Origin of the sequence: Pedobacter yulinensis, from assembly GCF_003029735.1 — a bacterium.
Classification (GTDB): domain Bacteria; phylum Bacteroidota; class Bacteroidia; order Sphingobacteriales; family Sphingobacteriaceae; genus Pedobacter; species Pedobacter yulinensis.
In genome coordinates this window covers 1-57,671 of the sequence record NZ_KZ686272.1, presented here as the reverse complement: position 1 = coordinate 57,671, position 57,671 = coordinate 1, and the positions used below count along the sequence as shown (strand labels likewise).

Sequence of the window (57,671 nt, the reverse complement as noted above, 5' to 3'; positions counted from 1 at the left end):
TGTAAAAAAAGAGAAGCAGCTTTTTTCGGTCAAAGCGGTCTGCAAAGCCAGCTGTCAGCAGTCCGGAAGCGCCTGCACTAAAGGCATATGCCGATACCGCCAGCCCGAACTGCTCTGGTCTCAGGCTCAGCGACTTCATCAGAATGTCGCCCATGGGGGCCATCACCATAAAATCGAGCACAACTGTGAACTGCGTCATGGCCAGGATAAAAATGACCACTTTCTGGTAGCCGCTTAATGCAGCCGGTTTTTGATTTGTTTGCATGTATGTTGGGATATGATAAAAAATCTATTTCAACTCGGCACAGGCATAACCCTCGGCCTGTACCAGCTCAATAATTTCCTGGTGTGTGGCGCGGGGTGATACGATGCGAAGTACGAAATCCTCATCGTATAGGTCGACATTCCATTCTTCAATGTGCGTGACCGCGTCAAGCACCGGCCTGATCGTTTCGACGTCCCGGTGCGAAGCCAGGTCTGTCTTAAATACGAGAATGTGATCGAAATTGTTCATGGTCGCAGGGATTTTATTAAGCGGCATTAACGTTTCATAGCCTTCATCACCAGTGAAAACGTTTGCCACAGTGTTGTTTCGGTCATGCGGAAAGGCCGGCCCGCCATATTCCGTCCTTCTTCATGAAAGCGCATAAGCGCGTACAATGGCGCAAATGCAATGCACCAGTAAGTTTCGAGCGACATTTCTTCAATCTCACCGCGACGAACTGCGTTATGTATAAATGCGCCCATTGTTTTCTTAAACGCTTCAGCCAGTTCGGGCATCACTTGCTGCTGGTAGCCGGAATTGCGGAACTGTTCCAGCAACCTTGTTACGGCCGGCCGGTCTACCATGAAGCGGTACCGGTTTTCCCACTGGATGCGCATGCCTGCTTCAAAGTCCAGCTCAGGATCGAAATTGCCAAGAATCGACTCGCTCATCTCTTTGAACTTCTCATTCCCGATACTCACAATCAGGTGATCCTTGTCCCGGTAATAAATGTAAAGCGTAGCGACCGAAATGCCGCAGGCCCTAGCCAGCTTGTTCATGCTGAAACCTTCAAAACCATCAGCAACCAGCATTTCGATCGCTTTGGCTTTTACCGTTTCCTCCTTACAGGTATCTCTCTTGCGCATGTTTACATGTAAGGGACAAATATAAATGAATGCTCGCTTATTTAAAGAATATTTTTTTTAAAGCGCTTATGATGCTCATTTGACCGAATTCGGTTTGCATTGTTACGTTACACAGTAAAGTAATGAGTAAATTTGCCGCATGGCAAAAATATCCATTAACCTGGCGACGGGTTCGCTGCAGCAGGAAGAACTTATTGTAGGTATTGACCTGGGCACAACCAACAGCCTGGTCGCCTTTATCAATCCCGAGAAACAACCGCAAGCCATTAACGACACTGGCAAGGGTTTGCTCGTGCCATCCGTTGTACATTTCAACGAACATGGCGATGCCGTTGTGGGCAACGAAGCAAAGGAGTACCTGACCACCGATCCTGCAAACACAATTTTCTCGGTAAAACGACTTTTAGGTCGTTCTTACCAGGATGTAGCCGGGCACCAAGACCTTTTTTCATATAAGATTATCGATGACAATACCGATGCGCTGGTCAAGATCCGGGCCGCAAACCGTTTCTACACCCCCATCGAACTATCGGCCGAAATATTGAAAGAGCTCAAGCATCGTGCAGAGCATGCATTAAAGACACCTGTTAACCGCGCTGTGATCACAGTACCAGCCTACTTTAACGACAGCCAGCGGCAGGCAACCCGCGATGCGGGAAAGCTGGCCGGACTGGACGTGCTGCGCATCGTGAATGAGCCTACTGCGGCCAGCCTTGCCTATGGTATTGGCCTTGATCCGCAGGAGCAGAAAACCATCGCAGTCTACGACCTTGGTGGCGGTACGTTCGACGTTTCTATCCTGTCCATACAGAATGGAATTTTTGAAGTATTGTCTACGAACGGCGATACCTTTCTAGGTGGTGATGATTTTGACCGGGCAATTGTCGATTACTGGATTGAGAAGAACCAGATTGACCGCGCCTCGCTTCAGGCAAACCAGATGCTTACTCAAAGCCTGCGCCTGCAGGCCGAAACCGCCAAGAAAGCACTCTCCAGGCAGAACCTGTATAATGAGAAGCTTGGCGATATCTGGTGTACCCTGGACAAGCAGACGTTCGAAGAATTGATTGCACCCAAAGTGGAGCGAACCCTCGACAGCTGCCGCAAGGCTCTTGTCGATGCCGGCCTGAGTCCTGACCAGATAAACGACGTGATCCTGGTTGGCGGCTCGACCCGAACACCCTATGTTAAGAATAAAGTTGCCGAATTGTTCGGAAAGACGCCGCAAGACCACATCAATCCCGATGAAGTCGTGGCCCTTGGCGCAGCCATCCAGGCTGATGTGCTCGCCGGTAACCGCTCCGATATCCTGCTGCTGGACGTGACACCGCTTTCTTTGGGAATTGAAACGATGGGCGGACTTATGGACGTGATCATTTCAAGGAATTCAAAAATACCAACCCGCGCCGGCCGGCAGTATACCACATCAGTAGACGGCCAGGTGAACATGAAGATATCAGTTTACCAGGGTGAACGCGATTTGGTAAAGGAAAACCGCAAACTGGCCGAATTTGAACTGAAAGGCATCCCGGCCATGCCGGCAGGCCTTCCGAAAGTCGATGTCAACTTTATTCTGAATGCAGACGGTATTCTCACCGTACAGGCAATCGAACTCCGTTCAGGCACGAAACAGGAAATTGAGGTCAAACCCAGTTACGGCCTGACCGACGATGCCGTTGAACAAATGCTGATAGACAGCGTAACCCACGCCAAACAGGATGTGGAGCAGCGCATGGTCATCGAAGCCCGGGGCGAAGGCGAGCAGCTGGCCTATACTGCCGAGCGATTTTTAGAAAAAAACGGACTTTACCTGCAGCCTGAAGAGATCGCACAAACCCAAAGCCTGATCGCGAAGCTGCGCGAAAGCCTGCAATCTGCAGACAAGGACGTGATTCTGAAAGATACCGATGCCTTGAATGAGTATACCCGGCCTTTTGCTGAGCGTATCATGGATATCGCCATTTCTTCAGCCATGAAAGGAAAAAAAATAGACGAATAACAGGATAATTTCAGCACATTTTATTAACTTAAGGTTAATGAAATGTGTTTTATTATGCATGCTTGCAGGACTTTCCTGCCTTTCCTGGGGTTTCTTTGCCCACCGGAAGATCAATACACTCGCCGTCTACAGCCTGCCAGCGGCCATGAGCCGTTTTTTTAAATCAAACATTACTTACCTGGGGGAGCATGCCACTGACGCAGACAAACGCCGGTACGCAGATACGCTCGAAGCCGCACGTCATTACCTTGACGCCGAAGAATACGGCAATCTGGACAGTATGCCCATGCGGTACGACGAGGCCCGGAAGAGGTTTGGCGAAAAGATGCTGCAAAAAAACGGCATTGTTCCCTGGCAGATCCATTTCTCCCACCTGCAGCTTGTGGCTGCATTTCGCAGCCGGGACTCGCTCAAAATTCTGCGTACGGCAGCTAACCTGGGCCACTACATAGCCGATGCGCATGTACCGCTTCACCTTACAAATAACCACAATGGTCAGCTGAGCAACCAAAAGGGCATTCACGCGTTTTGGGAGAGCAGGCTTCCGGAACTGTTCTCAGCGGGCTATAGTTTCTATACGGGTCCGGCACGGTACATTGAAAACCCGCTTCGCGAGGCCTGGCGAATAGTCCGGCAAACGCGCACAAAAGTAGACAGCGTGCTGCGCCTGGAGGCTGAGTTGAAAAAACGATACCCTTCAGACCAGCAATTCAGTTTTTACCGCGACAAAAAACAGGTGATCAGGGCTTATTCTCTCCAGTATTCGCGGGCATATCATGAAAAACTGAATGGCATGGTAGAGCGGCAAATGCGTGCATCGATCGCAGCGGTTGCAGGTTTCTGGTATACCGCCTGGGTCGATGCCGGCCAGCCTGACTTGCAACATCTGAAACACTTGCCACATCCGGCTCGCGCAGCAGATGAAGCAACAGAGCAGGCCTTTAATAAAGGAAAAATCCTGGGCAGGGAACTCTAAACCGCCGTCTTTTTGCTGAATTTAGCCTTAAATGCGGCAATGACCGCTGGCAAAAAGGTCAGTATCCCGATGGTTACAATCACAACCGTAAAGTTCTCTTTGATAATCGGAATATTGCCGAAAAGGAAGCCTGCAAAAAGAAAAACAACGATCCATGAAATACCACCAACAACGTTGAAGAGTGTAAAGCGGCCGAAAGGCATGCGGGCTACACCGGCAACAAAGGGAGCAATGGTTCGGAATATAGGCAGATACCTGCTGAAAACAACGGCTTTGCCGCCATGTTTTTCAAAAAAAGCATGCGTTTTATTGTAGTATTCAAGCTTCAGAATGCGGTTGGTATCTTTAAACACCTTAACCCCGAAAAAGGTGCCAAGAAAATAGTTCAGCGAATTGCCCGATATGGCGGCAATACACAACAGCAGGGCCATGACATAAATGTCCAGGCCGGTTCCTCCCTTGGCCATGAGCGCTCCCATAGCGAAAAGCAAGGAATCACCTGGCAGGAACGGTGTGATGACAAGGCCTGTTTCGGCAAAAATGATCAGGAACATGATCAGGTAGGTCCAGGTTTGATAATCGTTTACGATTTCGACAAGGTGTTTGTCGATATGGAGGATGAAGTCAAAAATTTGCGAGAAAAAGTCCAAAACGTTTGTTTAAGCTGCAAAAATAAAAATATCACGCCAAATGGCGTGATATTTCCTGTGTTAAATTATAATTAGCCAGTTAGTTGTGTGTGACAACATGTACAAGCGGACTGCCTGTTGAATTTGCATTTACCCAGACAGTGTAGATCTTGCCTGCGGCGAAGGTGGTGCCGGGAATGTCTACCGCTGTAACCGAGCCAGCGGCGGTCACTTTAAATGCCAGACCCGGCGCAATGGTATAGTATCGTGAAACGTTTCCAAACGCCAGACCCGTAATAAACTCATTGTTGCCTGCTACTTCAGTAAAATTGAGACCATTTGTAAACGAGGAGCCGAGGTTCAGGAAACGTATCCGTGCCTGCGTGGACGGTGCAGGCGGCGTCAGGTCATCGAGCAGGGCCAGTACTTTGCCGCCCTGTGCATCCTTTACATAATAACTGGTAAAGTAGGCATCAGCCGGAATGTTAAGCTGTGATGAAGCCGTAGCGGTAGTGGCACCCTGGTCGCGAAACGCGAGCGTGCGTGTGCCTGCGCGGACTTTCAGGTATTCACTGCTGTTGTTGTACGCTACAGGCGCAATGGAAACCTTAGTATCGTCAATGAACGCCTCCTGTGGCTGAGCATCGGCCTGAGCGTTCACATACTTCATCCATGCATCGCCGGTTACCTCAGGGACGTCGTCAGGCGATTTTTTACATGCGCCGAGCACAATCAGGCAGAACAAAGCAAGCATGGAAAGCTTCGTGCTGTAGTGTTTACTAATCATATTCATGCGATAGATTTTTGCTAATTTAATAAATTATTCCCGGGCAGTAACCCTCCTGCCTTTTCTAATTGTATTCAATCAGGTGATAATTCAGCCGGGAAGCAGAACCATCTACCCAGATCGTATAGATTTTTCCTTCTTTGATATCGGCGCCGGGTACGCGCTTGCTGTAAGCCTCGGCGCCGTTCGAGTACAGCAGCAGGTCTACGCCCGGGTCTACCGAAAAGTATCCTGAGGCCGATTTATAAGTCTGACTCGTTACGAAGTTGATACCGCCAGATATCCCGGTATTCAGACCGAGAAAAACATCGTTGGCCAGGTGCACCACCCGAACGGCCGCTTTGCCTGGTTCTACAGCGCCAACATTGTCACTGATCAGTATGAGTTCGGCCTTGTCATCGCGGTTAATGATCGTAAATGCCGTATAAGAAAAGCCGGGAATAAAACTGACGTCGTTAGAGACAGCAATGCGATCGTGCTCTGTTACCTGCGCTTTCTTTACCCCGGAATTCACTGTCATGTATCCGCTGGCTTCTCCATAGGTTAGCGCTGCTGAACTGACCTTGACATCATCTGCATAAAATTCAGCAGATTCAGAATTTTGGGCGGCATTGACAAGACGTACCCGGGCTTCGCCCTGCACGAGCGGCTCAGGCCCGACCTCTTTGCAGGACACCAGGAACAACGCAAAAAACGTGGCTGCAAGTAACAACTGGCGGCTTCCCTGCAAAATTCGAATGCTCATGAGCGGAATGATTTAAAACAAAATAGCCCGGTCAAAAACCAGGCCATTAGTTTATTTGTTTAAGGTGCCGCTAATAACTGTTGTTCAGCATGACTGGCATGACCAGCATCAGCACGTCCTCATTTTCATCGTTTGTTTGCGGGATCAGCAGACCGGCGCGGTTCGGCGTAGAAAGTTCGAGTGTAACCTCCTCACCGCTCAGGTTACCCAGCATTTCGATCAGGAAACGCGCATTGAAACCAATTTCAAGATCTTCTCCGTTGTACTGGCAGCTTAACCGCTCGTGGGCCTCGTTTGCAAAATCAAGATCTTCAGAAGAGATATTCAGCTCGCTCCCACTGATCTTTAAACGCACCTGGTGCGTGGTTTTGTTGGCAAATATGACCACCCGGCGTAGGGTGTTCAGGAACAGCGCACGGTCTATTGTCAGTTTGTTCGTGTTGTTTCCCGGAATCACGGCTTCATAATCCGGATACCGCTCATCGATCAGCCGGCAGACCAGGTTAATGTTTTCGAACCGGAAAAAAGCACTTGTCGCATTGTAATCGACCGAGACGTTCAGATCAGATGCCGGAAGCGCATTCTTGAGCAATGTCAGTGCTTTTTTGGGCAAAATAAACGATGCCGCTTTTTCTGCCTTGCTGTCTTTGCGGCGATAGCGCACCAGCTTGTGGGCATCGGTGGCCACAAAAGTAATGTGTTCGGTAGAAAGCTGACAAAAAACGCCGGTCATTGCGGGCCGCAATTCGTCGTTACTGACCGCAAATATTGTCTTGGTTATGGCCTCGGCCAATACAGAGGCAGGTAAATTAACAGAGGATGCGTTTTCCACCACAGGGATCTTGGGGAAATCATCTCCATTCTCGCCGCTCAGCTTGTACTTGCCATCACCTGCGCTGATTTCGATGGCGAAAGTGTTGTCATCAATATTAAATGCGATCGGCTGATCCGGGAGTGTCTTCAGCGTATCAAGCAGGATCTTAGATGGTACGGCGACTTTGCCTTCCTCCTTAGACTCAACAGGAAGCGAGGTAGTCATACTGGTTTGAAGGTCGGTAGCCGATATGATCAACTGCCCCTCTTTGATTTCGAAAAGAAAGTTTTCCAGTATAGGCAATACCGTGCTGCTGCTTGACGCACCATTCACAGTCTGCAAATGCTTTAACAATGTTGACGTAGATACAATAAATCTCATGATACGATTTGTAAGTGCTCAAAAATATAAAAATTATTCAGCGTACCGGTTGCCATGCCAATAATGTGGAAAAAATGAACATATTCACATCAACCCTGAACGGAAGGTCCGGAAACAGGAAAAGCCTGCCAGAGGGCAAGCTTTTCGATGCTTTGTTTTTAAGTTTTACAGGCCGAAATTGAAGGCCGCGCGAATGCCTACAAATCCGTTTGTCACGCTGTTCGCTGACCAGGCTTCGTAACGCGCACCCAGGTCAATCGATGTTTTGTCAGACACAGGGAAATCTACACCAATACCTGGCGAGTACGCGAAAGCAGTACTTGCCCCATCGTTTGTACCAATGGCAGCACCCAGCTCGGCAGCGCCATAGAAATTAGGAACAAAATAATATTTGATACCGGCTTTCAATGGAATAGCACCGTAGTCATAAGTAAAACCGTTGACTTCCTTGCTCTTGAAATTGATAAAACCTGCATTGATGGTTCCGTATAGCTTGCTGCTGCTGATCGGAATGTGCATGATACCTGATCCGCCGAAGCCGATGTTCATGCCGTCAGACCAATCGCCAACAGGCAAACCGAATTCCAGACCAACGCCCAATTTGTTTCCGGCAGTTGTTTGTGCAGAGGCACCGAAAGACAACAAGCCTGCAAGTGCCGTAAGTAAAAATAGTTTTTTCATAAGGGTTTTTTCTTGTATATGGTCCAATTTTTAGCTTTTTTGAACCTATTCAACAAAAAACACCATTCTAAATATTTTGTTTACAAAAAAATAAGTTTTCCTTACAAGGGCAGGAAATAACCGATCCTCAAGCCTACGAACGAACGGGTAGACAATTTTTGCCCATTCGCAAGTTCCAGCTGCGAGCGGCTTGTCCAGCCTTCATACCTGATGCCGACTTCCATTTTTGATCGCGAAGACACATTGAACCGCGTTCCGAAACCCGGAGACCAGGCATATACCATTTTGTTTTGCCCCGTTGCCGGCAGGGCTACCCCACCCTGCGCCTCTGCAAAAGCATCTTTCGTAAAAAAGTATTTGAGTCCGGCCTTAAGCGGCACGTAACTGAAGTCAGGCACTTTTACACGGAAGGCGCTGCGGCCAAAGAAAACCATATATCCTGCGTTCGCAGTCAGGGCGATCTTTTCGCTGATGCCAAGATCGGCTTTCACCGAGCCCCCAGCGCCAAAATTGGAAGCATTCGAAAAATTTCCTGAAGGCAGCCCCAATTCGGCAGCAAAACTGACGCCCGACAAACGGTCCTGCGCATGCAGGCCAGCGGACGTGAGCGACAGGCCAAGGCACAGCAATATATAAAGTAGGATCTTGCTTTTCATATGTTCCGGATCAGTTGACCCAAATATGGGAAACTTTGGCAATAAAAAAGGGCGCCAACATAAATTGACACCCTTTTAGCTGCTAAAAAAACGGTTTAATCAATATCCCGTCCAACTTTTCTTGCTGTGCTTCTTCCCGGCAGGTAAATCTGAAAGCCCACACCAAGATTCAGGTTATGCGCATACGCACTGCTGCCGAAGCCAACCACACCCTGGTACTTGAGCAAAGCTTCGAGGCCGATGGTCCTTGTAATAAAATAGGTAAAACCGGGCCCTACTGAAAAGCCGAGGCCATTGGTAGACCCGCCACCTGAAAGGTTTCTTCCGGATACGCCTACAGTTGCCTCGCCAAAGAACCGGGAGCTTTTTATCAACTCGTTAGCGCCGGTCTGCCCGTAGTAGCGCCCTAGCGCGCCGATACCGTAATTGATGGTCGTACCCAGGTCTTTGCCCGGTGTTTCAAGGCCAAACATGACATCGCCACCAATGGCTACCCCATCGTCAATAAACCAGGCGGCCTTTGGATTAATGGCCAGGCTGAATGCGTTGGGCTTGTCCAAAGCAAAATTAATGTTAGACAGGTTTGTCCCGACCATGACATTTCCCTGTTGGATCTGTGCCTGCGACGCAGTTGCAATTGATCCCGCGAAAAACAGTGTAAAAATTAACTTTTTCATAGTACTGATAAGTATTGATGTCTTTGTTTAACGTTAGCATCAGCACTTTGTTCGTAAAAGATCGATTTTTTACCAACAGATAAACAACTACCTGACAACCAACGCCTTTAGCCGCATACCAGACTTACGCCTGTATGCATCGAGTTCCTTGCCGGCCAGTTGCAGTTCGTCTGTAGACAAAACATCGGCTCCCAGTTCAACGAGCTTTGTATAGACACCGGCGTCGGGCTTTGCTTTTGCCTGCCGGTCTATGTTGCCCATCGTCCCCATGATTGCCGTTACACCGCGGCTGTGCAGCAAGGTGTAGAGCGACGCCGGGCGGGCGCTCGTTCCCGTAAACGCGACGATCCGGTTGTCGGGCACCCCCATGCTGTTCAGGCGGGCCAGGTCTTCCTCACGGCCAACCGATGCAGAGATCATCAGGTCTGGGGCCAACCGGTGCACCTCTGCCGCCTGGTTCGCGCTGTAGGTAATGATGATGCTCCTGTTTTCGGCCTTGTTGCGGCGTACTGCATCGATGACCATGCGGTAAGGTACGCCGCGCTTGATGTCGATGGTAAACAGCACCTTGCCACTCCCCCATTTCAGGACCTGGTCTAACGTTGGTATACGAAAAGCTGTAAGCCGCCCTTCGTTGTCGCGAAGGCGTAGCTCACTGAGCTGTGCCAGGGTATGTTCACCGACAGGGCCGCTGCCTGTAGTGGTTCTGTCCAGGCGGTCGTCGTGCATCACGACCAGCGCAGAATCCCGGCTGAGGGCAACATCAAATTCAATGATGACAGGTTGCAGCCTGGCCGCATTTTCAAAAGTTTCAATGCAGTTTTCCGGATATCCGGGCATGGGGCCGCCGCGGTGAGCGCTTAGCAAGGGGTAAGGTGCTGTTTTGCGTTGCAGGAAGGCCTGTAAGGCAGACGGCGTCTTGAAATCAATGCGGTGAAATTTTTGCTGGGCGGCCAGCACGCCGGCCCACAAAACCACGATAAACAACAATACAATCTTTTTCATGCACAAAAGTACAGAAAGCGGCAAAGGGCTGAGCAGGCGGGCCGAAAAACCTTTGGTTACATACCTAAAAACGACCGCAGCGGGGCCGGCGACATCTGCGATAGATTATTATATTTGCAGCACTATGGCTAAAACAACTAACGACGAGCAATTTAAAAATGTCATCTCGCATGCAAAAGAGTATGGTTTTGTATTTCAGAGCAGTGAGATTTACGACGGTCTCAGCGCCGTATATGACTATGGCCAGCTGGGGGCAGAGCTAAAAAACAACATCAAAACCTATTGGTGGAAAGCCATGGTACAGATGCATGAGAACATTGTTGGCATTGATTCGGCCATATTCATGCATCCGAAGATCTGGAAGGCAAGCGGCCATGTCGATGGCTTCAACGACCCCATGATCGACAACAAAGACTCTAAGAAACGCTACCGTGCCGACCAGCTGCTGGAAGACCGGATCGAAAAATACCGCAAAGACGGCAAGACAGACAAGGCTGAGGACTTGCAAACGGCTATGGACGATGCGCTCAAGGCTGAAGATCTGCCGCAATTGAAGTCGCTGATCGAAGCACACGATATTGCCTGCCCGGTAAGCGGCACAAAAAACTGGACAGATGTGCGTCAGTTCAACCTGATGTTCAGCACCCAGTTTGGGGCCATGTCAGAAGACGCCGAGGTGGTCTACCTCAGGCCGGAAACTGCCCAGGGCATATTCGTTAATTTCCTGAATGTTCAGAAGTCCGGAAGAATGAAAATCCCTTTCGGTATTGCACAGATCGGCAAGGCATTTCGCAACGAAGTCATTGCCCGTCAGTTCATTATGCGCATGCGCGAGTTCGAGCAAATGGAAATGCAATTTTTTGTACGCCCGGGCGAAGACGGCAAATGGTTTGAATACTGGAAGGAAGCCCGTCTGAAATGGCACCAGGCACTTGGCACCGATCCTGCCCGCTACCGTTTCCATGACCATGTAAAGCTGGCGCATTATGCAAATGCAGCAACCGATATTGAGTTTGAATTTCCTTTCGGTTTCAAAGAGGTTGAAGGCATTCACAGCCGCACCGATTTTGACCTGGGCCAGCACCAGGAGTTTTCAGGTAAAAAAATGCAGTACTTTGACAGTGAACTGAATGAGGAAGGAAAACCGTATGGCAACTATGTGCCTTACGTGATTGAAACCTCGATCGGCCTGGACCGCATGTTCCTGCTTACCCTGATCAACGCTTTCGAAGAACAGGACCTGAGTACCGAAGATAAGCAGGATAGCCGCACTGTATTGCGCCTCCATCCTGCACTGGCACCGGTTAAGGCCGCCATCCTGCCGCTTACCAAAAAAGACGGCCTGCCTGAAAAGGCACGTGCCATCATGGATACGCTGAAGTTTGACCACAACCTGATTTACGAAGAGAAAGACTCGATCGGTAAGCGTTACCGCAGGCAGGACGCCATCGGCACACCATTCTGCATCACCATAGACCACCAGAGTCTGGAAGACGACAGTGTAACCATTCGCCATCGCGACAGCATGGAACAGGAACGCGTAGCAATTGCTGACCTCGAACGGATCATCGGCAACAAAGTAAGCTGGAAAAACCTGCTGTCTAAAGCTTAACTCAGCGCTTAACTTTTTACGGCAGCTGTCGCGAAAACAGCATGAACCCCAAAGGCTGCGCGCTTTTGGGGTTTTATCATCTGAACAGACAAGCTTAGCAGGGAGCCGGGTTCGTTTGAACACCAGAGACCAGACACTGGTTTATCGGTGCACCCGCACATTTGCAACTGCCTGATAACTTGTAACACCGTTATAGGAGATCAGAAACACCCCTGAAACAAACGGACCTTAAACAACGCTAGGTTATTTAAGGTCCGTTTCGCTTTTTACTCTGGCCCTGCTGGCCGCAGGTTTATTTTACCGGTTTTCCGGTTGTTGAGTTGTAGTATTTCTTTGCCTCAGGCAAATCGCGCTGAATCTGGGCAATCCGCGTGGCATCGGCGGGGTGAGTGCTTAAAAACTCGGGCGGTTTCTGGCTGCCTTTGCTGGCTGCGGCCATCCGCTGCCAGAAGCCTACAGCACTTTCAGGATCAAATCCAGCCATCGACATAAAGATGAGCCCAAGGTGGTCGGCTTCCAGCTCCTGCTTGCGGGAGTTGGGCAGCAGAACAAAACCCTGCGCACCGATGCCGTATGCCTGGTTCACAATTTCCTGGGTGGCCTGTGATTTACCGCCTGTGGCCGCTCCGAGCAAACCGCCGCCTACCTGGGCCAGCGCTACCTGCGAGGCGCGCTCGGCTGAGTGCTGCGCGATAGCATGTGCAATCTCATGCCCCATCACGGTTGCCAGACCTGCATCATCCCTCGTTACCGGGAGTATACCGGTATAAACGGCTACCTTGCCGCCGGGCATACACCAGGCGTTGATGTCAGGGCTTTGGATCAGGTTAAACTCCCATCGGTAGTTTTGGATCTGCGCTCCATACCCGTTGGCATTCATGTAGCGTGTTACCGCTGTCTGGATGCGCTGGCCAATGCGTTTTACACGTGCCGCATCTGCATTGTTGAGCACAACTGTTTTCGGGTCTTTGAGCAAGGCTGTGTAACTGGAAGCCGCTGCCTGCTGCAGTTGGCTGTCGTCTACCAGGCTGACCCGGCTTCTTCCTGTAATCGGAACGGTTGAGCACGCCGATATACACAGTACCGCCGCAGCGATACCTGACAAATAGGTGAATTTCATAGGTGTTGTTTTTAGCTTTTTTTCTTCCTGAACAGGTAGACTTTGGATTCTTTTCCCTTGAGCAGACGCTCAAGGTTCTTTTGGTGGGTTACCATGATCAGCACGCAGACACACATGCCGTAAAGTACTTCGGCTTTGATCGACGAATGAAACACAAAAACAATACTCAGCGGAAACGTAAATCCCGCACAGATCGAACTCAGTGAAACATAATTTGAGACCAGTAAAACCACCACGAAGACCAGAACACAAAGCATCGCTGCCGGGAAGTTGACAGCTAAAACCATTCCAAAAAGTGTGGCGACGCCTTTCCCGCCCCTGAAACCGGCAAAGACCGGAAACAGGTGCCCCATTACGGCCGTTACGCCCAGCGCCAGCTCATAATTAACAAACTGTGTAGACGCATGCGGACCGGTAACGGAAAGACCAATAAAGTAAGCAAGTTTTGTGGCCGTAAAGCCTTTAGAAATGTCCATCACCATGACAATGATGCCGGCCTTTTTGCCAAGCACCCTGAAGGTATTGGTTGCCCCTGCATTGCCGCTGCCGTACTCCCTGACGTCGATGCCGTAGAAGGCCTGACCGATCCAGACTGCCGAGGGTATTGAACCTAAAAGATATGCGAGAACCAATGCGGCGATGGAGTATACCGATATCATATCCTACAATGATACAAAAAAAACATCTTTCAATTTGCCTGAATCTTGCGTTAATATGCTTTCAGGCTCATGTCCAGGCTCTTTACGCTGTGGGTCAGGGCACCGACCGATATGTAGTCGACCCCGCAGGCAGCATATTCTGCTATGTTTTGTTCGGTGATGCCGCCCGAGGCTTCGGTAGTGAACCTCCCGCCTATCCGGTTAACGGCTTCGCGCAGGTCAGGAAAACTAAAATTGTCGAGCATGATGCGGTCTGCACCGCCGGCGGCAATGACCTGGTCAAGCTCGTCCAGATTGCGTACCTCGATCTCAATCTGCAAGGGCTTCCCAGTTTCGTTCAGGTAGGCCCGTGCCGCCTGTAGCGCATTGGCTATGCCCCCGGCATAATCGACATGGTTGTCTTTGATCAGCACCATATCGTACAACCCGGTCCGGTGGTTTACCCCTCCGCCAATGCGAACCGCCCATTTTTCAAGCAGTCGGAGCCCGGGAGTGGTTTTCCGCGTGTCGAGCAGCTGCGCATGGTAAGGACTGATCAGCCCGCGCATGGACCGGGTCTTCGTAGCGATGCCACTCATGCGCTGCATGCAGTTCAGCACCAGCCGCTCAGCAATCAGGATCGCATGAGTGCTTCCCTCAACGGTAAGCACCACGTCGCCAGGCTTGACTTCCTCGCCATCATTTCCCAGTACCGTTACGTTCAGGCTGGCATCGACCGCAGCAAAAATGGCAACGGCAAGTTCTAAACCTCCAAGTGTCCCGCTTTCTTTAATGATCAGCCTGGCGCGGCCCTGCGTGCCTGCCGGTATAGTTGCCAGTGACGTATGGTCCCCATCGCCCACATCTTCGGCGAGTGCATTTTTGATAAATGATTGTAGCTGCGCTGTATCCAAACCAGTCGATTTTCTGGCAAAAGTAGTTATTTTATGTTTGAACCGCTAGTTTTTGATCGGTTCGATCTTGAGCTCAGAGATCTTGAAAGCGTTGCCGGCCTGTTTAAGCGTAATGGCTACGCGGAAATTGCCGTTGTTCGTGTTCAGGGTAATCACCGCAAAACGGTAACTTTTCGCTTCGTTGGATTTGTGAAAAATAGTGGCTTTCAGCGGGCTGTGTTTGGAAAAGAAATCTTTCAGTATTTGTTCCCCCTGCGCCTTCGAGTAAACATCTTCTTCGTCGAGAATGATCAGTTCTATGGTCGGTGCAAAGTTCGCCGCCACCTGTTTTGCATTGCCATTCCGGAAGCTAACCAGCAAATCATCGACGATATCTGCTTGATAATTAACGGGTTGTATAACTCCAAAAAACAGAAACAATGATACGAGTAGTGTCCTGGTCATTATGTTTGTTTATTAGCCTGCGAGGTACTAAAATTATGCCATTTATAAATTAAAATTGGTAATAAAATTATTATAAAACGGCAAGAGACTTATATTTGCCACGTGGAAAATAAGAAAGCCGTACTGATTATCCTCGATGGCTGGGGATATGGCAAAAAAGATATATCTGACGCTGCTTACGCTGCAAACACGCCGTTTTTTGATTCGCTTCTGGCCAACTATCCAAATTCCAGACTGGAGGCTTCGGGCGAAGCCGTGGGTCTTCCTGCAGGGCAGATGGGCAATTCAGAAGTAGGCCACATGAACCTTGGCGCCGGCCGGGTTGTTTACCAGGAACTGGGCAGAATCAACAAAGCCATTAATGACCGCGAACTGCACAGCAACCCCATTCTGACAGCGGCATTTGCCTATGCAAAAGCGAATGACAAAGCAGTGCACTTTATCGGTCTGGTGTCTGACGGCGGCGTTCATGCGCACATTGAACACCTCAAGGCCTTGTGCGACGCTGCACAGGAACAAGCGTTGACGAAAGTTTACATCCATGCTTTTCTTGACGGCCGCGACACCGATCCGAATTCAGGATTAGGTTACATCCGTGATCTCAATTCACATCTGGCCCACAGTTCCGGCACCATTGCTACGCTAACCGGACGGTACTTTGCCATGGATCGCGATAACCGCTGGGAACGTGTTAAAAAAGCCTATGATGTGATGGTGAACGGAGTGGGCAGCAGGGCTGTTGAAGCCGAAACCGCCATCCGGGCATCTTACGACCAGGGCATTACCGACGAATTTATCGAGCCAGTGGCCATCACGAATGCGGCCGGCGAACCGGTTGCCACTATCAGCCCGGACGATGTGGTCATCTGCTTCAATTTTCGAACTGACCGTGGAAGAGAAATTACAACCGCGCTTTCCCAGAAAGACTTTCCCGATTATGGGATGTACAAACTGCCGCTTTATTATGTGACCATGACCTCGTACGACGAAAGTTTTGAAGGGGTTAAGGTTATCTTTACGAAAGAAGACCTGACCGAAACACTGGGCGAGGTACTGGAAGCCAATGGTAAAAACCAGATCCGAATTGCCGAAACTGAAAAATATCCCCATGTAACCTTCTTTTTTTCAGGAGGTAGGGAGAAAGAGTTTGCTGGCGAGAAGCGTATCCTGGTCCCTTCGCCAAAGGTGGCCACCTACGACCTTCAGCCCGAGATGAGTGCCGCAGGCATTACCGAAGCCATTGTAGAGGAATTGAAAACCGGCTGGCCCGATTTCGTTTGTCTGAATTTTGCCAATCCCGACATGGTCGGACATACCGGCGTATTTGGCGCAGTTGTCAAGGCAGTCGAAACGGCAGACCGCTGCGCCGCCGAAGTTGTACAGGCAGGAATTGAAAACGGTTATTCGTTCATTATTCTGGCCGACCACGGCAATTCGGAGTTTATGGTGAATGAAGACGGTTCGGCCAATACAGCGCACACGACCAACCTGGTCCCCTGCATCCTGATCGATAAAGATTATAAACACATCAGGGATGGAAAGCTCGGAGACATTGCCCCCACCATCCTCAAACTGATGGGGCTGAACGCTCCTGCATCCATGACGGGCGATTGCCTGGTATAATATGAAAAGATCCCGTCGGTTCCTTCTCCTCCTTCCCTGGCTGCTTGGCTCTTGTGTACAACCGGAAGCGGCATCAGGTCGTGCCTATTTCAGCCTGGGCGATTATTTCAGTTCAGAAGCGACCAGGCTGCAGCAGATCTCGCCGATGGTAAACAAACAGGTCACAGTAAACGGGATCGGCGAAGGCAAACGTGTACGCATCGCCGACTGGAAGTCTGAGCTGGCTGTGTTCAGCGAAGCCGACATCAACAAGGCTGCCTGGCGTGGCGCGTTCCGGCTGCAGAAAACAGACAGTACGGACATCTACACCTCGGCCAATCCGAAGATCAGCGTGCGCAAAGTAGAGATCCATAAAAAAGCTGATTCGATTAACCGGGTCCTGATCGTAACCCAAACGAAAAATTATCTGTACCGCTCGGCCGATAGCCTCGAATATGTTCCGGGAAAAAGTTACCGCATCAGTAAACGCCAAAACATTCGTTTTTTAGCACCAAAGCAATATACCATTACCGGTCAGTTCTGAAGGTCTGCAGCTGCAATCGCCTATAAGCATAAAAAAACCGGCCTTGGCCGGTTTCTTTTTTGGATGAGGTGATCGGTATTATTTAAGGCTGGCAATCTGAGCCTTTACATAGTCGATCTGCCCGGTGATATCTTTTCGCTGTGGCTGGTTAAGCAGCACCTTTTCCAGGTCGGCAATGGCGTTCCTGAATATGGCTACACAAGCGGCCTTTTCTGCTTTTTTCTGAATTTTATACGATTTGAAGATCGCATAATCCTTGTAGACCAGGCCGCGGTTCTGAAAAAGCTTGATGTCTTCTTCCCCGCTAAGCTCGATTGCTTTGGTAAAATCGCGGATCGAAGAAAGGTAAAAACTTTCGCGCATCTGGTTCAGCGACTCTTTCGGATCATTGGCAATGTTTTGACGGGCCTTGCCACGGTAATAATAGGCCGAAACATCATTTGATTTCAGGTCGATGAGCCTGCTGTAGGTTGCAATCGAGTTTTCAAAATCGCCAGACTGGTAATAAGAATACCCCAGCATTTTAAGTGTATTGGCATTATTGGGATCTTTAGAATCGGCTTTCTCTAATTGTGCGACAGCGTTTTTGTAATCTCCCTTCATCCACGCCTGCATCCCCATTTTAAAATAACTGGACTGGGCAACGCTTTGCTCGGCAGTTAAGATCATAAGGAAGAAGATCGTTTGTTTGAGGTAATTCATGATGGTTTATTTATGATTCAAATTTAGTATAACGAACGGGATTACAAAATTTCACACCGTTTGAAATGGATGCGTAAGAGGCCGGTTTTACAGTCTGCAGACAAATGCGTCCTAAACAACAGCATAACGCCCCGCCGAAACGAATTGATATATTTATAACAGAAATTATTTTGCGAGACTGACGATTTTACAGATTTGGTCGGGATTCAGGGTTTGGCACAACAGTTGAAAATAGCTACCCGAATAACAATTTAAAGCTGGAGCGGGCAATCCTGCCAGTTTGTCGCTCTAAAAAAGATACTTAATGAGTAAACACGATCCATTCGATTTCAGCAATACTTTACCGATCATAAACGAAGACACTGAGTTTTTTCCGCTCATGTCCCAGCAGGACGAAGACGAAATGAACAACGAGGAAACGCCAGACGTTCTGGCTATCCTGCCACTGCGCAACACGGTGCTCTTTCCTGGTGTCGTCATCCCCATCACGGTGGGCCGCGACAAGTCGATCAAACTGATCAAGGAAGCGTACCGGGCACACAAGATCATTGGTGTGGTGGCCCAGAAAGACGTATCGATCGAAGACCCGACTTTCGAACAGCTGAACAAGGTGGGCACGGTTGCACACATCATCAAGATGCTGCAGATGCCAGATGGAAACACAACCGTGATCATCCAGGGCAAACAGCGTTTTAAACTGCTTTCAGAGATCCAGAACGAGCCCTATATCAAAGCGGCTGTAGCCAAATTCGAAGAATCCAGGCACAAAAAAGACAAAGAGTTCAAAGCGCTTGTCGACTCGATCCGTGAAATGTCGGCGCAGATCATCCAGCTTTCGCCCAACATTCCGAGCGAGGCTGCCATTGCGCTAAAAAATATTGAAAGCACTTCATTCCTTATCAATTTCATCTCTTCAAACATGAATGCAGAGATGGCCGACAAGCAAAAAATGCTTGAAATGGCCAACCTGCGCGAGCGGGCCGAAATGGTGATGGAGCTGATGACCACCGAACTGCAGATGCTCGAACTGAGAAACCAGATCCAGAGCAAGGTCAGAACCGACCTGGATAAACAGCAGCGGGACTATTTCCTGAACCAGCAGTTGAAAACCATCCAGGAAGAACTGGGCGGCAACAGCGTTGACCTGGAATTCGAGGACCTCAAGAAACGTGGAAGCAAAAAGAAATGGCCTGTACAGGTTAAAGCGCATTTCGAAAAAGAGCTCGATAAGCTGGGCAGGATGAACCCGGCCGCACCTGATTATTCCATTCAGCTGAACTATCTGGAATTGCTGCTCGAACTGCCCTGGAACGAATTTACTAAAGATAATTTCGACCTGAAGCGGGCACAGCGTATCCTGGACCGGGACCATTTTGGCCTTGAAAAGGTAAAGCAGCGTATTGTTGAGTACCTGGCGGTGCTGAAACTGAAGAAGGATATGAAGGCGCCTATTCTTTGCCTGGTAGGCCCTCCCGGCGTGGGCAAGACCTCGCTGGGCAAGTCAATCGCCAGGGCGCTTGGCCGGCAGTATGTGCGCATGGCGCTGGGCGGCATCAGGGATGAGGCAGAGATTCGCGGTCACCGGAAAACCTATATTGGTGCAATGCCCGGCCGCATCATCCAGTCGCTAAAAAAGGCAGGTGCCAGCAACCCCGTGTTCGTGCTCGATGAGATCGATAAAGTGGGTTCAGATTTTCGCGGCGACCCTTCTTCAGCTTTACTTGAAGTGCTTGATCCGGAACAGAACAACGCTTTTTACGACCACTATGTGGAGATAGATTATGACCTGTCAAACATTCTCTTTATCGCAACGGCCAACTCGTTAAGCAGCATACAGCCTGCCTTGCTCGACCGCATGGAAATCATCGAAGTGAACGGATATACCATCGAAGAGAAGGTGGAGATTGCGCGCAAATACCTTTTGCCCAAGCAAAAAGAAAACCATGGCCTTGGCTTAAAAGATATTCACCTGAAACCGGCTTTGCTCGAGCGCGTTATTGAAGACTACACGCGCGAATCAGGCGTTCGCGGCCTCGAGAAAAGAATCGGGTCGCTCGTGCGGGGCATCGCCACCAAGATAGCCATGGATGAGCCTTACCAGGCCACCATGAGCCAGGACGATGTAGAGCGCATCCTCGGTGCCCCGGTGTATGACAAAGACCTGTATGAAGGCAACGAGGTTGCGGGTGTGGTAACGGGGCTTGCCTGGACCCAGGTAGGCGGAGACATCCTCTTTATCGAAGCGAGTTTGAGCCCCGGCAAGGGCCGACTCACACTTACCGGCAACCTTGGCGATGTCATGAAAGAGTCGGCGACCATTGCACTGGCCTACCTGCGTGCACATGCAAAGGCTTTTGATATTGACCACCGCTTGTTTGACCAATGGGATGTACATGTTCACGTTCCGGCAGGTGCCACACCAAAAGACGGGCCCTCTGCAGGTGTAACCATGCTAACGGCCCTGACGTCTGCCTTTACACAGCGTCAGGTCAAACCGAACCTAGCCATGACCGGCGAGATTACGCTGCGGGGCAAAGTATTGCCGGTAGGTGGCATCAAAGAAAAGATCCTGGCGGCCAAGCGTGCAAACATCAAGGATATTATTCTTTGCAAAAGCAACCGGAAAGACATCCTGGAGATCAAGGAACATTACATCAAGGATCTGAATTTTCATTATGTAACGGAAATGAGCGAGGTCATTGACTTTGCACTGGCAACGAATAAGGTTAAACAGCCGCTCGATCTGCAGGTCAGGGATATGCCAAACCCGGTCAGCTGATAGATTTTAAAGATTATTCAAGAGGCTCCGGCCTCTTTTTTTTGATTTGTCCAGGCATATTTCCCTATACTTGCGCATCATTAACTGTGCATGAAAGATTTACGTAACCTGCTGGTTATGCTGTGCCTTGTATTTACGGCGATACAGGCTGGCGCTCAGGGTCCTTTTAAGAACGAATTTGGTTTCAGGAGCGATAACGATGCCTATCTTTTTTACGGGCAGGACCGTTATTATACCAATGGTCTCTATATTTATTACCGCCATGCTGCCGATCAGCAGCATTTGCGCAGCGGCCTTGAAAAGCGTATCTGGGAATTCTCTGCAGGACAGGGTATGTATAACCCCATCTCGGGTTACAGTCCTGAGGCGGGCCAACAAGACCGCCCGTTTGCGGGCTACCTTTTTGCCGGGGCGGCGCTGAACCAGCTGTACAGCAACGAGTCAGCGCTCAAACTGGCTGTGCAGGCCGGCGTTATTGGGCCGGCAGCCCTGGGGCGCGAAGCACAGGAACTCCTGCACCGGATCGTTGGCTTTTATGAGATCAGGGGCTGGGAATACCAGGTTCGGGAAGATCTGGCACTTAATTTTTCTGCCAGTTACAACCGCCTAATTTTCCGGCCGGCTGAGGGGGACTTCGACCTTTCGGCCGAAGGGTATGCCAATGTGGGAACGGCCTTTAGCGGAGCCGGCGCAGCAGCTGTTTTCCGACTGGGCCGGATCAACCAGTTTTTTCATTCCGCCTACCTGCAGGCTTCGGCATCGAATGCACCGAAGCAAAAAGCCCTGCATGCTTCGGAGTTTTTTCTGTATGTGAAACCGCAGCTGAACCTGGTCGCCTACGATGCAACGATCCAGGGCGGTATGTTTAACAGGGACAGCCCGGTAACTTTCGGTGCCAAACCTTTTGTCTTTGTGCAGCAGCTGGGGCTGAACTACAGTTCGCAGCGGTTCACAATAGATTTTGGCCTGACCTTCAAATCAAAGGAGGTAAAAAGTACGGCCCGGCCGCACCAGTATGGATCGGTTAGCATGTATTACCGCTTCAATTGATCAGTCGGTAAACGGCCGTCTCCTGGCCGACTTCTTTTCAGCAGTCCGCTTTTTCTGGTCCAGCCGTTTTGCAATGATAGATTTAGGTATGCGGGTGGGTTTTCTCGTTTTGGGTACAAGAAGCGCCCTGCCGATAACGGTCAGAAACTTTTCAATGGCGGTTTCCCGGTTAAACAGCTGGCTTCGGGATTCCTGGCTTACGACATGCAGATTGCCTGACTTATCAAGCCGGTTAGCCAGTCTTTCAGTTAACTTCAATTTCTGCGTATCTGACAAAACCGCCGATTGCATGATGTTAAACACGAGTTCGACTTTGGTGGCCACTTTGTTAACATGCTGACCGCCACTTCCACCACTGCGCGATGTTCTGAATTCCAATTCCTGTATAAGGCCTTCGGGCACATGTTCCATTTTGCAAAAATAACTGAATGGACAGATATCAGCGAACGGCATGTGCCGGTGTTCGTTGCAGTCACCCCTTTTCAATACATGCAGCTTGGCTAAAGACAAAAAAAAATGCGCCGGTCAACACAATGTGCTACCTTTGCGGCATGCGTTCAAACATTGTCGTAGCCATTGATGGTTATTCCTCCTGCGGAAAAAGCACCCTTGCCAAAGCGCTGGCCAAAACCCTCAACTTTATCTATGTAGACAGCGGTGCCATGTACCGGGCTGTTACGCTTTATTTTCTGAGAAACCACATCGACATCAGCAACGAAATTGCGGTCATGGATGCCATGCAGGCCATTGAACTTAATTTTAACGCCCGTGATTATGAATCGCACATTACGCTGAACGGCGAAGAGGTCTCTGAAGAAATTCGTGGCATGCTTGTCTCAGACGCCGTAAGCGAGGTCTCGGCAAATAAGTGGGTGCGCCAGGAAATGGTCAGGCAGCAGCAGCGTATGGGGCAGTCCAAAAACCTGGTCATGGATGGAAGGGATATCGGCACAACCGTATTTCCTGACGCGCAGGTCAAATTTTTTATGACCGCCGACCCTAAAGTACGTGCCGAACGGCGTTATAAAGAACTCGCAGCAAAAGCAAACAACCAGGTTACACTGGAAGAAGTGTTCGAAAACCTGGCACACCGCGATTACGCAGACACCACCCGGAAGGAAAGCCCGCTTACACGTGCCGATGATGCCATTATTCTCGACAATACAGAAATGACCCCTCGGGAGCAGCTTGATTTTGCAGCCGGTCATGTAAGGCCTTTTTTGCGGTAGCCGTTACGGCATTTGGAATCCTTTTTCTGTATCTTGGGCAACAAACCAAGACCACAGTATGAAAAAATTATTTTTTGCTGCAGGGGCCGTCATCCTGGCTGCCTGTTCTGCTTTTCTTTTGTTCGAGCCAAAGAACGATGGCTGGATCGAGCTTTTTAACGGCAAAGACCTCAACGACTGGAACATTAAGATCGCCAAACATGCTTACCGCGAAAACTATGCAAACACTTTTCGCGTGGAGAACGGAGTGATCAGGACCGGTTATGAAGGTTATGGCCAGTTTGACCAGCAATACGGCCATATATTTTACAAAAAACCGTTTTCGGCGTATATTTTGCGCCTGGAATACAGATTTGTAGGCGAACAGGCTAAAGGTGGTGAAGGCTGGGCCTGGAGAAATAGCGGCGCCATGCTGCATTGCCAGGATCCGTCTACCATGCTGAAGGACCAAGACTTTCCGATTTCCATAGAGGGCCAGTTGCTTGGCGGAGATGGTGAACACCTCAGGCACACCAGCAACCTGTGCACGCCCGGAACGAACGTGGTCTGGAAAGACAAACTATTTACACCACACTGCCTGGACTCAAAGTCGAAGACCTACCATGGAGACCGCTGGGTTCGGGCCGACTTCGTGGTATTAGCCGACTCGGTGGTATACCATGTGGTAGAGGGCGATACCGTACTGACCTATTATAAACCACAGATTGGCGGCGGCAATGTGACGAATTTTAATCCGCAGCTTAAAAAAGACGGGCAATTGCTCAAATCGGGTTACATCGCGCTGCAAAGCGAGAGCCATCCGGTCGAATTCAGAAGAGTGGCCCTGTTTAACCTCGAACCCTACATGAAGAACAAAAAGAAGCTGGCAGCGGTACTGGCGCGCTTGCAAAAAGCGGGCTAAGAACCGCTATCCCGTTCAAAATCAGCATTATTTCTATTAAATTTTCTTTTCATTAAATAAAAAGATTTCTATCTTTGCCGTCCCGATTGTATCGGGAAAAAGGAGATAAATTATTTAATGGCAAAAAAACAAGTAGCAGAAAAAGAACTAGCAGCTAAAAAAGCTGAACTTCAGGATGCAGGCGGACGTCTGTCTGAGAAGGAAACCATTGAATCAGAAGCTGATTCAGTGTCGATCGAAGCGATCAAATCGTCATTGGCTACGCCAGATCAGGATTTTGACTGGGATGCAGATGACAAAGTTTTCGGAAACTACAGTGATTCAGACCGTAAAAAGTTTGAGGACATGTACGCCGGAACATTCAACCAGATCAACCAGGGAGAAATCATTTCCGGTACCGTTGTTTCAATCAACAACAAAGATGTGGTACTGAACGTGGGCTTCAAATCAGACGGTTTGGTATCCACTTCAGAGTTCCGTGACACTCCAGACCTGAAAGTTGGCGATAAAGTTGATGTGTTTGTTGAAGCACCTGAGGATGCGAACGGCCAGTTAATTTTATCCCGCAAACGCGCTAAAACGCAACGTTCATGGGAATCGATCAATGAGGCCCTTGAGCAAGACAGGATCATCAACGGTTTTGTTAAGAGCCGCACAAAAGGTGGTCTGATCGTAGACATCATGGGCGTGGAAGCATTCCTTCCAGGTTCACAGATCGACATCAAGCCGATCCGCGACTACGATATTTATGTAGGTAAAACCATGGAGTTCAAGGTTGTTAAAATCAACCATGAGTTCAAAAACGTGGTTGTTTCACACAAAGTACTGATCGAAGACGATCTGGAAAGCCAGAAAGTTGAGATCGTATCTAAACTTGAAAAAGGACAGGTTCTTGAAGGAACTGTTAAAAACATTACCGATTTTGGTGTATTCATCGACCTTGGCGGTGTTGACGGTCTTCTTCACATCACTGACATTTCATGGGGCCGTATCGAGCATCCGAAAGAAGTTCTTGCGCTTGACCAGAAAATCAATGTTGTTGTGCTTGACTTTGATGACGAGAAAAAACGTATTGCACTCGGCCTTAAACAACTTACTCCTCATCCTTGGGAAAGCCTTGACACCAACATCCAGGTTGGTTCTAAGGTAAAAGGCAAGATCGTAACTGTTGCAGATTACGGTGCATTCCTTGAAATCATCCCTGGTGTTGAAGGTTTGATCCACGTTTCAGAAATGAGCTGGTCGCAAAACCTGAGAAACCCGCAGGAGTTCCTGAAAGTTAGCGACGAGATCGAAGCTGAAGTATTGACCCTTGACCGCGATGAGCGCAAAATGAGCCTGGGTATCAAACAACTTTCTCAGGATCCTTGGCAGAACGTTGCCGCTAAATTCCCGATCGGAAGCAAACACAAAGCTGTTGTTAAAAACATGACCAACTTTGGTGTATTTGTTGAAATCGAAGAAGGCATTGACGGTCTGATCCACATTTCTGATTTGTCATGGTCTAAAAAAGTAAACCACCCGAACGAGTTTACCAAAGTTGGTGACACGCTTGACGTAGTTGTACTGGAACTTGACGTTGATAACAGAAAACTGAGCCTTGGCCACAAACAACTGGAAGAAAATCCTTGGGATACATTCGAAACCATCTTCACATTGGATTCGATTCACCAGGGTACAGTTGTAAAAGTGACCGATAAAGGTGCAGTAGTTGCTCTTCCTTATGGTGTTGAAGGTTTCGTACCTACAAAACACATGGTTAAAGAAGACGGCACATCTGTGAAAGCAGAAGAAACCAATGACTTCAAAATCATTGAATTCAATAAAGATGCTAAACGTATTGTTGTATCTCATGCCCGCATCTGGGAAGAAGCCAAAGCTGAAGCAGTAGCTGAAGAAAGAGCCTCTAAAAAGAAAGAGGCTAAAGCTGCAAGCAATGCGGTTAAGAAAGTAAAAGATTCTGTAGAGAAATCTACCCTTGGTGATCTTAGCGTTCTTGCTCAGTTAAAAGAGCAGATGGAAGGCGAAGAGAGCAAAGCGAAAAAAGGATAATCCAGCTTTCAAGCGATTTAAAAGCGTCCCCTAACCGGGACGCTTTTTTTTTGGGGTTAAAGCGCAGGGTTCTGTAGCTTTGCGTGACCAATACGGGCTTATGAAATCATTGTTATATATCTTGCTTTTTCTCTGCGGCGGCCAGATCCTGCCGACGGCCGCCCAAAGAGTAAACATTATACCCATGCCGCAGCAGTTGACGGAGAAGAAAGACCCCGGGTCAGACTTCATACTCGACAGCAGCACCGTCATTGCCGTTTCAGATTCCGCGCTGCTGCCTGCTGCCCGTTTCCTGCAAGCCTACCTGCAGAATTATTATGCACTGAACCTTCCTGTGCGCCAGGGAACAACGCTTCGCAACCAGAAACCTGTTTCGCTTACGCTCACGGGGACCGGTACGGGCCAGCAGGACATGCACCAGATAGACGTACAAGCCAAGGGGATCAGCTTGAGCTCTGCCACCGCAGCAGGTGTATTCCATGGCATTCAAACCCTTATTCAGCTGGTTCCACCGGTAAAGGAGCATGAACTGCGTATCCCGGGCGTCGCCATTTCAGATTATCCCCGTTTTGCCTATCGAGGTATGCACCTGGACGTTAGCAGGCATTTTTTTGATGTACAGTTCATTAAAAAGTATATCGACTACCTGGCCATGCACAAAATGAACTTTTTTCACTGGCACCTGACAGATGACCACGGCTGGCGCATTCAGATTAAAAAATACCCGGAACTTACAGAGGTCGGCGCGTGGCGAAACGGAACAATTATCGGGCTCTATCCCGGTACAGGAAACGATGGAAAACGGTACGGCGGGTATTACACCCAGGACGAGATCAGGGAGGTGGTTCGTTATGCCGGTGAGCGCTATATTACAGTTATTCCCGAAATAGAAATGCCCGGCCACAGCATGGCTGTGCTGGCTGCGTATCCTGAATTGAGCACTACGCCGAACCTGCCAAAAGAAGTGGCACAAACCTGGGGCATATTTAATAAGTTTAATAATGTGCTGCTGCCTTCAGCGGCTACATTCCATTTCCTGGAAGATGTGCTGACAGAGGTTATGGATCTTTTTCCGTCTACCTACATTCATATCGGCGGCGACGAGTGTTCCAAAATCTGGTGGAAACAATCTGCGTTCTGCCAGAACCTGATCAGGGAAAAAGGCCTGAAAGACATGAATGGCTTGCAAAGTTATTTCATCAGGCGGGTTGAAAAATTCGTTAACAGCAAAGGCCGCACAATCATCGGCTGGGATGAGATCCTGGACGGCGGCCTGGCCCCCAATGCTGTTGTCATGAGCTGGCGGGGAGAAACAGGTGGCGTGCTTGCTGCAAAACAGGGCCATCAGGTGATTATGACGCCAGAGAAATTCATGTATTTCAACCATTCGCAGTTTCTGAAAGAGGATTCGCTCACTGCGGCCAGATACCTGCCTATTGAGGATGTATACCGGTATGAACCCATTCCTGACGTCCTGCCTGCGAGTCAGCACAAGTATGTCTGGGGTGCACAGGCAAACCTGTGGTCAGAATATGTAGCCGGACCGGAAAAAGCCGAATACATGCTCTTCCCGCGTTTGGATGCGCTGAGCGAAGTGTTATGGAGCAGCCGCAGCGCCCGTAACTATCCCGACTTCAGGCGGCGGCTGCAGCAGCAGCTGCAGCGGTACAAACTCATGGGCATAACCTTTAGTCCACGTTACCTGGACATGGAGTAGCCTGTCTTTTTCAGCAGATAAGGGACAGGCTTGCTGCCCTGCTTCGAATCCGCTACCTTTAAGGCATGCAAAAACTGCTGTCCCTGCTTTTTACCCTCTTAGCCTTGTCTGCTGCTGCGCAGCGTGAATTGTCTGTCAGCGACATCCGGATCGGTGTCTTGCCTGCGGGAAAATTAAACGCCATAACAGATGTTGCCGGCGTACGTGTAGGGCACACCACCCTAATTTCCGGCAGCGATGTGAGAACGGGAGTTACGGCGATACTGCCGCATGGCAGCAACCTATTTAAAGAAAAAGTGCCTGCGGCGATCTTTACGGGTAACGGTTTTGGTAAGCTGGCCGGCAGTACACAGGTTGCAGAGCTCGGTAACCTGGAAAGCCCTGTTATTCTTACGAATACACTTGCTGTAGGCACGGCGATTCAGGCGGTGACCCGGTATACGCTCGCCCTGCCCGGGAACGAAGAGGTTCGTTCAGTCAATGCGGTGGTGGGCGAAACGAATGATGGCTACCTGAATAACATCCGCCGGCAGGTGGTAGACACCAGTCATGTGCTTGCTGCAATCCGCAATGCGTCAGATGGCGTCGTGGCCGAAGGGAATGTGGGTGCCGGCACCGGGACCATGTGTTTTGGTTTCAAGGGCGGTATCGGAACCTCATCCCGGAAACTCCCTGCCAGCCTGGGCGGCTATACTGTCGGTGTACTCGTGCAAACCAATTTCGGCGGTGTGCTGCAGATAGCCGGAGCGCCTGTTGGACGTGAACTGAATACTTTCGAGTTCAGCGACCAGCTCATGAACAATGCCGATGGCTCCTGCATGATCATAGTGGCCACCGATGCACCGTTAGACAGCCGGAACCTCGAAAGACTGGCCAAACGTGCCTTTCTCGGCCTGGGTAAGACGGGAGGCATTGCATCAAACGGCAGCGGCGATTATGTCATCGCTTTTTCTACTGCCAACAGCCTGCGGATTCCCCATCAGCCGGCCACAGCCCTGCTGAACACACATGCCCTGTCAAATGACTTTGTTTCTCCTGTTTTCATGGCTGCAATAGAGGCGACAGAAGAAGCCATTATCCGCTCCCTGTTTGCGGCCCGGGATATGGAAGGCTTCAGAGGACGGCAAGGCCGCAGCCTGCCTGCCGGTCGGGTCAGAACCATTCTCAAAAACTATAACCTGCTCAAAAAATGAGACAACATGACGCTTTTGTAAACGGTCAGTTTATTCCCGAACACCAGGCAAGTTTACCCATCAGCGACCTGGCGCTGCAGCGGGGATACGGCGTTTTTGATTTTCTTAAAACGATACAAGGAAAGGCAATCTTTCTGACCGACCACCTGGACCGGTTTTACCGTTCTGCGGCCAGCATGCGTATGGACGTGCCTTTAGACCGGCAAGCGCTGGAGGCTGTAATCCATGAGCTGATGCGCAGGAACAGCCTGGATGAATCGGGGATCAAACTGCTCCTGACGGGCGGCACCTCGACTGACGGATACAGCCTGCAGCAACCATCACTCGTTATCTCGCAGTCTGAACTGCAGATCAGCACTGCGGTTCCGAAGACCGGCCTTTCTTTAAGAACCTACGCTCACCAGCGCCAGCTGCCAGGCATCAAAACCATAGATTACCTGCAGGCCATCCTGCTCCAGCCCTGGCTTCAGGCAGAAAATGCCGATGATGTGCTTTACCTCGACGGACCACTTGTGCGCGAATGCCCCAGGGCAAACCTGTTTCTGATCAAAGGCGATCAGGCACTAACGCCCGAAAACCAAATTCTGGCCGGTGTTACGCGGAAAAAGCTCCTTACGCTAAACCTGGACAACCTGCATATCGCCGCAAAAGACTTCACACTGGACGAACTGTTGAACGCCGAAGAAGCCTTTATCTGCAGTTCGACGAAACTCGTTTTCCCTGTATGCCGGGTAGATCACCACCAGATCGGCAGCGGCCGCCCGGGACCGGTTACGCTCCGGTTGCGAGAGAAACTGCTTGCGCTCATCACTGAAGATATGGAGCGCAATTAGAGGATTTGCTTGGGCGGGCAGCCGCAATGCTGTATCTTCGTGAAAATTTTTTGCCATGCAAGATCCACTTTCGCTTAGTGCTGTAGCCGATTTCCACAAGACCTTCAAACACCCTATCCTGGATGGGCCTGCTATTCCGGAGCAAAAGCGCTGCGACCTGCGTGTAGAGCTCCTCGCCGAAGAATTGAAGGAACTCCAGGAAGCCATCGCCCAAAAAGACATTGTTGAAGTGGCTGATGCCTTGTGCGATCTCCAGTATGTGCTTTCGGGTGCGATTCTCGAATTCGGGCTGGGCACAAAGTTCAAGGAGCTGTTTGATGAGGTGCAGCGCAGCAACATGAGCAAAGCGTGTAAATCCCTTGCTGAAGCTGAAGCCACGATGGAGCATTATGCTGCGAAAGGCGTTAAAAGTTTTTACGAGCGTGAAGGCGATCTGTTTTTGGTGTACAGGGAGGGTGATCACAAAACCCTGAAGTCAATAAATTATTCGCCCGCCGATCTGAAAAGCATCTTACTTCCCTGATAGCTTCGTTTTTCGATTAAAAACATCCACATTTCGTTAAACCGGTTCTTCCTGAGGGAAAAATTTCAGAAAAGCTATATTATTTGCTTAAAATTTTTTAATAATTAATTTATTATTTATTTTCAGCGAATATTAAAGCTACCGGTTAAAATCATCCCTGCTGATTTTTATCCAGAGAGCGTTTTGGAGATCCGGCTATTGCCGTGTTTGCGTTATCTTATGGAACAAAAATTTACTGCTGAGATCAGCATTGGTGGAACCTCGGTTCCAGACTATGACTTGTGTGTCATCGAACAATCTTTTAACGATCACCACCGTTTCGAGCTCAGGCTGCGTGAGCGGCCCGACCCTGGCCGGGCCCTCGATGAACCGCTATCCCCGGATAGTTTTGTCGGCAAGACGTTTACCATTGCCTTTGGCCGGAGCGGCCAGTCGTTTCAATTGTTCAGCGGCCTTATTACAAGGGCAAACCGGGAGCTGCAGAACGGTCATTTCGCAAGCATCCGCTTATCGGGCTACAGCCCGACTGTCTTACTTGACAGCGCCCCATCGTATGCCTCTTTTTACGACAGACCGCTCGACGAACTGCTGAGCCTGGCCCAGGCAAAACTCGCCCTGCAGGATCTGCAAATCAAAACTGAGGCTTCCAGCCGGGAAGCCACAGGATTTCAGCTTCAGTATGGAGAAACCGATTTCCAGTTCCTTAACCGGCTCGCATTGCAGTTCAATGAATGGTTCTACTATACGGGCACCCACTTGCAGCTTGGCCGGCCGGCAGAGCAACAGGAATTCAGCCTGGTACAAGGGCGAAACCTGGAGCGTTACACCTTACAAACGGCCATGGTGCCCCTGGCAAACACATGTTTCGGTTACCCGGCGGGGCAGGGTGAACTGGCTGTTGCCGCTTCAGGACCGGCACAAGAGCAAACGGCAGTGTTGCAAAAACTGCATGCAATCTCGCTTGCCCACTACCCGCCGGGAACTTACGCCCACCTCTTCCACACCACGCACAGGCAGGAACTGCAGCATGAGGCAGACGCAGCGCTGGCCCGCCGGCAGCCTGGCCTCATGCGGGTTGAAGCGACCAGTAATGACCCAGGCCTGCATATCGGCAGTATTGCCACCATTGAACAGGATGTACCGACCGCTGCCGAAGCTGTACAACGCAGCCTGGGCAGTTTCGTGGTCACAACACTGACCCACCGCATGGAGAGTACGGGCAAGTACGAGAACAGTTTTTCCGGTGTTCCGCGCGAGCTCGGCGTTGTCAGCGACCACCTGCCGGCTAATCCCCGGCCGGAACTGGAACTCGCGGAAGTAATAGATAACCAGGATCCGGCAGGCCGGGGGAAAATACGCGTCAGGTTTTGCTGGCCGGCGGCGCTCAATGATCCGACGGACTGGATCCGGGTGGCGGCTCCGAGCGCCGGGGGCAGCGCCGAGGTTGCCCGAAACCGCGGGCACGTCTTTATCCCCGAAGTTGGAGATCAGGTGCTGATTGGCTTTGAAGGAGGAAGTTTGGGGCGGCCGGTTGTTGTGGGCAGCGTCTTTACCGGACAGACTGCCGCGGGTGGCGCCGAGTTGAACACAATAAAATGTATAACCACCCGCAGTGGTCACCGGATCGAATTTAACGACGCCGACAACCAGGCCGGCATTACCATCACAGACCGCAGTCAGAACCACATTCATATTGACACCACCGGTAACCACATCAGTATTACCGCCAACCAGACGCTCAACCTGAACGGCAGTAACATCCGGCTGAACGCGACCGAAAATCTGGAAGTCAGGGTCGGCCAGGATCTGTTGACCGACGTAGGCGGCCACCACAGCCTGGTTGTTGGCAAAGGTGCTGAGCACCACATACTGGGATCACTGGAAGAGCATGTAGGCAGGGACAAATCCGTACGCATTCAGGGTCAGCTCATGGAAGAAACGGGCAACACCATACACCGTACGTTTGCGGGCGACCTGCTTTTGCAAAGTTCAGGCACCGCCGCGCTGCTTGGTGCAATTGATGCGAAGGTCAATAAGAGCTAAGCAATGCGTTCCGGTTTCAGCGGGCAAAGTGACGGCAGGCCGCCTGTCACTTCGCAAAGCAGGGCAAATCAGTCACCGCAGTTTTTCTGGGAAGAGGGGATCAATTGTCCTGTTGGTTATCCGATCAGAATGATCAGCGGCGAGATGGAACTCGAAGACGGCAGCACATATATCCTTTCAACCGGGTTCTGCAGCGGCCTGGAAGGATGGGGTGGTCGCGGGTCAGGAATGTTTGCCGGCATGCGCCCCCTTCCCCGGCGCCTGGCGGTTACCTGGCTGTCATTCGCCGAAGAAAGGTGTTACCATCTCAGTTGCGGGATCAGCGCGGACGTCATGAAGATGCATTTTGAAGGCGGTTTCCAGGCCGGCGGTTCTGAGATAAACGGACGCAGGGAAACATATGACATGGTAAATATAGGTCTTGCTCCCGGCGGACTGGTCGTTGTTTGGTTAGCTGGTGCCGGGAGGCAGATAGAAGTGGCGTATCAGCATGCTTTGCCTTGCACAGTGCGCGCTGCCGATATCGGCCAGCTGGATGCTTCGCAGCGACTGATATTTGACCGGACAGAGATCAGGCGCATTATGAATGACCCGCTGATCGTGCCCGGGGCCGATGGGCGGAACCGGCGGCCGGGAGCATTGGCCCGCTGGGAGCATTACCGCAAGCGCCACTGCTGGCATCCCTGGTTGTTGCTTCCGGCCGGCTGCACGCTAGAGGGGCTGGCTATCCTGTTTTTCAACGGCGAACAAATCGAATGGTTTGGAACCGACTGGCCGGATAAGGGGGAACTGCTCCCCATACCCCAGATACTTTCATGCAGCTGGCGGTGCCGTGATGATCGACGCTATGGTATAACACTGCGCTTCAATGAGAGTGAAATATTCAGCGTTTTCAGCAGCTCCGACATGCATAAAACAGCCTGCCCGGCACTTCGCATTCGCACAAATCTTATCATGACAGTGGCCGTGACCGAACTGGAGACGCGGGATAAATGGGTTTTGCTAAAAAGAAGTTATGCGTCCATTCACCAACTTACCTGACATCGAAACCATGGGAAAATCATTTGTTTACAATACAGGAGCGCCCGAAACCGGCAATGTTCAGGAAATACTTGACCTGAACTTCGGCCTTTTTATGGACGGTACGCCCAACAACCAAACAAACACCGGGCTCCGCCTCCAACAGGAAGAAAAGCATCCTGAAAAAGACCATTTTTCTGCTCCGGAACAAAATTCCTGGCTGCATTTTTTTGTAGCACCGCAGCAGTCCAGCTACCACAACGACCTGACAAATATTGCCAGAATGTGGCAGTGGTGCAGAAGCGATTACCGGATTTATATAGAAGGTGCGGGAACTGTAACAGGTGGAGCTGATGACCCGGAAGGCTATCTTTTCGGATCGGGTGCCACCGGCATCCGGGCTAAAGTGCGCGAGGCCTGCGAGCGCCTTGCCAAAGCCGTATTGAACGCCCGCCGGCAGGCAGCGAACCGGAACAAGAGGACCGGTACATTGACCATTGACGTGTTCGGCTTTAGCCGGGGTGCCGCCGCCGCAAGAAACTTTCTGCACGAAGTCAATGTCAGGCGGGCCTACCAGGCCGTGCGCAGACCCGGGTGCCCAACCGGCATCCCTGCTCTCTGCGTGCCGGCTGCGACTGCCCCCCTATCGCAAAATAACGGACTTTTTTACGATGCTGACGGCATGCCGGTTGATATGGCCTGTCTCCGAAAGAACATGCTGCCGAAGATGGGTCATTTCGGATACGCCCTTCTTCTGGGCGGAATGCCGGACAAGGAACTGAACAGCTTGCGCCTCGTTGTTCGTTTTGTGGGATTGTATGATACGGTAACTGCGAGCCTGAATCCAGGTGCGGAGGGTATTTACTGCTGCCAGAACACCTCAGTTCTTGCCTCGGCCTCGCAATACCTGCACAGCGGCCTGGACCATGATGCGCCCGCACTTAATTTGAATGAGATCGGACCTGTTGTTAAGCTGGTGCATCTGACTGCAGCAGACGAGCACCGCAAAAACTTTGCGCTTAAACGCATCGCTGCACACCCGGCAGCAGTTGAAAGGCTGCTTCCGGGCAGTCACAGCGACATTGGTGGCGGCTATGAAAACGCTGTCGAAGAACAGGAACTTGAATCTTCCTTGCATTTTCCTAATGGCTATCTCGATGAGCTTGGGGCTGGACTGATCGAAAGCGGCTGGTTCCGTCCGGAGCAGTTGCGAATTGAAAACGGGATACGCAACAAATGGTCGGCTGGTGTTTTGCCACGTTCGGTATGGAGCAGAAGATTTGTACGGAAAGAATACAGTTACCTGGCTTTACACCTGATGCAAGCGTACTGCAGCGCACACCTCCGAGGCGTCCTACTCAACGACCTTTCAACCGTGTACAGCCTGCACGGACATCCGGTTCTGGAGGCATTCAACGCTCAGTTACGCAGTGAACTGAACGATGTACATCACCACCAAGTGATCAGCAACATCTTTAGCAAGGTACTGCAGGCCGACAAGTCAACTTCAAAAAGCCGTCACTTGCCAGACCGCATTTATACGCCCTTGCATCTGGAAACAGTAGCCGGGAGTAGTTCGCAGCCTGCAGACGCTTCCGCCAGGCTGCCGGCAAGCCTGTCTTTACTGCACCGCCTGAGAAATGAGTACCTGCACTGGCCGGCCTGCTGGTCTGCCTGGGGAATGGAGCCGGAAGCCGGCAGAATACGAAGCATTACATAACCGACTATGAAAACAATAAATTTTACCAGGAGGACCCAGATCCTGCACCCTGAAACGCCGTTTGAGCGGAGCTACAGATTTGAAACGTTATTTGAACCCCACGCCCGCGCGAACAACCATGCCGCTACACACTTTATCCGGACGGCAGAACTCCATTGCCTCGGGAAGGTCGGCGGTTTGTTCCGGTACGGAATTATTGTTGAGAGCTTCAGCGGACAATCTTTTAACAATGAGCCTTTTTTGAAAAAGATGGCAGCGGCTTTCGGAACAATCGTGCTGAAAGTTTCAGAAAAGGGCCAAATCACCGACATCTGCAATTTTTTCCAGATGAAAGAACAGTGGTCGGAAATCAGGATCAACCTGTGCAAAGATCACTACGGCATGGAATTCGACCACCGCATTGCCGCTGTTGAGGATGTGCTTTCAACAGAAAAGAAACTTGTTGCGTTTCTTCAGCGGCCGGAAATGTTTGGCCTGTATTTCAACGGGCTCTGGGAGTATACTGCGCCAGACTACGGTCGCGACCTCTGGACCTCAACGATCCATAAAAAATGGACCAGCGAAACAGCGTTTCGCCTGCTCATGCGATCCCGCCCTGAAGAAGGCAGGATCGAAGAAGCGACCTACGACTACGATCAAGGCATGCTAACCGACGCCCTCATCTGTAAAGAAACCGTAGCAGGAACGATTAAATACAGCGCATCATGTCTGGGTTAGAAGAATTTGCAACGGCCGGGACTGGATCAATTGCAGACCCGGCGGGAACAGGAAACAGACGGACTGCAAGCCAGGACGAAATGGCCCCTGGTACAACGTTTGAAGCGAAAGCCCGCGAGGCAACGCGGAGGCATGAAACAAAGCACGCCACGCTTGAGCGCTGTAAACTTGTCATTGACGGGGCGAAATTACACTGCCCCTCCTGCACCAGACCCCAGGGTTCGCTTTCTGTACTTGAAGACACCCCAACAACGCAAAATAAGCGGACTGCAACCACAATCGACCGCAGCCCCGCCAGCGTACAATTTGAAGGAAACTGCCTGAAAAGCCCGAATGCCTCCCTGCCTTGTAAAGGTGTGATTCAATTAGGCAGCTGGCAGGAAACCGGTACGATGCTTGTGCAGAACCGCCCTCCCCTGTTACTAAAAAGCACCGTGACCTGCCTGTACGGCGGGTCAGTGATCAGCATCACCGACTGCGGCCAGCGGCGCGAAGTGGCCGGGCTCGAAACCAGAGGCGCACCGCTGCCATTGCCGCAAACCCGGTACAGAAACGGGTATTATTACCTCGAAAATGGAAGTTTTGTGGCGAGCATAGCCGACGCCGGGTATCCCGGAGCGTTTGAAGATGTGTATATCTGCAAAAAAATCGCAGACCCAGACCGCAGCAAAGACATTGACCAGATCAACTTTGACACGATCAGCCATGTTCTTGATGAAGGAGTGCCCTTCCGTCACGCTGATTTTTCTTTCATTGCTTACGTAATTGCCCATGAGGCTGGGGGCGCCGATTTTCTGGAACTCAGCTGTCTGGCCTTTGCCAGCCATAATGAAGCCATGAAGCGTAAACTCAAAGCAAACCGTTGGAAAACGCTTTTAAATACAGGTTATTCATCAGTTATGCCGAAAGGTCGGGTGCCCGCAATGTCAACACGTACTTTGCATGTACTGTCGCGCAAAGCAATATTTAGGGTGCTGACAGGCAAAGATGACCCAACCTCGGGCGCAACTTTCTGGGACGGAACCGACTTTCTGGCGCACGGAAATTCAGAATTAAAGCCCAACAACAAGATCGGTTCCAACAAATTCGATGAATATAAATTCATTGAGATTCCCGGGAATGTATACAGGCATTATGCCGCAGCAAATACACAAAAATATGTCACTGCAGACAAAGGGCTCCATACGCTGGATACAGACCGGGGCAACCACAGCCACATCACAAAGACGGTCAAAAAGAAACGGCTTGATGAAGCGGGAACCGTTGTACTAGACAAACACGGAAAAGCCGTCATCGATAGCTTTCAGCAGCCCTACCGGATTGCGTACCCGGTTCCTGCGGCCGACTTTTCTGATGAAAACAACTGGTCTGGCGGTCACTTTTACTACTTATGCGACAAAACCAAGGGCATCGGCATATCGGCTACGATCGCCGCAGGAAAAAGTATCTTCTGGAAGACAACCAGAGTCAGACTATTCACGCCATAGCGCCCCGACTTATGAAAAAATCAATTGCTATTGCACTTTGCGTCTTGTGCCTTTCAGCCGGAAAACAGCAGGTAAAACCCCAAAACACGCCATACCAGGTGTCATATGTACGGCAATTCTTTCTTGATGATCATGGCAAATTAACAGAAGCCATTGACCGGATTCTGGTAAAGGGGCCCAGGCCGGCAGATTCTGCTGTGCTGTATACCTGGACAGGCGAGCCATCATCTGCTGAAAGCACTGCCTTAAAATTTGCTGTTAACAAAAACCGGAACGAAGTCAGGATCAACGACACCCGTATCACCTTCCTTCCGCCGCAAAAAGTACGGATCGGCAAAGATGTGTATACACTCACCGCTCCATATTTTGTATTTTTAAAAAAGCAATTACTGGAACAGCGTGCCGTCGCAGATTTGGCATCTTTGCTAAAAGATGGCTTCAGCCACGGTGACAGTGATTTTGATGAACTGGCGGCTGTGACCTGGCAACCGAGACCACGGCCATTGCAATTCCGAATCCTGGAGGCTGATCTCTATCATAAAAGTTCCCAAAGTGATCACGTATACCGCTGGAAGGCGGTCTACTATTATGCCCCAAGCGGAAAGCTGACGGGTATTACCGGCGATTGGTTCAACCTTACTCTGCTTGCAGAGACATCCCGTCATCTCACTTACAAGGCAGAACGTGAATTCGACAAGAGTTCCCTTTCATCAACAATCTGGATAAACAAACGGTCAGGCTCTGATTCAAGCCGTGTCACCTCGTTTCAGCAAGGTCTTTCGAAAGAAGTCACATACACTTCGTATCAATCCGTCCCCGTAAACATCGAAACCAGGGCAAAGCCGCGTGACCTTCAAGACGCGATCAGGATATTGGCACAGGCAGGCGTTAGAATCGGCGGGTCCTGATGCCTGCGCTGGGAAGTCGCACACCTGTAACGTGAAGCGGCCTGACCTGAAAATGGAAATGGCTCCAGAAACCTGGAGGTATTCGGATCGTCAGCCGCTGATACTGCGCCAAAAAATCAACAGCAATTGCTGCGACCTCATCCCGATCCGGCTCATGATGCACGCCGTTGAATCGATGCCCCATCAAAACGCCGGTTCGCTTCAGGAAAGTGGAGGCAGACCGTATAAACTTCGGGTGTGGCCGCGTAATTCGTTGTCGGAAAAGACACCGGAGGCGTGACGGCCAATCTCCCGCGTCTTCCCCGTGCACGCCATGTCTGTTAATTCATTTCAAAAACAGGTTCCGGGCATTCAAATGCATAAGTCAACCGAGCTTCACTAGCCGCCTGTTACTTCAGTTGAAAAATCGGTGGGCTTCCATTCCTGTGTCGTTTTTTCTACCTTAGTCAGTTCAGGAAACACCATGAAAACAGCAATCCTATCTTTGGCCCTGCTGGCCGCAGTTTTTGCCAGGCCAGTTCACACTTTCGCGCAAATGAAAACGAAACCTAAAACCGTCATTAATCATGTGGCCCAGTATGTCGTCGATCTCCAGGTCAGCACCGAGTTTTACCAAAAAGTAATCGGCCTGGATACCATCCCTGAACCTTTTCATGACGGGCGCCACACCTGGTTCAGCATTGGCGATTTTGCACACCTGCACATCATTTCCGGTGCAAAGAACAAGATCGAACATGACAAAAACAGCCACCTCTGCTTCAGTACGTCAGATATGGCCAGCTTCATCACGAACCTGAAAAGCCGCAACATTTCATTTGAAAGCTGGGCCGGCGAAAAAGGCGGCGTAACGAAACGTACAGACGGCATCCAGCAAATCTATTTCAAAGACCCGGACGGCTACTGGATTGAAGTGAATGACGATCACCGTTAGCCAACAAAAACCGATAATTAAGCCCCCTGCCTTCCCCTGCTACAAACATTTTTCTATATTTGCCCAACCGGAACAACACATGCAAAAGCGCACACTTCTTGACGGCCAGAAAATTCAGATCACCATCAAACGCCTTTGTCGCCAGTTGATCGAAAACCACGATGATTTCAAGGATACCGTACTTATTGGCATTCAGCCACGCGGCATCTATTTTGCCGACCGCATCCGGACCGAGCTTCAGGAGATTCTTCCCGAAGCCAGGATCCTTAAAGGCAATCTTGACATCACTTTTTTTCGCGACGATTTCAGACGCAAAGACAGCATTGTAACAGCAAGCAGTAATTCGATCGATTTCATCATTGAAGATAAAAAAGTTGTCCTGATAGACGACGTGCTGTGGACCGGTCGCACCATCCGCGCAGCGATGGATGCACTTCTGGCTTATGGCCGGCCGAGAAAAGTCGAACTCCTGGTCTTGATTGACCGCCGGTTTTCGCGCCAGCTTCCCATTGAGCCCGATTACATTGGTCACCGTGTCGATACGCTGAACCACCAGCAGGTCCGGGTAAGCTGGAACGAGACCGATCAGGAAGACAAAATTGTATTAATTTCAGAAAGCACAAAATAGAATGGCAGCAGACAGATTATCGAACAGGCATCTTTTAGGCATCAAATACATTGACCGAAACGACATTGACCTGATACTTGATACTGCCAAAAACTTTAAAGAGGTCATTAACCGGCCCATCAAAAAGGTACCTTCGCTGCGCGACATCACGATAGCCAACATCTTTTTTGAAAATTCGACCAGGACCAAGTTGTCGTTCGAACTTGCCGAGAAACGCCTTTCCGCAGATATCGTCAATTTTGCCGCGTCTTCAAGTTCGGTCAGCAAAGGCGAAACACTCATCGATACCGTTAACAACATCCTGTCCATGAAAGTTGATATGGTGGTCATGCGTCATCCATATCCCGGTGCGGGTGTTTTTCTGAGTAAGCATGTAAAAGCACAGATCGTGAACGCTGGCGATGGGGCACATGAACACCCTACACAAGCACTGCTTGATGCGTTTTCCATCCAGGAAAAGCTTGGCACCGTGACAGGAAAAAAAGTAGTTATCGTAGGCGATATCCTCCATTCGCGCGTAGCCATATCAAATATCCTGTGCCTGCAGAAACTTGGTGCCGAGGTTATGGTCTGCGGACCAACAACCCTGATCCCGAAACACATTGCCAGCCTGGGCGTACGTGTTGAGCATGACCTGCGCAAGGCACTGAACTGGTGCGACGTGGCCAACATGCTGCGTATTCAGCTTGAACGTCAGGACATCAAATATTTCCCTTCCCTCCGGGAATATGCCATGATGTATGGCCTTGACAAGAAACTCCTGCAAAGCCTTGATAAAGAAATCATAGTTATGCACCCGGGCCCAATTAACCGCGGTGTCGAAATCACGAGTGATGTGGCAGACAGCGGACAGTCTATCATTCTGGACCAGGTCGAAAACGGGGTAGCCGTCAGGATGGCTGTCCTTTACCTGCTGGCCGCCCAGAAAGAATAACCCTGCACATTTTACGTTATCTGAAGCAGATCTCCTGCACTATTCCTGCTGCCATTAAAAAAGCCCGTATACCAATTCGTATGGCTTCGCGTTATTAGCACATTATTAACAATTGTTAATTACTTAAAAGCATAGTGACAAAACGAACATTTATTTTAGTACCGACCATAACTGAAACCTGATGCATAAAAGATACTTTTATATTCTGCCGGTGCTCGCCTGCACGTTTTCCAGCGCCTTTGGGCAGGTGAGCGAGCTTGTAAAACTGAACAAAAATTACCAGACCGGCATCGAACTCCTTGAACACGAGAAATACAACTCGGCGGCACAGCAGTTTAAGCTTGTTGAGCAGGTACGCAATAAACCCAATGCCCAGCAGACCAGCAATGCTGAGCTCAGCCTGCTAAAAGAAAACGCACGGTTTTACCTGGCTGTCTGCGCCCTTGAACTGAATCATGACGATGCAGAAAGCCTTTTCAGGAATTTCATACGCGACTATCCGCTGAACCCGAATACCAAGCTGGCCTACTTTCACGTAGGCAAAGCTTATTTTAACCAGAAGAACTATAAAAAAGCACTGGAATGGTTTGAAAAGACAGATCCTTCCAGCCTTTCCCGCAAGCAGCGTGTCGAGTACCAGTTCAAGCAGGGTTATGCTTATTTTCTCGAAGAAAATTATGACAAGGCTGAACCTTTGTTCGAGGCGGTTAAAAAAGTTGAGTCGCCCTTCCAGGAGAGTGCAACCTATTATTTTGCCTATATCAATTACCTGAACAAGGAATACAAAACAGCCTTAAGCAATTTCGAAAAGCTCAAGGGCTCTCCGACTTATGAAGCAAGTTATCCCTATTACATCACTTCGATGTATTACCTGGATGAGCGCTATGATGATGTCTTGGCCTATGCCATTCCGATGCTGAAGCAGACCAAACAAACCTACGAAGCAGAAATGCAGAGCATCATCGCAGCTTCGTTCTTTGCTAAGAATGACTTTAAAAGTGCAGAACCCTATTTTGCAGCTTATTTTTCAAAAGAACCTAAGGTTCAGAATAACCTGCTCGTATACCAGTACGGCTATACCCTGTACCAGCTTAAGAAATTCCGTCAGTCGGCCAATGTACTCGAGAAACTGAACAATGACGATGTGTACCTTCAGAACGGCATGTTTACGCTCGGCAAGGTGCTTGTTGAACTGAATGACAAACCCAAAGCCAGGAGCGCATTCTTCCGCTCGTCCCGGCTTGAGTTCGATAAGAATGTTCAGGAAGAGGCCTGGTTGAATTATGCCAAACTCAGCTATGAACTGGATTTTCATCAGCAGGCACTCGAATCTGTGCAGGGATTCATCAAACAGTTTCCGCGTTCCAGGAAGATCAACGAAGCAAAGACCCTGTTGGGAGAGGTATTGCTGACCAATAAAAACTACCAGGCAGCCATTGACGTGCTGGAACCCATCCAGGACAAAAACGAAGCGGCACGCGAGGCTTACCAGAAAGTTACCTATTTCCGCGGCCTTGAGTTCTACAACGAACGCGCCTTCCCGAACGCATTGTCTATGTTTCTCCGCTCGGAGAAGTTCCCTGAAGACCAGGAGATCCTGGCCCTGACTACGTATTGGAAAGGCGAGGCCATGTATGAGCTGCGCAAGTTCGGTGAATCGGTCAGCACATTTGAAAAGTTCCTGAACCTTCCCGGCGCAGAAAGAACGAATGTATACAACTTTGCCAACTATGCACTCGCTTATGCGGCATTCGAAGATGAAAAGTATGTAAAGGCCGCTACTTATTTTGAGCGTTTCCTGAATGGTAACGATAAGGACCAGAAAACGGTAGATGATGCGACCGTCCGCCTTGCCGATGCCTATTTTGTGAACAAGAATTACGGCAGTGCCATGAGTTATTACCGCCGTATCATCAGCCGTAAAAACGCCAGCGAAGACTACGCGGTATTCCAGACCGGTATGATCCAGGGCCTCGAGAACCAGTACGACGCGAAGATTGCCACGATGCAGTCGCTGCTGAGACAATTCCCGAACTCCAATTACGCTGACGATGCCGGTTTTGAAACGGCTTATACCTATTTTAACAAAGGCGATTTCGACAAATCAAAGTCAGACCTGATTGACCTGATCGCCAAATATCCGCGAAGCAGTTACGTGCCGCGCGCGCTGGTAACCATTGGCCTGGTGCAATACAACCAGGACCAGGACGATGCCGCCCTTGAGACTTTCAAGAAAGTTATTCGCGAGTACGAAAGCACCGACGAAGCCAAACAAGCGCTTGAATCGATCAAAAATATTTACCTGGACCGCGGCGATGCGAATGGGTTCATGTCTTACGCCGGCACGACCTCCCTCGGCAATTATTCGACGGCCGAGCAGGACAACATCGTTTTCCAGGCGGCCAAAAACCTGTACTTGCAGGGCAATGCACAGGCGGCTTTTGAGGCTGTCAATGCCTATTTCGATAAGTTCCCGAAAGCGATCCATGATAAAGAAGCCAAATTTATTCGCGCAGAATCGCTTGTCAGGCTGGGCCGGCCGGAAGAAGCCGTCAGCGACTACGAATTTATCCTGAACGACTGGACCAGCGATTATACCGAGCGTTCACTGCTGAGCATTTCCAGGCTATATCTGGACCAGAAGAAATACAACGAAGCCATCGTTTACCTGAAACGCCTGGAAACCACTTCTGACTACAAGGCGCATTACAACTACGCGATCAACAACCTGCTCAAGGCTTATGATGCGCTCAATGCTGCCGACGATATGCTTAAGTACGTTCAACTGATCCGAGAGTCAGAAAAAGCTTCAGAGGAAGAGAAAAACAGCGCAGGTCTGTACGAAGGCAAAGCCTACCTCATCCGCGGCGACCAGGATGCCGCACTCAAGGCATTCACCAATGTGACCAAAGTAACGAAGACCGTAGCGGCGGCTGAGGCGAAATACAATATAGCCTTGCTGCAATACAAGAAAAACGATTACAAAACCTCTCAGAAAACCTGTTTTGACGTGATCAACAACATGCCGTCTTACGACTACTGGGTTGCGAAATCCTTTATCCTGCTTGCTGATAACTATGTTGCGCTGAAAGACAACCTGCAGGCAAAAAGTACCCTGCTCAGCATCATAGATAACTATGAGGGCAAAGACGATATCATCCCTACCGCAAAACAGAAACTTGAAGAGTTAAACCGCAAATAAAACAAATGAGACCATATAGAATCATATATACCACCCTGCTTCTCCTTTCTGCCGGAGGCCTTGCAAACGCACAGGACAAGAAAGAAGACGATAAGGATAAAAAGGTCGTTGCCGAAGAAATCGAAGTTGTGCGTCCATACAAGCCGATCCTGGCCGAAGCCTTTAAACTGCGCAGAAGTCCGAACCTTGACGACGTAAAAACCTATAAAGCCAAGCTTAACTACAGCCTGACAGACCGGAAACTTGAGCTGAACAGCGATATCCTCAAACTCCAGGCACAGCAGGTGGCCGATGAAAAGGCTACTGAACTGGTAAATAATTACCTGAAAGGTGGTTTTGGCATGAACGCCACCTCACTGCTCGAAGCCTACATCAGCAATGGCAAGGATGAGGCGCTTCAGGTAGGCGGCTACCTCCGGCATTTTGGCCAGGGCGGTTCCATTCGCGGACAGCGCCGGGATAACCAGGAACTGTCTGTTTTTGGCCGGACCATCCTGGATATGGCTACCGTTAGCGGACGCCTGAATTTTGAACGGAGCGGCTTCAATTTTTATGGTTTCAACCCGAATACCCTGACCGATCAGAATCCCGATCCGGCAAAACAGCGCTTCAATTTCTTTGAAGCAGAGGGCGAGGTCATGAACAAATTCACTGAAGATGAGGATGCGCTCAGTTACGCTGTGAAAGTGAACGGGAACATCTGGAGCGATCAATACGAAGCCAGGGAAAACTACCTGACCCTAAATGGATATGTGAACAAAAGAATCAACAGTTTTAACCTGGGCCTGGCCGCAGGGGGCGAATTCGGAAGTACAAAAGACGTACTGACAGCCGTTAAGAACAACATCCTGCGCCTCAATCCTTACATCCGGCTGCAAGCCAAAGGTGTAAAAATCACCGCCGGAATCAACTTCGTGCAGGAGTTCGGCCTTTACGAAAGTACCCGGCTTTTTCCGGCCATCACCGCCGACTTTACGCTTATCCCCGATTACCTGCAGATATTTGGCGAAGTTAAGGGGGACGTAAGCCGCAATTCAATGAAAGGCTTTACAGACGAAAATCCCTGGCTGAACACCAACATTAACATCAAAAACACAGTCGAAAAGATGAGCATAAGCGGAGGGATCAAGGGAACCGGTGGTCCTGGATTTGGATACAAGGCCAGGTTCTACCACAAGACGCTGACCGATATGCCGCTGTTCGTGAACAACTTCAATGATTTTAGCCGCTTCGACGTCATTTACGACTTCGGCAATATGAAGCTTACGGGCATTGAGGGCGAACTGTCTGTTCAGGTAAGCAATGACCTCAGGTGGACAGGTAAACTGAACTTCGACAATTACAAACCGGCATCTGAGAGCGAAGCCTGGTTTAAGCCGCAGATGCGCCTGACCTCCAACCTGCTCTACAACATCACCGACAAGATTTCCCTGAATGCATCTCTTGCCGTACAGGACGAAACAAAGGCTAAAATTTACACCGCCGCTCCCGTGCCTGCAGGCCAGTATGTTGTGCCCGACGAAAGCATTGAACAAACGGTCAATGTGAGTGGCTTCGCCGACCTGGGCGCAGGTGCCGAATACCGGATCAACAAACAGTTCACCGTCTTTGCCCGGGCAAACAACCTGCTGAACAATAAATACAGCAAATTTCTCTACTATCAATACAACGGTTTAAATATCTTTGGCGGTCTGACCTACTCGTTCTAAGACAGGCAGACCTTAACCACCTGATTACAGCGCATGGACCTGAGCATTTATCTTTCCTCCCTCCTGAACAACCACAAAGAAGTTGGTGTGAACGGACTGGGTACATTTTCTAAAAAGAAAGTGCCCGGAAGATATGATGCAGCCCGGCACATGTTCCTGCCGCCGGCCTCGGCACTTGTTTTTGCAGCTGAACTTCGGGAAGACACGCTGCTCACCGACCTGGTAGCCAGGGAAAGGCAACTTACGCACGATGATGCAAGCGCTGCCGTGCAGGATTTTGCCAGCCAGGTACGCGAAGGCATTCGCAACGCGGGCAGTTACCAGCTGAACGGCCTTGGTACCCTCAGGCAGGCCGGAGAAGAGCTCGTTTTCGAAGCCGATGCAAATGCGACAGGTACGGAATTTTATGGGCTTCCGCCCATGCCAGAGAAAACGTTCAGCGATCCCATAGATGCCCCGGTTTCAGGGCAAGCCGCCGCTCCCGACGAAACGCAGCCGGCCAACGATGAGCCTGCTGATATTCCATCTATCCCAGTACTGCCTGAAGAGCAAGTGGACGGCCAGGTAGATGGGCAGAACAGCACTGAAACAGGTACAAATGTAAGTGAAGCGCAGCCGGCTGCCGTCGAAACAGACCATAGCGAAATTCCAGGCAACAGCCTGAAGGCAGGCCAGCCGGCAGACGAACAACATGGAGCAGAAGCTGCCGGGTTACTACCTTCGGCCGAGCCTGAACCACCTGTGGTTGCACCAGCTCCGGCAAAGGCCTGGACGTTCGACAAGATAGAGGCCACTGAACCGCTGGAAACGCGAACTGAACAGGAAATCGATTCCAACGAAGGAAATGGATCTTCAGGTGTTTTGAGGTTCCTGCTGGTACTCGTCGTATTGGTCGCCGTTGCAGCGCTGGCTTACTTTCTGAAACCAGAGTGGTTCGGAAAGACGCCCGCAGAACCCGTTGCTCCGGTTACCCTTCCTGAGGCGCCGGCTGTTACAGACACACCTAAGACCGATACAGCGGCGATCCGGAAGGATTCTTCTGCAGCGATGGCTGCCGTTCCGCCGGTCACAGCTACGAAACGTCCGGACACAGCGATACGCTCCGCGGCCGCCGCGCCGGTGACATACGAAGTCATCGCCTCGGCCTGGCAAACAGAAAAAAAGGCTGCGGCCTATGTAAAACAAATGAAACAGCGCGGACTGAAAGCCCGCAGGGTTGACATTGGCGGTCCAATGATCAAAATCAGCATCGGTTCATTTGCAACTTATGCAGAAGCAGAACAGAACCTGCCCGCCCTGCGCAAAAAATCAGGCAGCGCAGGAGCTTATATACACACAAAAAAACCTAAATAATTTTTAGACATGATTACATTTTTGCAAGGTGCCACCGATACCGTGAAGCAGGTAATTGACAGCGCGCAAAGCGCAGCGCCAAATGTTTTATCGGCTCCGCCGGAAGAGCTTCGCTTTATCGATCTGATCATCAAGGGCGGCTGGGTGATGATTCCCATCGGGATTCTTGCTTTCCTTGGCCTCGTTATCTTCATTGAAAGATATCTGACCATCCGCAAGGCTTCCAGAAACGAAACCAACCTCATGGTCCAGGTAAAACAAAGTATTTTGTCGGGCCGCCTTGATGGCGCCATCGCACTGTGCAAGAACAGCAACACGCCCCTGGGCCGCATGCTGCAGAAAGGCCTGCTGCGCGTGGGCAGGCCGATCAAAGACATTGAAGGCGCCATAGAAAATGTAGGCAAGCTTGAAGTGTCCAAACTGGAAAAGAACGTAGGCATATTGGGCATTATTGCCGGGATTGCACCGATGCTGGGGTTTGTCGGGACCATTATCGGTGTTATCTCCATTTTTCACCAGGTTTCCATCAAAGGCGTGATCGAGATCGGAACCATTTCGGGTGGTCTGTACACCAAAATGATTACGTCTGCCTCGGGCCTCATTATTGGTATTGTTGCCTATGTTGGTTACCACGTACTGAACATGATGATCGAAAAGATCATTCTGAAAATGGAAACCGATGCCATCGAGTTTATTGATTTACTTGAAGAACCGGGACGATGAATTTCAGAAAAAGACAGAAAGGAACCGTAGAGGTCAATACGTCTGCCCTGAACGACATCATGTTCTTCCTGTTGTTGTTTTTCCTGCTGGCGTCGGCCGTAGCCAACCCGGAAGTGGTGAAACTGCTCCTGCCCCGGTCACAATCGGGCGAGCAGCTCGTGGCAAAAAAAACAATCACAGTCTCGATCGATGAAAACAAAAATTATTTTATCGAAAAACAGCCTGTAAGCGTCGAAGAGCTGCAAAGCAAAATCGAGTCTTACACGAAAGAGGCACAGGAATTGACCATTATTTTGTATGTTTATAGGGATATCCCCACAGAAACGACCATCCAGATCATCGACATTGCCAACAAGGCAAAAGCGAAACTCGTGCTGGCCGTAGAACCGAAAAAATAATGCAGTACCAAGAAGAAAATAATTATCCGAAGGCACTGGCCATCTCAACCGGAATATTTATCGTATTCCTGGTCATCAGCTTTTTTTACCTGATCGGAACACCCTTTACCCAGGAGCAGCTGGGAACGGGGGGCGTCATCGTTAATTTTGGCACCTCACCCGAAGGAATGGGCGATGACTACACCAGTATTGAAGAGCCTTCTATGGCGCCCAATGCAAATGGGCAGATGCCTGATAAGGTCATCACCGAGCAGGAAACGAAGCCCACTCCCAATACCCAGGCCAGCGATAAAAACGTGGTCACACAAGACAACGAAGACGCGGCCACCGTAAACACCAAAGACAACAAATCAACCGCGGCGCCCAACGCCTCGAATAACACCAAACCCGTCGAGCAAACCATTAACCAGAATGCCCTTTACAAGGGTAAGGCCAACAAGGGAATGGGTCGTGGCGATGGCACTGGCAGCACCCCGGGCAACCAGGGTGATAAAGACGGCGATCCCCTGGCCTCGAATTATGGTGAAGGCGGCTCAGGCTTTGGCGATAAACCGATCGAGCTGAGGCGATTTACCAATCTGGTGGTACCCAAAGACGATGGGCAGAAGACGGGAAAGGTCGCCGTACGTATTTACATCAATGCTGACGGCCTGGTTACCAACGCCGTGGCTGGTGTGAAAGGTACAACGCTGTCAGATCAGGCCCTGTGGCAGAAGTGCAAAGAGGCGGTTATGGGGGCTACCCTGACGCGGTCTGCTTCCGGAAACAACCAGCAGGTAGGTGTCGTCGTATTCAATTTCAAGGTAAAATAAGTTATGCGCAGCTAAGCGCAGTTCATAACTTTGTAGCGTTTATGAACTACGAACAAACGCTTGAGTACCTGTACAGCAAACTGCCCATGTTTACCCGGGTTGGCGAGGCAGCAATCAAAAAGGGCCTGGGTAACATTCTGGCGCTGTCTGAAGCACTGGGCAATCCACACCACCAATTCAGGTCAGTTCACATTGGCGGAACCAATGGAAAAGGTTCCACCTCGCACATGCTGGCATCTGTATGCCATGCAGCAGGCTACCGGACAGGACTTTATACCTCCCCGCACCTGAAAGATTTCAGGGAACGCATCCGGGTAAATGGCGAACCCATTGCGCAGCAAGCTGTGGTCGACTTTGTTTCGGCACACAGCAGTCTGATTAATAAGCTTGAACCTTCGTTTTTCGAGGTGACTGTAGCCCTGGCATTCAACTATTTTGCCCAGCAAAAAGTAGACGTGGCGATCGTCGAGGTTGGCCTCGGCGGACGGCTCGACTCAACCAACATCATCACACCTGTTTTATCGGTTATTACGAACATCAGCCTGGACCATGTTGCCTTGCTGGGCAACACGCTTCCGCTCATTGCCACAGAAAAAGGCGGTATCATTAAAGCCGGCGTACCGGTCGTGATCGGTGAAAGCCATCAGGAAACCTTGCCGGTTTTTCTTGAAAAAGCGGCGAATGAGCAGGCGCCTATATGCTTCGCCGACCAGGCCTTCCGGCCAGAAAACGTTGTGCGCAAACCTGACCTGCTTCAGCTGTCTGTGCTGTACGAAGGCAGGCTGCTATACGAAAACCTCAGCTGCGACCTCAATGGCAATTATCAGGTCAAAAACATCCTGACAGTCGTGGCGGCCATCGAATTATTAAAAAAGACCGGAGCTTTGATCCTGGCCGAACAGGCCGTGAGGCAGGGCCTGGCTTCCGTGAAGAAAAACACCGGGCTGCAGGGGCGGTGGCAAACACTTTCCCGGCACCCATTGGTTATCTGCGACACAGGGCACAATGAAGCTGGCATGGCCGAGGTCTTACAAAACATTGCGGACACGCCGCACGAAACACTGCGCATCGTATTTGGAATGGTAAGCGATAAAGATGTGAATGGCGTTCTGAAATTGATGCCCAGGCATGCGCAGTATTACTTTTGCAGTCCGAAACTTGAACGGGCACTGCCGGCAACGGCATTGCAGGCACAGGCGGGCGCCTATGGACTGGCCGGAAAGACCTATGAAAGCGTAACGGCAGCCAGGAAAGCGGCCGAGCAGGCATCAGGCCCGAACGATCTGGTTTTTATTGGCGGCAGCACCTTTGTTGTAGCCGAAGCCATTTAAACAAACGATCTGATAACTCCTTTTTTACAGGAATTTTATATCGAAATGGTTAGTTTTATCGCTCACCGCAAACAAATGAAAATACGTTACCTTCTACCCTTTCTGTTACTGGCCGCTACGGGCACAACTGTATACGCGCAAAAAAAACCTGTTGCTCGTCCGGAACCCTATCCGGCCCAGGTTGCCCGTCCTAAACTTATTGTCGGACTGGTTATCGACCAGATGCGGTGGGATTACCTGTACAGGTATTATGCACGTTATGGCAGTGGTGGTTTCAAAAGGCTTATTCATGAAGGGTTTTCAGCAGAAAACACCTATATTCCTTATACCCCTACGTATACGGCCTGCGGCCATGCAAGCATTTACACCGGTACTGTTCCGGCCGTACACGGGATTATTGGCAATGAATGGACAGATGCGCAGTCCCTGAAACGTGTGTACTGCGCCGGCGATACAACCGTCTCGACCGTGGGCATTCCCGCATCGCCTGAAGGGCAAATGTCGCCAAGAAACATGTTGAGCAATACCATTACAGATGAGCTGCGGCTGGCGACCAATTTTAAAGGGAAGGTGATCGGCATTTCCATGAAAGACCGGGGTTCGATCCTTCCGGCAGGTCATACAGGTAATGCGGCTTACTGGTATGACGGCAAGTCAGGTAACTGGATTACAAGTACCTACTACATGCAGCAATTGCCAATGTGGCTCGAAGACTACAACAAGATGAAGCTTGCCAATAAGTTTTATGCAAAAAACTGGGAACCCCTTTACCCGGTTCAGACCTATGTAAACAGTACTGCCGACGAAAAAGAATACGAAGGGCGGAACAGCACCTTTCCTCATAACCTTACACAGTTTGCGAACCGGAATTACGACGCAATCAGGAGTACACCTTACGGAAATACCATTACGCTCGACCTGGCCAAACTCGCCATTCTTTCTGAAGATCTTGGCGCTGACCAGGCCACTGACTTTCTGGCTGTCAGCTGTTCATCTACGGATTACATTGGTCACCAATACGGTCCTAATTCCATAGAAGCCGAAGACACCTATCTGCGCCTGGACAAGGATCTCGAAGAATTCTTCAATTACCTGGATAAACAGGTAGGAAAAGGGCAATATCTTTTCTTCATCACGGCCGATCATGGTGCCGCACATGTACCGGGCTTCATGGCAGAGAACCGCCTGCCGGCGGGGGTAATCAGCGATAGCAATATTGCCAAAGGACTCAATTCCAGCCTGGAAGAACAGTTTAAAGTGAAGACAGCCGTACGAGCAGCGCAAAATAATCAAATCCTGTTCGACCGGAAAGCCATCGCGTCTGCCAAAGCCGATTACAACAGCGTGCTCGCCGCAGCTATCGGATTTCTTCGTACCCAGGAGGGCGTAACCGATGCTGTTGACCTCAGGAATATCGCAGCCAGCACACTCACCGATGTGCAGAAGACAATGATCACCAATGGTTACAACGCCAGAAGAAGCGGTGACATTTATTATATTTTAAATCCGGGTTGGTTCAACGGAAGCAGAACCGGCACAACGCATGGCAACTGGAACCCCTACGACTCGCACATTCCCCTGGTGTTCATGGGCTGGCACGTTAAACCCGGTAAGACAAACAAAAACCACTACATGACCGACATTGCCGCAACGCTCGCTGCCATGCTCCGTATCCAGATGCCAAACGGAAACATCGGCGAGGCCATTACAGAACTGACACACCAGTACTGATCTGGCATGAGCTGCGTTTAGCGTCTTCCACGCATCTTCAGCTTGCCCCGCAGGCTGTGGATTTACCGGCATAACTCTTAACTTTAGAGGCTAAACACAGCTGCATGCAGGAACAGGAACGTTATATACCGAAAAATAAGATCAGGTTTGTTACCGCCGCCTCACTTTTCGACGGCCACGATGCCACGATCAACATTATGCGCCGGATCCTGCAGGCATCTGGTGCCGAGGTTGTGCATCTCGGGCACAACCGTTCTGTAGAAGAGGTGGTAACCTGTGCCATCCAGGAAGATGTGCAGGGCATTGCATTAACCTCCTACCAGGGTGGGCACCTGGAATATTTCAAATACATGTACGACCTGCTGAACGACCAGGGTGCAGGCCACATCCGTATTTTTGGCGGCGGCGGTGGCGTGATTCTCCCCGCAGAAATCCAAGAGCTTCATGCTTATGGGATTGCGCACATTTATTCACCCGATGATGGGCGGACGATGGGCCTGCAGGGCATGATCAATGACATGCTCCGGCAGACTGACTTTTTAACGACATCATTGCGTGATTTCTCTGAGGCTGCAATTGCAGCAAGATCCATTCCGGCAATTGCTTCGGCCATCAGTGCGGCCGAGAATGACCCCGAGCTTTTTGCGGCACGCTTCGGTCAGCTGAAAACACGGGCAGAGCAGAGCAAAGTTCCGGTATTGGGAATTACCGGAACCGGCGGCGCAGGTAAATCATCGCTTGTCGATGAATTGGTCAGGCGCTTCCTGATGGAGACATCCGGTAAAACACTTGCCATATTGTCTGTAGACCCTTCAAAACGTAAAACCGGCGGAGCCTTGCTTGGCGACCGGATCAGGATGAATGCGATTGGCAACCCGCGCGTATACATGCGCTCATTGGCAACAAGGCAGGCCAACCTGGCCTTATCTAAAAATGTACAGGAAAGTATCGACATCTGTAAGGTCGCGGGCTTTGACCTGATCCTGATCGAAACCTCGGGCATCGGGCAGTCTGACACTGAAATCACAGAACATTGTGACCTTTCGTTGTACGTAATGACACCCGAGTTTGGCGCTGCGACCCAACTCGAAAAGATCGATATGCTGGACTTTGCAGATCTTGTGGCCATCAATAAATTTGATAAACGGGGCGCAGCAGATGCACTGCGCGATGTTAAAAAGCAGTACAGACGAAACCACCAGGTTTTTGAGACCCCAGACAGCGAGCTGCCGGTATACGGTACCATGGCCTCGCAGTTTAATGATCCGGGCATGAATAACCTGTTTGCGGCGCTCATGGCAGCCATTGCAACAAAGACCGGAACAGATTTCGGTGTAAAAACCAAACCGGGAACGGCACAGTCAGAAAAGATCTACATCATTCCGCCTGAGCGGAGCCGCTACCTGGCGGAAATTGCAGAGGCCAGCCAGACATACAATGAGTGGGTACATGCCCAGGCAGCGGCGGCCAGGGCAATCTGGCAGATAGCAGGTGTACAAAACCTGTTGCAGGAGCAGGGAAACAGCCAGTCCGGCAATGCGCTGGACCAGGCGCGAGCGGCACAGGAAGAGCTGCTCGATGCCTCCTGCCGAAAGTTGCTAAGTAGCTGGCCGGCCGTAGCTGACCAATACCAGGCAGCTGATTTTATTTACGAGGTACGCGGGAAAGAGATCCGGCAGCCCCTTTTTCATGAATCGCTTTCAGGCTTGAAAATTCCGCGAGTGGCTTTGCCACGTTACCAGGACCATGGCGATCTGCTGCGTTGGCTGCTCACAGAAAACCTTCCGGGATATTTCCCTTATACGGCCGGCGTATTTCCGCTGAAGCGCGAGGGCGAAGACCCCACTCGCATGTTTGCCGGCGAGGGCGGTCCGGAGCGCACCAACAAGCGTTTTCATTACGTTTCGCTTGGTCAGCCGGCTCACCGGCTTTCAACGGCATTCGACTCTGTAACGCTCTACGGCGAGGACCCCCACATCCGTCCGGATATATATGGCAAGATCGGCAACTCGGGTGTGAGCATTGCCACCCTCGACGATGCGAAAAAGTTATATTCCGGGTTTGACCTCTGCGATGCGGCTACCTCTGTATCGATGACCATCAACGGCCCCGCGCCGATGCTGCTCGGATTTTTCATGAATGCAGCAATAGACCAGCAATGCGAAAAATATATTATAGCCCATGGCTTGCAAGCACAAACTGAAGCCAGACTGGCAGAAATATTCAGTCGACGCGGCACAGAACGCCCAGCTTACGAAGGTGCACTTCCGGAAGGCAACAACGGGCTAGGCCTGATGATGCTGGGCGTGACCGGCGACGAAGTGCTGCCGCCCGATGTCTACGCAGCAATCAGGGCAAAAGCTATGGCCAGTGTGAGAGGAACCGTTCAGGCCGATATTTTGAAAGAGGACCAGGCGCAGAACACCTGCATCTTCTCTACGGAATTCGCATTGCGGATGATGGGTGATATTCAGCAATACTTTATTGACAATCAGGTCAGGAATTTTTACTCTGTCTCGATATCGGGGTACCACATTGCTGAGGCTGGTGCCAACCCCATTTCACAGCTGGCCTTTACCCTGAGCAATGGATTTACCTTTGTAGAATATTACCTGAGCCGGGGCATGCATATAGATGATTTTGCACCGAACCTGTCTTTTTTCTTTTCGAACGGAATCGATGCAGAGTACGCGGTAATCGGCCGGGTAGCCAGGCGCATCTGGGCCAAAGCCATCAAAAACAAATACAAGGGCAATGAACGTTCCCAGAAGCTAAAGTACCACATTCAGACATCCGGGCGTTCACTCCATGCCCAGGAAATAGATTTTAACGACATCCGCACCACGCTGCAGGCACTTTATGCCATCTACGACAACTGCAACTCCCTGCACACGAATGCTTATGACGAGGCGATCACCACGCCGACCGAAGAATCGGTTCGCAGGGCCATGGCAATCCAACTGATCATTAACCGGGAGCTTGGCCTCGCCAAAAACGAAAATCCGTTACAGGGCGCTTTTGTGATCGAGGAGTTGACAGACCTGGTCGAAGAGGCTGTTCTGGCAGAATTTAAACGCATTAACGAACGCGGCGGTGTGCTGGGCGCAATGGAAACCATGTACCAGCGGGGCAAGATCCAGGAAGAAAGTCTGCGTTACGAAACACTCAAACATACGGGCGACTACCCGATCATTGGCGTTAACACATTTCTGAACAAAAAAGGTTCGCCAACTGTGACACCGGGCGAGGTAGTCCGGGCTACCGAGACCGAAAAGCAGGCGCAAATCAGGAACCTGGAGTCTTTCAGGTCAGCGCACCAGGAAAACGCTGCTGCTGAACTTCGTAAGTTGCAGGAGGCGGCGATTTCAGGCCGTAACGTCTTCGAGGCACTGATGAACGCATGCAAGTGCTGCAGCCTCGGACAAATCAGTCATGCGCTTTACGAAGTTGGCGGACAATACCGTCGAAATATGTAAATTAGGAACTATGAAATATAAAATTATCCTTGCCATGCTGGCCGTCGTGCTGATTTCGGCCCAGCTGCCCCAGAAGGGCTTCAAGTCTATCTTTAACGGTAAAAACCTGGAAGGTTGGACCATACACGGTACCGAAAAATGGTACGTGGAGAACAAAGAACTGATCTGTGAAAGCGGACCGGATAAACAGTACGGATATTTATCGACCAACAAATCTTATGATAATTTTATCCTGGACCTGGATTTCAAGCAGGAAGCGAATGGAAACAGCGGTGTGTTTATTCGTTCAAACATTGAAGGTACAAAAATCAGTGGCTGGCAGGTAGAGGTTGCGCCAAAAGGACACAGCACCGGTGGCATCTATGAGTCATACGGCCGTGGCTGGCTGATCAAACCTGAAGCAGCTAAAGAAGAGGCGCTGAAAGTTGGCGAGTGGAACCACATGCGCATCCAGGTTTCGGGTGATGAGGTAACCAGCTGGGTAAACGGAACAGAAATGGTTAAACTGAAAGACGCAAAAATCGGTGCCGGAAAAGGATTTATTGCTCTGCAGATTCACGATGGCGGCGGTATCAAAGTGCGTTGGAAAAACATTAAGATTAAACAACTTTAGGCAAATCGCAACGATCTATAAGCCCCGGACAGTGCAAACTTCCGGGGTGTTTTTTTGCATTTGCGGCCTTTTGCTGATAAATTGAATTGAAGAAGGGCACAAACTGCATAACCGATCATGCAGCCTGATTAAAACAGGCCTGCCGCAAAGACAGTCAGAAAGTGAAGTTACCAACCGCTATCACCCAATGTAGTAATAAAAAAGCCCCTGCGGTTGGCAGGAGCGATAAGATGACCCGTAACAGGTTGTGTAAGTTTTATAAAGCGGAACCAAACCTTTTTAAGCCAGGATCCATCTGAATTTATACTCCATAGTTGGATTTTTCATCCGGTCCGCGATGCGGGTTAGCCGGTCAGGAAGTGCCAGGATATAATCGCGGGCCTTTTCTCCGGCATCATTCAGTTCACGTATCGCTTCAATATTCCACTCATTAATGAGTTGCTTTAAAATATCGACGTAATCGGCCGAGGTGTAAACACCAAGCCGCTGTGCTGCATCGGTGAAGTGACCAAAGGTCTGACCCATTTTCAGACCGATTTCCCTCAGGAAATGTGCCGGCATGACGATCTTCTTGCGCATCATGTCTTCGAATGCAAGCATGGCCTCGTTTGCATCTACATCAAATACACGGGATATAAAATCTTTATAAGCTTTTGCATGACGCGCCTCATCTGAAGCAATCACCCCGCACATTTTAGACAGCAGGGTATCCCCGTCCTTTTTCGCCAGGCTGGCTACTCTCCTGTGCGAAACGTTCGTCGCCATTTCCTGGAAAGAGGTATAGATGAAGTTGCGGTAAGGATCGCGGCCGGTGCCAATATCAAAACCGTCTGCGATCAGGTATTGGGTAGAGATCTCCATCTGGCGCATGTCGACACGGCCTGACAGGTAGAGGTATTTGTTTAGTAGATCACCGTGGCGGTTTTCTTCGGCAGTCCAATGCCTGGTCCACTTCATCCAGCCCCCTTCTTCATCGAGAGAAACATCTTCGACAGTAGTCAGCCAGGACTCATAGGTAGGCAGGGCCTCTTCGGTGATGGTATCGCCGATCAGCACTGCAACCAGATCATATGATAACTCTTTTGCGCTTTGCTGCAACTCTTTCACTTTTTGAAAGAAGTCATCGCGGCTGGCGTCGGGCAAAAAATCGGCCGGCTGCCAGATATCATCGATGGGTTTCAGGTATTCCGGCATCTTTTCCAGCATATATTTTTCAATATGCTTCATTACCTCTTTTCTTTGCCCTAATCGAATATTCATACTTATTAATCTCATGTCAAAGATACGGAAAAAGCTTTGGCTAACCTACCAATATTCCAAATTAAAGCCGCTAAATGGCTAAAACTGACGAAGATCAGGTTAATGAGAGGGCGTTTTCAGAGTAGATTAACAGGACGGTGGAGTCAGCTTTTCCACATATCAGTTACAGGAAAACAGCGGCACAGGTAAATTGTTCGGGTGGCTTCGAACAATGGCGGGCATACAAAAACAAAAAGGCCTTAGCTAGTAAAAGCTAAGGCCAGTTTAAGATTTGGCACCGACCTACTCTCCCACGTGTTACCGCAGTACCATCGGCTCTGGCGGGCTTAACTTCTCTGTTC

General features: G+C 50.2%; 51 protein-coding genes and 1 rRNA gene (1 of these 52 running past the window's edge). 33 read left to right on the top strand and 19 right to left on the bottom strand.

Annotation, left to right across the window (positions count from 1 at the left end; translation table 11 throughout):
* The 3 genes in view from C7T94_RS17925 to C7T94_RS17915 are tightly spaced (at most 26 nt apart) and all read right to left on the bottom strand, a layout consistent with a single transcriptional unit that may run on beyond the window.
* Nucleotides 1-265 carry the beginning of an MFS transporter gene (locus tag C7T94_RS17925; RefSeq protein ID WP_107217243.1) on the bottom strand. Its footprint begins 1,001 nt before the window's first position, so only the first 265 of its 1,266 coding nucleotides appear in the window; the start codon lies at nt 263-265; the stop codon falls past the left edge of the window.
* Between the two features lie 24 nt (nt 266-289).
* The gene (locus C7T94_RS17920; protein WP_107217443.1) at nt 290-514 is read right to left on the bottom strand and encodes a hypothetical protein; all 225 of its coding nucleotides are present in this window, start codon (nt 512-514) and stop codon (nt 290-292) included.
* A 26-nt stretch (nt 515-540) separates the two neighbouring features.
* Nucleotides 541-1,131: a TetR/AcrR family transcriptional regulator gene (locus C7T94_RS17915; protein WP_107217241.1), complete on the bottom strand. Its 591-nt coding sequence runs from the start codon at nt 1,129-1,131 to the stop codon at nt 541-543.
* A gap of 139 nt (nt 1,132-1,270) precedes the next feature.
* Here C7T94_RS17915 and hscA point away from each other — a divergent pair, with 139 nt between their 5' ends.
* Together hscA and C7T94_RS17905 are read left to right on the top strand one after the other, a co-directional pair.
* Nucleotides 1,271-3,130 carry a Fe-S protein assembly chaperone HscA gene (gene hscA, locus C7T94_RS17910; protein WP_107217239.1) on the top strand — a complete coding sequence of 620 codons (1,860 nt, stop codon included), beginning with the start codon at nt 1,271-1,273 and terminating at the stop codon, nt 3,128-3,130.
* A gap of 37 nt (nt 3,131-3,167) precedes the next feature.
* Nucleotides 3,168-4,106 (top strand): zinc dependent phospholipase C family protein, encoded by a 939-nt coding sequence (locus tag C7T94_RS17905; RefSeq protein WP_107217237.1) that lies wholly within the window; start codon nt 3,168-3,170, stop codon nt 4,104-4,106.
* On the opposite strand, the gene C7T94_RS17900 is transcribed toward C7T94_RS17905, so the two are convergent.
* The 8 genes from C7T94_RS17900 to C7T94_RS17865 all read right to left on the bottom strand — a co-directional run bounded on the left by C7T94_RS17900 (nt 4,103) and on the right by C7T94_RS17865 (nt 10,481).
* Nucleotides 4,103-4,756, bottom strand: a complete 654-nt coding sequence (locus tag C7T94_RS17900; protein ID WP_107217236.1) for a DedA family protein — start codon at nt 4,754-4,756, stop codon at nt 4,103-4,105. The genes C7T94_RS17905 and C7T94_RS17900 overlap by 4 nt on opposite strands.
* Nucleotides 4,757-4,835: 79 nt before the next feature.
* Entirely contained in the window at nt 4,836-5,528 is a 693-nt protein-coding gene (locus C7T94_RS17895; RefSeq protein ID WP_107217234.1) for a DUF4397 domain-containing protein, read from the bottom strand.
* 58 nt (nt 5,529-5,586) lie between these two features.
* Nucleotides 5,587-6,267 carry a DUF4397 domain-containing protein gene (locus C7T94_RS17890; protein ID WP_107217232.1) on the bottom strand — a complete coding sequence of 227 codons (681 nt, stop codon included), beginning with the start codon at nt 6,265-6,267 and terminating at the stop codon, nt 5,587-5,589.
* 70 nt (nt 6,268-6,337) lie between these two features.
* Nucleotides 6,338-7,462, bottom strand: coding sequence for a DNA polymerase III subunit beta (dnaN, locus tag C7T94_RS17885; RefSeq protein ID WP_107217230.1), 1,125 nt, complete (start codon nt 7,460-7,462; stop codon nt 6,338-6,340).
* 165 nt (nt 7,463-7,627) lie between these two features.
* A complete protein-coding gene (locus C7T94_RS17880) occupies nt 7,628-8,143 on the bottom strand; it encodes an outer membrane beta-barrel protein (protein ID WP_107217441.1) in 516 nt (171 codons plus the stop codon).
* A 101-nt stretch (nt 8,144-8,244) separates the two neighbouring features.
* The gene (locus C7T94_RS17875; RefSeq protein ID WP_107217228.1) at nt 8,245-8,799 is read right to left on the bottom strand and encodes a hypothetical protein; all 555 of its coding nucleotides are present in this window, start codon (nt 8,797-8,799) and stop codon (nt 8,245-8,247) included.
* A 95-nt stretch (nt 8,800-8,894) separates the two neighbouring features.
* A complete protein-coding gene (locus C7T94_RS17870; RefSeq protein ID WP_107217226.1) occupies nt 8,895-9,476 on the bottom strand; it encodes a porin family protein in 582 nt (193 codons plus the stop codon).
* Nucleotides 9,477-9,563: 87 nt separating this feature from the next.
* Nucleotides 9,564-10,481, bottom strand: coding sequence for a glycerophosphodiester phosphodiesterase family protein (locus C7T94_RS17865; protein WP_107217224.1), 918 nt, complete (start codon nt 10,479-10,481; stop codon nt 9,564-9,566).
* 124 nt (nt 10,482-10,605) lie between these two features.
* On the opposite strand from C7T94_RS17865, the gene C7T94_RS17860 reads away from it, so the two are divergent.
* Entirely contained in the window at nt 10,606-12,093 is a 1,488-nt protein-coding gene (locus C7T94_RS17860) for a glycine--tRNA ligase (RefSeq protein ID WP_107217439.1), read from the top strand.
* 292 nt (nt 12,094-12,385) lie between these two features.
* On the opposite strand, the gene C7T94_RS17855 is transcribed toward C7T94_RS17860, so the two are convergent.
* The 4 genes from C7T94_RS17855 to C7T94_RS17840 are packed head-to-tail and all read right to left on the bottom strand — an operon-like array spanning nt 12,386 to nt 15,209.
* Nucleotides 12,386-13,213, bottom strand: a complete 828-nt coding sequence (locus tag C7T94_RS17855) for a M48 family metallopeptidase (RefSeq protein ID WP_107217222.1) — start codon at nt 13,211-13,213, stop codon at nt 12,386-12,388.
* Nucleotides 13,214-13,224: 11 nt separating this feature from the next.
* Nucleotides 13,225-13,872 carry a glycerol-3-phosphate 1-O-acyltransferase PlsY gene (gene plsY, locus C7T94_RS17850; RefSeq protein ID WP_107217220.1) on the bottom strand — a complete coding sequence of 216 codons (648 nt, stop codon included), beginning with the start codon at nt 13,870-13,872 and terminating at the stop codon, nt 13,225-13,227.
* A gap of 50 nt (nt 13,873-13,922) precedes the next feature.
* Nucleotides 13,923-14,765, bottom strand: a complete 843-nt coding sequence (gene nadC / locus C7T94_RS17845; protein ID WP_107217218.1) for a carboxylating nicotinate-nucleotide diphosphorylase — start codon at nt 14,763-14,765, stop codon at nt 13,923-13,925.
* 45 nt (nt 14,766-14,810) lie between these two features.
* Nucleotides 14,811-15,209, bottom strand: a complete 399-nt coding sequence (locus tag C7T94_RS17840) for a DUF4783 domain-containing protein (RefSeq protein ID WP_107217216.1) — start codon at nt 15,207-15,209, stop codon at nt 14,811-14,813.
* 102 nt (nt 15,210-15,311) lie between these two features.
* Here C7T94_RS17840 and gpmI point away from each other — a divergent pair, with 102 nt between their 5' ends.
* Both gpmI and C7T94_RS17830 read left to right on the top strand, forming a co-directional pair.
* Complete coding sequence (gene gpmI / locus C7T94_RS17835; protein WP_107217214.1) at nt 15,312-16,832, top strand: 2,3-bisphosphoglycerate-independent phosphoglycerate mutase; 1,521 nt, start codon at nt 15,312-15,314, stop codon at nt 16,830-16,832.
* A 1-nt stretch (nt 16,833) separates the two neighbouring features.
* Nucleotides 16,834-17,355, top strand: coding sequence for a hypothetical protein (locus C7T94_RS17830; RefSeq protein WP_107217212.1), 522 nt, complete (start codon nt 16,834-16,836; stop codon nt 17,353-17,355).
* Between the two features lie 78 nt (nt 17,356-17,433).
* On the opposite strand, the gene C7T94_RS17825 is transcribed toward C7T94_RS17830, so the two are convergent.
* Nucleotides 17,434-18,057 (bottom strand): tetratricopeptide repeat protein, encoded by a 624-nt coding sequence (locus tag C7T94_RS17825; RefSeq protein ID WP_107217211.1) that lies wholly within the window; start codon nt 18,055-18,057, stop codon nt 17,434-17,436.
* A 304-nt stretch (nt 18,058-18,361) separates the two neighbouring features.
* Between C7T94_RS17825 and lon the strand changes: the two genes are divergently transcribed.
* Both lon and C7T94_RS17815 read left to right on the top strand, forming a co-directional pair.
* Nucleotides 18,362-20,836 carry an endopeptidase La gene (gene lon, locus C7T94_RS17820; protein WP_107217209.1) on the top strand — a complete coding sequence of 825 codons (2,475 nt, stop codon included), beginning with the start codon at nt 18,362-18,364 and terminating at the stop codon, nt 20,834-20,836.
* A gap of 90 nt (nt 20,837-20,926) precedes the next feature.
* Entirely contained in the window at nt 20,927-21,886 is a 960-nt protein-coding gene (locus C7T94_RS17815; protein WP_107217207.1) for a lipid A deacylase LpxR family protein, read from the top strand.
* On the opposite strand, the gene arfB is transcribed toward C7T94_RS17815, so the two are convergent.
* Nucleotides 21,887-22,297 carry an alternative ribosome rescue aminoacyl-tRNA hydrolase ArfB gene (gene arfB, locus C7T94_RS17810; RefSeq protein WP_107217436.1) on the bottom strand — a complete coding sequence of 137 codons (411 nt, stop codon included), beginning with the start codon at nt 22,295-22,297 and terminating at the stop codon, nt 21,887-21,889.
* Nucleotides 22,298-22,437: 140 nt separating this feature from the next.
* Here arfB and cmk point away from each other — a divergent pair, with 140 nt between their 5' ends.
* The 26 genes from cmk (at nt 22,438) to C7T94_RS17680 (ending at nt 56,070) form a co-directional block, all read left to right on the top strand.
* Nucleotides 22,438-23,115, top strand: a complete 678-nt coding sequence (cmk, locus tag C7T94_RS17805) for a (d)CMP kinase (RefSeq protein WP_107217205.1) — start codon at nt 22,438-22,440, stop codon at nt 23,113-23,115.
* Between the two features lie 58 nt (nt 23,116-23,173).
* Nucleotides 23,174-24,016 (top strand): 3-keto-disaccharide hydrolase, encoded by an 843-nt coding sequence (locus C7T94_RS17800; RefSeq protein ID WP_107217203.1) that lies wholly within the window; start codon nt 23,174-23,176, stop codon nt 24,014-24,016.
* Between the two features lie 117 nt (nt 24,017-24,133).
* On the top strand, nt 24,134-26,068 hold the full coding sequence (rpsA, locus tag C7T94_RS17795; protein ID WP_107217201.1) for a 30S ribosomal protein S1: 1,935 nt from the start codon (nt 24,134-24,136) through the stop codon (nt 26,066-26,068).
* A gap of 100 nt (nt 26,069-26,168) precedes the next feature.
* The gene (locus tag C7T94_RS17790; protein ID WP_107217199.1) at nt 26,169-27,785 is read left to right on the top strand and encodes a beta-N-acetylhexosaminidase; all 1,617 of its coding nucleotides are present in this window, start codon (nt 26,169-26,171) and stop codon (nt 27,783-27,785) included.
* 65 nt (nt 27,786-27,850) lie between these two features.
* Nucleotides 27,851-28,978: a DmpA family aminopeptidase gene (locus C7T94_RS17785; protein WP_107217197.1), complete on the top strand. Its 1,128-nt coding sequence runs from the start codon at nt 27,851-27,853 to the stop codon at nt 28,976-28,978.
* A complete protein-coding gene (locus C7T94_RS17780; protein ID WP_107217195.1) occupies nt 28,975-29,811 on the top strand; it encodes an aminotransferase class IV in 837 nt (278 codons plus the stop codon). Before C7T94_RS17785 ends, C7T94_RS17780 begins: the two co-directional genes overlap by 4 nt.
* 55 nt (nt 29,812-29,866) lie before the next feature.
* Nucleotides 29,867-30,334 carry a pyrophosphohydrolase domain-containing protein gene (locus C7T94_RS17775; protein ID WP_107217193.1) on the top strand — a complete coding sequence of 156 codons (468 nt, stop codon included), beginning with the start codon at nt 29,867-29,869 and terminating at the stop codon, nt 30,332-30,334.
* Between the two features lie 219 nt (nt 30,335-30,553).
* Nucleotides 30,554-32,377 (top strand): type VI secretion system Vgr family protein, encoded by a 1,824-nt coding sequence (locus tag C7T94_RS17770; protein ID WP_107217191.1) that lies wholly within the window; start codon nt 30,554-30,556, stop codon nt 32,375-32,377.
* A gap of 3 nt (nt 32,378-32,380) precedes the next feature.
* Nucleotides 32,381-33,418, top strand: coding sequence for a DUF2931 family protein (locus C7T94_RS17765; protein ID WP_107217189.1), 1,038 nt, complete (start codon nt 32,381-32,383; stop codon nt 33,416-33,418).
* Nucleotides 33,393-35,117 (top strand): phospholipase effector Tle1 domain-containing protein, encoded by a 1,725-nt coding sequence (locus C7T94_RS17760; protein WP_107217187.1) that lies wholly within the window; start codon nt 33,393-33,395, stop codon nt 35,115-35,117. Before C7T94_RS17765 ends, C7T94_RS17760 begins: the two co-directional genes overlap by 26 nt.
* 6 nt (nt 35,118-35,123) lie before the next feature.
* Nucleotides 35,124-35,834: a hypothetical protein gene (locus C7T94_RS17755; protein ID WP_107217185.1), complete on the top strand. Its 711-nt coding sequence runs from the start codon at nt 35,124-35,126 to the stop codon at nt 35,832-35,834.
* Nucleotides 35,822-37,321, top strand: coding sequence for a DUF4280 domain-containing protein (locus tag C7T94_RS17750; protein ID WP_107217183.1), 1,500 nt, complete (start codon nt 35,822-35,824; stop codon nt 37,319-37,321). Before C7T94_RS17755 ends, C7T94_RS17750 begins: the two co-directional genes overlap by 13 nt.
* Before the next feature lie 11 nt (nt 37,322-37,332).
* The gene (locus C7T94_RS17745) at nt 37,333-38,229 is read left to right on the top strand and encodes a hypothetical protein (RefSeq protein ID WP_162618753.1); all 897 of its coding nucleotides are present in this window, start codon (nt 37,333-37,335) and stop codon (nt 38,227-38,229) included.
* 535 nt (nt 38,230-38,764) lie between these two features.
* Entirely contained in the window at nt 38,765-39,160 is a 396-nt protein-coding gene (locus C7T94_RS17740) for a VOC family protein (protein ID WP_107217434.1), read from the top strand.
* A 79-nt stretch (nt 39,161-39,239) separates the two neighbouring features.
* Nucleotides 39,240-39,788: a bifunctional pyr operon transcriptional regulator/uracil phosphoribosyltransferase PyrR gene (pyrR, locus tag C7T94_RS17735; RefSeq protein WP_107217179.1), complete on the top strand. Its 549-nt coding sequence runs from the start codon at nt 39,240-39,242 to the stop codon at nt 39,786-39,788.
* A 1-nt stretch (nt 39,789) separates the two neighbouring features.
* Nucleotides 39,790-40,722: an aspartate carbamoyltransferase catalytic subunit gene (locus C7T94_RS17730; protein ID WP_107217177.1), complete on the top strand. Its 933-nt coding sequence runs from the start codon at nt 39,790-39,792 to the stop codon at nt 40,720-40,722.
* A 181-nt stretch (nt 40,723-40,903) separates the two neighbouring features.
* Entirely contained in the window at nt 40,904-43,924 is a 3,021-nt protein-coding gene (locus C7T94_RS17725) for a tetratricopeptide repeat protein (RefSeq protein ID WP_107217175.1), read from the top strand.
* A gap of 5 nt (nt 43,925-43,929) precedes the next feature.
* On the top strand, nt 43,930-45,633 hold the full coding sequence (locus tag C7T94_RS17720; protein WP_107217173.1) for a porin family protein: 1,704 nt from the start codon (nt 43,930-43,932) through the stop codon (nt 45,631-45,633).
* A gap of 33 nt (nt 45,634-45,666) precedes the next feature.
* Complete coding sequence (locus C7T94_RS17715) at nt 45,667-46,986, top strand: HU domain-containing protein (RefSeq protein ID WP_107217171.1); 1,320 nt, start codon at nt 45,667-45,669, stop codon at nt 46,984-46,986.
* Nucleotides 46,987-46,995: 9 nt separating this feature from the next.
* Nucleotides 46,996-47,709: a MotA/TolQ/ExbB proton channel family protein gene (locus C7T94_RS17710; RefSeq protein ID WP_107217169.1), complete on the top strand. Its 714-nt coding sequence runs from the start codon at nt 46,996-46,998 to the stop codon at nt 47,707-47,709.
* Nucleotides 47,706-48,107, top strand: a complete 402-nt coding sequence (locus tag C7T94_RS17705) for an ExbD/TolR family protein (RefSeq protein WP_107217168.1) — start codon at nt 47,706-47,708, stop codon at nt 48,105-48,107. Before C7T94_RS17710 ends, C7T94_RS17705 begins: the two co-directional genes overlap by 4 nt.
* Nucleotides 48,107-48,919 carry an energy transducer TonB gene (locus C7T94_RS17700; protein WP_107217166.1) on the top strand — a complete coding sequence of 271 codons (813 nt, stop codon included), beginning with the start codon at nt 48,107-48,109 and terminating at the stop codon, nt 48,917-48,919. Before C7T94_RS17705 ends, C7T94_RS17700 begins: the two co-directional genes overlap by 1 nt.
* Nucleotides 48,920-48,960: 41 nt before the next feature.
* Complete coding sequence (locus C7T94_RS17695) at nt 48,961-50,250, top strand: bifunctional folylpolyglutamate synthase/dihydrofolate synthase (protein ID WP_107217165.1); 1,290 nt, start codon at nt 48,961-48,963, stop codon at nt 50,248-50,250.
* Between the two features lie 75 nt (nt 50,251-50,325).
* A complete protein-coding gene (pafA, locus tag C7T94_RS17690) occupies nt 50,326-51,981 on the top strand; it encodes an alkaline phosphatase PafA (protein ID WP_107217432.1) in 1,656 nt (551 codons plus the stop codon).
* 104 nt (nt 51,982-52,085) lie between these two features.
* Complete coding sequence (locus C7T94_RS17685) at nt 52,086-55,457, top strand: methylmalonyl-CoA mutase family protein (protein WP_107217163.1); 3,372 nt, start codon at nt 52,086-52,088, stop codon at nt 55,455-55,457.
* 10 nt (nt 55,458-55,467) lie between these two features.
* Nucleotides 55,468-56,070: a 3-keto-disaccharide hydrolase gene (locus C7T94_RS17680; RefSeq protein ID WP_107217161.1), complete on the top strand. Its 603-nt coding sequence runs from the start codon at nt 55,468-55,470 to the stop codon at nt 56,068-56,070.
* 279 nt (nt 56,071-56,349) lie between these two features.
* Here the strand turns inward: C7T94_RS17680 and C7T94_RS17675 are convergent, their stop codons facing one another.
* Complete coding sequence (locus C7T94_RS17675; protein WP_394341008.1) at nt 56,350-57,297, bottom strand: acyl-ACP desaturase; 948 nt, start codon at nt 57,295-57,297, stop codon at nt 56,350-56,352.
* A gap of 302 nt (nt 57,298-57,599) precedes the next feature.
* Nucleotides 57,600-57,671, bottom strand: a 5S ribosomal RNA gene (gene rrf, locus C7T94_RS19775); the annotation flags it as partial.

Excerpts from the sequence above, each read along its gene's own strand:
- C7T94_RS17920 (WP_107217443.1), bottom strand. The coding sequence starts at position 514 with ATGAACAATTTCGATCACATTCTCGTATTTAAGACAGACCTGGCTTCG.
- C7T94_RS17915 (WP_107217241.1), bottom strand. The coding sequence starts at position 1,131 with ATGCGCAAGAGAGATACCTGTAAGGAGGAAACGGTAAAAGCCAAAGCG.
- hscA (WP_107217239.1), top strand. The coding sequence starts at position 1,271 with ATGGCAAAAATATCCATTAACCTGGCGACGGGTTCGCTGCAGCAGGAA.
- C7T94_RS17905 (WP_107217237.1), top strand. The coding sequence starts at position 3,168 with ATGAAATGTGTTTTATTATGCATGCTTGCAGGACTTTCCTGCCTTTCC.
- C7T94_RS17895 (WP_107217234.1), bottom strand. The coding sequence starts at position 5,528 with ATGAATATGATTAGTAAACACTACAGCACGAAGCTTTCCATGCTTGCT.
- C7T94_RS17890 (WP_107217232.1), bottom strand. The coding sequence starts at position 6,267 with ATGAGCATTCGAATTTTGCAGGGAAGCCGCCAGTTGTTACTTGCAGCC.
- dnaN (WP_107217230.1), bottom strand. The coding sequence starts at position 7,462 with ATGAGATTTATTGTATCTACGTCAACATTGTTAAAGCATTTGCAGACT.
- C7T94_RS17880 (WP_107217441.1), bottom strand. The coding sequence starts at position 8,143 with ATGAAAAAACTATTTTTACTTACGGCACTTGCAGGCTTGTTGTCTTTC.
- C7T94_RS17875 (WP_107217228.1), bottom strand. The coding sequence starts at position 8,799 with ATGAAAAGCAAGATCCTACTTTATATATTGCTGTGCCTTGGCCTGTCG.
- C7T94_RS17870 (WP_107217226.1), bottom strand. The coding sequence starts at position 9,476 with ATGAAAAAGTTAATTTTTACACTGTTTTTCGCGGGATCAATTGCAACT.
- C7T94_RS17865 (WP_107217224.1), bottom strand. The coding sequence starts at position 10,481 with ATGAAAAAGATTGTATTGTTGTTTATCGTGGTTTTGTGGGCCGGCGTG.
- C7T94_RS17860 (WP_107217439.1), top strand. The coding sequence starts at position 10,606 with ATGGCTAAAACAACTAACGACGAGCAATTTAAAAATGTCATCTCGCAT.
- C7T94_RS17855 (WP_107217222.1), bottom strand. The coding sequence starts at position 13,213 with ATGAAATTCACCTATTTGTCAGGTATCGCTGCGGCGGTACTGTGTATA.
- plsY (WP_107217220.1), bottom strand. The coding sequence starts at position 13,872 with ATGATATCGGTATACTCCATCGCCGCATTGGTTCTCGCATATCTTTTA.
- C7T94_RS17840 (WP_107217216.1), bottom strand. The coding sequence starts at position 15,209 with ATGACCAGGACACTACTCGTATCATTGTTTCTGTTTTTTGGAGTTATA.
- C7T94_RS17830 (WP_107217212.1), top strand. The coding sequence starts at position 16,834 with ATGAAAAGATCCCGTCGGTTCCTTCTCCTCCTTCCCTGGCTGCTTGGC.
- C7T94_RS17825 (WP_107217211.1), bottom strand. The coding sequence starts at position 18,057 with ATGAATTACCTCAAACAAACGATCTTCTTCCTTATGATCTTAACTGCC.
- lon (WP_107217209.1), top strand. The coding sequence starts at position 18,362 with ATGAGTAAACACGATCCATTCGATTTCAGCAATACTTTACCGATCATA.
- C7T94_RS17815 (WP_107217207.1), top strand. The coding sequence starts at position 20,927 with ATGAAAGATTTACGTAACCTGCTGGTTATGCTGTGCCTTGTATTTACG.
- arfB (WP_107217436.1), bottom strand. The coding sequence starts at position 22,297 with ATGGAACATGTGCCCGAAGGCCTTATACAGGAATTGGAATTCAGAACA.
- cmk (WP_107217205.1), top strand. The coding sequence starts at position 22,438 with ATGCGTTCAAACATTGTCGTAGCCATTGATGGTTATTCCTCCTGCGGA.
- C7T94_RS17800 (WP_107217203.1), top strand. The coding sequence starts at position 23,174 with ATGAAAAAATTATTTTTTGCTGCAGGGGCCGTCATCCTGGCTGCCTGT.
- rpsA (WP_107217201.1), top strand. The coding sequence starts at position 24,134 with ATGGCAAAAAAACAAGTAGCAGAAAAAGAACTAGCAGCTAAAAAAGCT.
- C7T94_RS17790 (WP_107217199.1), top strand. The coding sequence starts at position 26,169 with ATGAAATCATTGTTATATATCTTGCTTTTTCTCTGCGGCGGCCAGATC.
- C7T94_RS17785 (WP_107217197.1), top strand. The coding sequence starts at position 27,851 with ATGCAAAAACTGCTGTCCCTGCTTTTTACCCTCTTAGCCTTGTCTGCT.
- C7T94_RS17780 (WP_107217195.1), top strand. The coding sequence starts at position 28,975 with ATGAGACAACATGACGCTTTTGTAAACGGTCAGTTTATTCCCGAACAC.
- C7T94_RS17775 (WP_107217193.1), top strand. The coding sequence starts at position 29,867 with ATGCAAGATCCACTTTCGCTTAGTGCTGTAGCCGATTTCCACAAGACC.
- C7T94_RS17770 (WP_107217191.1), top strand. The coding sequence starts at position 30,554 with ATGGAACAAAAATTTACTGCTGAGATCAGCATTGGTGGAACCTCGGTT.
- C7T94_RS17765 (WP_107217189.1), top strand. The coding sequence starts at position 32,381 with ATGCGTTCCGGTTTCAGCGGGCAAAGTGACGGCAGGCCGCCTGTCACT.
- C7T94_RS17760 (WP_107217187.1), top strand. The coding sequence starts at position 33,393 with ATGCGTCCATTCACCAACTTACCTGACATCGAAACCATGGGAAAATCA.
- C7T94_RS17755 (WP_107217185.1), top strand. The coding sequence starts at position 35,124 with ATGAAAACAATAAATTTTACCAGGAGGACCCAGATCCTGCACCCTGAA.
- C7T94_RS17750 (WP_107217183.1), top strand. The coding sequence starts at position 35,822 with ATGTCTGGGTTAGAAGAATTTGCAACGGCCGGGACTGGATCAATTGCA.
- C7T94_RS17745 (WP_162618753.1), top strand. The coding sequence starts at position 37,333 with ATGAAAAAATCAATTGCTATTGCACTTTGCGTCTTGTGCCTTTCAGCC.
- C7T94_RS17740 (WP_107217434.1), top strand. The coding sequence starts at position 38,765 with ATGAAAACGAAACCTAAAACCGTCATTAATCATGTGGCCCAGTATGTC.
- pyrR (WP_107217179.1), top strand. The coding sequence starts at position 39,240 with ATGCAAAAGCGCACACTTCTTGACGGCCAGAAAATTCAGATCACCATC.
- C7T94_RS17730 (WP_107217177.1), top strand. The coding sequence starts at position 39,790 with ATGGCAGCAGACAGATTATCGAACAGGCATCTTTTAGGCATCAAATAC.
- C7T94_RS17725 (WP_107217175.1), top strand. The coding sequence starts at position 40,904 with ATGCATAAAAGATACTTTTATATTCTGCCGGTGCTCGCCTGCACGTTT.
- C7T94_RS17720 (WP_107217173.1), top strand. The coding sequence starts at position 43,930 with ATGAGACCATATAGAATCATATATACCACCCTGCTTCTCCTTTCTGCC.
- C7T94_RS17715 (WP_107217171.1), top strand. The coding sequence starts at position 45,667 with ATGGACCTGAGCATTTATCTTTCCTCCCTCCTGAACAACCACAAAGAA.
- C7T94_RS17710 (WP_107217169.1), top strand. The coding sequence starts at position 46,996 with ATGATTACATTTTTGCAAGGTGCCACCGATACCGTGAAGCAGGTAATT.
- C7T94_RS17705 (WP_107217168.1), top strand. The coding sequence starts at position 47,706 with ATGAATTTCAGAAAAAGACAGAAAGGAACCGTAGAGGTCAATACGTCT.
- C7T94_RS17700 (WP_107217166.1), top strand. The coding sequence starts at position 48,107 with ATGCAGTACCAAGAAGAAAATAATTATCCGAAGGCACTGGCCATCTCA.
- C7T94_RS17695 (WP_107217165.1), top strand. The coding sequence starts at position 48,961 with ATGAACTACGAACAAACGCTTGAGTACCTGTACAGCAAACTGCCCATG.
- pafA (WP_107217432.1), top strand. The coding sequence starts at position 50,326 with ATGAAAATACGTTACCTTCTACCCTTTCTGTTACTGGCCGCTACGGGC.
- C7T94_RS17685 (WP_107217163.1), top strand. The coding sequence starts at position 52,086 with ATGCAGGAACAGGAACGTTATATACCGAAAAATAAGATCAGGTTTGTT.
- C7T94_RS17680 (WP_107217161.1), top strand. The coding sequence starts at position 55,468 with ATGAAATATAAAATTATCCTTGCCATGCTGGCCGTCGTGCTGATTTCG.
- C7T94_RS17675 (WP_394341008.1), bottom strand. The coding sequence starts at position 57,297 with ATGAAGCATATTGAAAAATATATGCTGGAAAAGATGCCGGAATACCTG.